The following is a 55,395-nucleotide window of genomic DNA, read 5'->3' on the forward strand; positions in this document are numbered from 1 at the left end:
GAACCACGGCAGGACGAACAGCACCAATGCCAGGCCGATCAGTGCCGGCAGGCGCTGTTGCTGCGACAGCAGCGCTTCCGTGGCCAGGGCGCTCCCCGCCAGGCCGATTGCCGCAAGGCGCCACGGGATCGCGCAGCGAAGCCGGGTCAGCGCATAGGCGGCCATGCCGCCGGCGGCGAGCGCCAGCGCCGTCGACGCGAACGCGACGACCGTGGAGTTCACGAAGCGGCCCAGGAGGTCCTGGACCGGGTCGGTCAGCACGAATGCCCACGAATCCAACGACGGACGAAAGTCGACGAAGGGCAGGTAGCGCGGCCCGGTGACAATCGCGTCGCCGTCCTTCAGCGACGTCACGGCGACCCAGTAGAGCGGAAACAGGCACACCAGCGCCCAGAAGCCGAGCACGGCATAGGTCAGCGGTCCGGGCCTGCGTCCCGGCCACGGTTGCGGCGCCGCCGGCATCCGGTTGCCGCGCCGCCTCATCGAGCCCCGACTTGCGGAATGGTCACGGCCATCGTCACCGCATCAGCAATAGGCCGGCCGGGCGTCGGCGGCAATCGATCCGGCACCCGAGGACGTCAGGGCACGCCCGGGCGCGCGCCGCCGGCGGCACGGCGCAACCGCCGAAGCCGGCGGCGCAGCGCGACGTTCCACGCCAGCAGCAGCAGGGTCAGTGCCGGCCAGATCACGCAGAACAGCCAGACATTGATCTCCTCGTAGGTGATCCCGAGCAGTCTGGCGGCTTCGACCAGCAGCGTCACGCACCAGTCGAAGATCGCGTCGATCCAGTCGATGCCGCTGCGGGCCATCGCTTTGCTCCTAAGCGCCCTCGGGGACCGACAGCATGACGCGGCATTGCGGCACGCGCGAGGCGCCGCCGACCGGCAGGCCGGCGCCTAGCCGTAGGCGCCGATCTCGATCAGGTTGCCGTCGGGGTCGTTGAAATAGACCGAGGTCATCGGCCCCAGCGCGCCGCTGCGCGCGACCGGCCCTTCGACCACCGCCACGCCCTCCGCGGCCAGCTGCGCCTCGACCCGCGCCAACGGCCAGTCGGTCACCAGGCACAGATCGCCGGAGCCGATGCAGGCATGGTTGCGGGTCTCCATGCCAAGTGTCTGCAGGTTGATCTTCTGCTGCCCGAAGCGCAGCGCCCGGCGGCCGTCGGCGCCGAAGGTCACCGGTTCCAGGCCCAGCACGCGGGCATAGAAGGCGCAGGCGGCCTCGATGTCGCGCACGGTCAGCACGATGTGGTCGATGCGGGCGATCACGGGTCCTCCATCAGGTGCAGGGCGGCGGACAGCGCCGGGGCCGCCGAGCGATAGCGTACTTCGTGCAGCGCCGCGGCCGACGGCGACGGCGCGAACACGTCGACCGCAAGCCGCGCCTCCGGCGGCGCGCTCACCGGCCCCAGCGCCCGCATCGCCAGCCGGGCGGCGCCCAGCGCAACCAGCTCGGGCTCCCGCACGCGGCGGACCGTGCGGCCGAGGGCGGCGGCACGCATGCCGGCGAGCGGGTCCGGACGGACCCAGCCGCCGGTGGCGTAGAGCGGGCCGTCGGCCAGTCCCATGCGGGCCATATCCGCCAGCACCAGGCGGACGGCATAGGCCGCCGCTTCCAGCGTACGCCAGATCGCCTGAGGCCGGTCGCCGGATGGCCGTGCGATCGGGCCGGCCAGCGGCAGCGCGTCGGCGAGGGACTCGGCCGGGCCGGCGAAGGCATCCACCGGCGGCGGGACGGCCAGCGCCGCGCGCACGGCGGCCGGGTCGAAACCGGCCAGCAGCTGCGCGAAGGGCAGCACGTAGAGGCAGGCCTCGGCGGCATCGCCGTCGATCGGCGCCGACCGCACGATCGGCGGCCGGTGAGCCAGCGGCCGGTCGCTCTCGCCATAGAGCAGTTCGGCGGTGCCGACGGAATCGGCGATCGCGGCAGATGCCAGCGCCCGGATCAGCGACGCCGCCAGCGGGTGGTCGTGGCCGCCCGCGACCAGCAACGCGTCGGGGCGCAGCGCGCCGGCGCCGACCAGCGGACAGTCCGGCCGCACCGGTCCGACCGCCGCACCGGCGCGCAGCACCGGCGGCAGCCGGGGCGCTCTGGCCGCCGCCAGCAGCGCCGGCACCCAGGCCTGCCGGGCAAGATCGAAGCAGGCGGTGCGCGCCGCCAGCGAGCCGGCCATGAACGGCCGCCCGCTCCAGCGCACCAGCGGAAAGTCGGTCAGCGCGATCCACGTCGCTTCGCGCGGCAGCGCGTCCGGGCGATGGCGGGCGAGCCACAACCACTTCGCCGCCGTGCGGGTCGGCTCGAAGCCGATGCCGGTCGCGGCGTCGGCATTCGGAAAGGCCGCCGCCAGTTCCTCCGCCTCCGCCGCCGCGCGCAGGTCGAACCAGGGCACGGCGTGGCCCAGCGGGCGCAAGCCGGCATCGACCGCCACCCCGTCCTCGCCGATCCCGCCGGTGGCAAGCGCGGCAATCGGCGCCGCCGCGCCGCTGCGTCGCCACGCCGCCAGCACCATCCGCTCCAGCGTATCGACCAGCGCCGCGGCATCGGTCTCGACCGCGCCGTCGACCGCGATGCGCGGCGTCGCGGCCGTCTCCAGCGCCGCCACCCGCCCGTCGGCGGAAACCAGCGCCACCTTCAGGTTGCTGGAGCCGATGTCGATGCCGCAGGCGAGCGGAGCCAAGCCCGCTACCAGATCGGCCGGTGGCGCTCGCGGGTGGCGCGGGCCAGCGCGGCGAGCACGCGCAGGGCCTCGTCCGGAGGACGCTGCCAGACCTTGCGGCCGACGACCAGGCCCTGTGCGCCGGCGGCGATGGCGTCCTCCGCGTCCTTGACGGTGGAATCGGCATCGCCGGCCAGCGCGCCGCCGGCGATCACGATGGGGATGCCCAGCTCCTCGACCAGCGCGCGGGTGCCGTCCGCGCCGGGGAAGGTGATCTTGATGATGTCGGCGCCGAGGTCATAGGCGATGCGCGCCACCTCCAGCTCCGCCGCCAGCACCGCCGGCGTGCGCGGCGCGGCCAGCAGCACCGGCTCGACCATGGTCGGCATCTCCCATTTCGCCGCCTCGCCGATCACGGCGGCGATGCGCGCGCAATATCGCACCTTCTCGGCGTCGCCGACGTTCCACGGCAGCAGCATCTTAACGCAGTCGACGCCCAGGCGGACCGCGTCCTCGACCCGGGCGATCAGGATGCCGGTGCCGGTCTCCGGCGCGCCGGTCGGCCAGAACGCGTCGATCGCCAGCACGCGGGCCAGCGCCGGATGGCGCGCCAGCGCCGCCTCGGTCGAGCGCACCAGGCCGGTGGTCATCATGAAGCCGGAGATGTCCGCGTCCATGAACCGGTTCATCACCGCCACCGGGTTCTCCAGCCCGGGCACCCGCCCCCAGACCACGCCGTGGTCGACCGGCAGGATCAGGGCCGCCCGGTCGGGGCGGATCAGGCGGTTCATGCGATAGCTGTTCTGCAGGCGATGGGCCATTGCGGACGTGTCTCCTCCTTGCACGCGGGTAGCGGCGATGGATCGCAGGGTCGCCGGCCGGATGCAAGGACAACGGCCCGCGAGCCGGGCAGATGCGGTTGCGCCATGTCCGAGGCGCGGCTTCGCCGTTGCGCCATGCGAAAATAGTGGTGGCACATGGCCTACCCGCCAGCCACCGCGACGACCGCAGCCGCGACGATGACGGCGACGGTCGGATAGAAGGTCAGCGCGAAGCCGAAGGCGCGGGCCGGCGCGCCGCGGGCATAGCCGAGCCAGAACAGCACCCGGCCCGCAACGAACAGGATCGCGGCCGCCGGCACCACGGCCATCCAGGCCACCGGCGCGACGACCGCCCAGGCGAGGTGGGCAAGGACGGCGAGCACCAGCTGCTCCAGCGTGTTCTGCAGGATCGCCTGCAGCACATGGGCCCGCTGCGAACCGGCGCCGAGCCCGCTGCCGTCGATGTCGGCCGGGGTGAAGAAGCGGTGCCGGGCGAGCGCGCCGATCGCGGCCATCAGGGTGATCAGCGGCGCGATGTCCCATCTCAATGCAAAGGCGATGCGGGCGCCGGGCGTGTCGTCAGCGACCAGACCCGTCGCCTGCCACAGGGCGAGGCCGGCAACCACCAGGGCCGTGACCGCGGCGGCGGCGGCCATGCCGCGGGCGACGCCGCGTTGCTTGTCGGAAAGCGCCATGGCCCTGCTCCAGCAATCGCAATCCTGCGAAGTGTGCCAGCAGCGTCGCGCGCTGCCTACTCCGCCGCCTGCCCGGCCTGGGCCAGCCGCAGGAACGACGCCATGATCTGGTAGCACATGGTGATCGACTGGTCGGCGGGGTCGTACCAGGCATTCTCCTCGTCGCATTCGGCGAAGCGGACCACCAGGTCCTGCGGCAGGGCGAAGACGTCGTTTAGGTCGGCCACCGTCTGCTCCAGCTCCGCCGAACCCTGGGCCAGATCGGCCAGCGCGGCGTTTTCCGGCGCCGGCTCGTCGAATACCAGTTGCACGCTGCCCGCCGCCTCTTCGTTGCCCTGCAGGTGCGGCTCCAGCAGCTGCCACCAGCTATCGTAGGCCTGCGTGTAGTCGAAGGAGCACGACTCCTGCCGTTCGGGCTCGAGCTCGGCATAGTCGGCCAGCTCCTGGAACCGCTCCGGATCGCTGCCGTAGACGACGCAGACCATGGCGTAGTAGCGCTGCAGGTCGAGGCCGTGGACGTCCGAATAGTCCGGCAGATAGCCGCCCTGTTGCGACTCCGCGTCGCTGAGCCAGTAGACATCGGAGGCGTCGAGCATCATCTGGTCCAGCACCTCGTCGGGCTGTTCCTCCAGCATCAGCAGGGTCGACAGGCTGTCGGCGGCGTCCTCCTCGCGGCCGAGCACCGGCAGCCGGTAGAGGTCGACGAACGCATGGCCGATCTCGTGATAGAGCGTGCCGATCGTGTTGTTGACGACGAACGCGGCGACCGCCGGGTCGTCGAGCACGGCTTCGTCCTGCGCCAGCACGGCATGGGTCGGCAGCGCCAGCGCCGCGACCCACAGAAACGGACCGAGGCGGCCCATCGTCGGAACTCCCGATGTGCGCGGCCCGGCCCGCTGGCGGCGTTGAGGCGCACGCGACGCGAACGGCCGGCCACGGGTTGCAGAGGCAGGGACTGGCCGCGCCCCAACTCGGGCGCAACGTCGGCATGGATAGCGCGCTGCGGCGTGCCATGTCCATCTGCGTCGCAGGCACATGCCCGGCGGTCGGCAAAGCGGCGGCAGCGACGCGTACGATGCACCGACGGCCCCCTTGCCACCCGCTTCACAGCCCCTCATATACCCGGCGAAACCCTGTTCACGCGCCCAGAAGACCAAGAGGAGCCGACCCCCATGGCGGAAACCCACGCATTCCAGGCCGAGGTCTCGCGGCTGCTGGAGATCGTCGCCCACTCGCTCTACTCCGACAAGCGCATCTTCCTGCGCGAGCTGATCGCCAACGCGTCGGACGCCTGCGACAAGCTTCGGTTCGAGGCGCTGACACGGCCGGAGCTGGCGGCCGACGGCGACTACAGGGTCGAGGTCGCGGTCGACAGCAAGGCGCGCACGGTGACGGTGGCCGACAACGGCATCGGCATGGACCATGGCGACCTGGTCGCCAACCTGGGCACCATCGCGCGGTCGGGCACGGCCGAGTTCCTGGCCGGGCTCGGCTCCGACAAGGCCAAGGAATCCGCGCTGATCGGCCAGTTCGGCGTCGGCTTCTATTCGGCGTTCATGGTCGCCGACCGGGTCGACGTGGTCAGCCGCCGCGCCGGCGAGGCGCAGGCCTGGCACTGGTCATCGGACGGCAAGGGCGACTTCTCGGTCGAGCCGGCGGTGGAATCGCCGCTGCTGCCGGTGCCGGCGCGCGGCACCCGGGTGATCGTCCACCTGAAGGCGGGCGAGGACGAGTTCCTCGACCAGTACAAGGTGACCGAGACGGTGCGCCAATATGGCGACCATATCGCCATCCCGGTCACGGTCAGCGTCGACGGCGGCGAGCCGACCAGCGTCAACCGGGCGTCGGCGCTGTGGACCCGACCGAAGGCCGAGATCACCGAGGAGCAGTATACCGAGTTCTACCGCCATGTCGGCCAGCAGTTCGACGAGCCGTGGCTGACCCTGCACACCAAGGCCGAGGGCGTGATCGAATGGACCGCGCTGGCCTTCATCCCCGCCAACCGGCCGTTCGACCTGTTCCGGCCCGAGCGCAAGCATCACCTGAAGCTCTACGTCAAGCGCGTGTTCATCACCGACGACTGCGAGGGCCTGGCGCCGGCGTGGCTGCGCTTCCTGCGCGGCGTGGTCGACAGCCCGGACGTGCCGCTGAACGTGTCGCGCGAGATGCTGCAGCACAATCCGGTGCTGGCGAAGATCCGCTCCGGCCTGGTCAAGCGGGTGCTGGCCGAGCTGACCAGGAAGGCGGAGGCCGACCCCGCCGCCTATCGCCGCTTCTGGGAGAATTTCGGCCCGGTGCTGAAGGAGGGCATCTACGAGGACGCCGGCCAGCGCGACGAGATCCTGAAGCTCACCCGCTTCGCCACGACCCGGACCGAGGCCGACAAGGCAGGGCCGGTCTCGCTGGACGAGTATGTCGCGCGGATGGTGCCGGAGCAGAAGGCGATCTATTACGCCACCGGCGAGAGCGCGGAGGCGCTGGCGCGCAGCCCTTCGCTGGAGGGATTCCGCGCCCGCGGCATCGAGGTGCTGCTGCTGACCGACCCGGTCGACGAGTTCTGGACCCAGTCGGTCGACAAGTACGGCGACAAGCCGCTGGCCGCCGCCGCCCGCTCCGGCGCCGACCTCGACGCGATCGCGCCGACCGCGCAAAAGGAGAAGAAGGCGGAGACGGACCGGCCGGCGGAAATCGACCGGCTGATCGCCGCATTCAAGGCCGCGCTCGGCGACGCGGTCGCCGACGTGCGCCGGTCGAACCGGTTGACCGACAGCCCGGTCTGCCTGGTGCCGGACGAGAACGCGATGAACATGCACCTGGAGCGGCTGCTGAAGCAGCACGGCCAGCTCGATTCCCTGTCGAAGCGCGTGCTGGAGCTGAACCCGGACCACGCCATCGTCGGCCGGCTCAATGCGATGGCGTCGGACGATACGAAGGCGCAGGACGTCGCCCAGGCGGCGCACCTGCTGCTCGACCAGGCCCGCATCCTAGAGGGCGAGACCGTGCCCGACCCGGTCGCGTTCGCCGAGCGGCTCAACCGCTTCGTGACGCGTGGCCTCGGGGCATAGGCCCCCTTCCCCGACGCCGGCCTAGCGGCTGGCGGACACGATCGTCGCGGTATCGAAGAACTCGCTGACCGCGACGGCCTTGCCGTCCTTCATCCGCCAGACATCGCATTTGCGCGTTTCGGAGACCTTGCCGGTCTTGCGCGAGCGGAAGGCGCAGTGGCCCAGAGCCACGACCCGGTCGCCCTGGGCAATGAATTCGTCGACGGTGAAATGCATCATTTCCCAGTCGGTGAACAGCCGCTGGAAATAGGCTCGGACCTGGTCCTTGCTGTGGCACTCGGCCGCGAAGGGAATGTCCGGGTTGGCGTCGCCGAGCGAACACCAGTGGATGTCGTCGGCCAGGATCGACAGCGCATCCTCCATGCTGCCGCCCTTGGTGCCGCCCCACAGGTCGTACTGCTCCTTGACGATGGCGACGTTGCGCTGCTCCTCGGTCATGACGCTCCCCTCCACACGGTGCCGCGCGACGATAGCACCGGTTGCATCGCTCTGCGCAATGGCGATCGGGGATTGCGGTGCCGTTGCTAGATCGGCCGCCGGCCGTGGCGGTACTTGATCCAGCCGAGCATCTCGCGGAACCGGGGGTCGTCGGCATCGGCCAGCCATTCGGTCGCCAGCATCTCCACCGTCACCGGCGTCACGCCGGCGGCCTGCATGCGCGCGAGCGCTACCGCCCTGTCCTCGGGATGGCGGGCACCGATCGCATCGACCGCGACCGCGACCCGGTGACCGGCGGCACGCAGCGCCAGCGCGGTCTGGCCGACGCAGACATGCGCCTCAGCCCCCGCGACGACGGTGGTCCGCTGCGCCCAGGCCTGCATCACCGCCGCAAAGCCGGGCGCGCGGGTGGCGGCGAAGTGGTGCTTGTCCACGAATACGGCGTGGCCGAGCTCCGCCAGCAGCGTGTCGGCCGTGCGGCCGATGCGATCGGCACAATGCTCGGTCACCGCGGTCGGCACGCCGACCAGGCGGGCGACGCGGACCAGCAGCCCGACCGAATCCAGCAGCGCTGCCGCGTCGGGCAGCGCCGGCAGCAGGCGCGCCTGCATGTCGATGACGAGAAGCCCGCTGGTTTCCGGCGTCAGCAAGGTGGCGGCGTCGCTCATGCCGGCGGAGGTAAGCCATCGGCGGCCGCCGCGCAACCGCGTCCTTGCCGGTGCGCGCCGACCGTGGACATTATGCCCGATCCGGCCACCCTGCGGAGCCAAGATGCCGCCCGCCTTCCTGTCCGAACGCCCGATCTTCGTCGTCGCCGCATGGCTGGTGGTGATCGCGCTGGTGGTGGCGCTGCTGGTGATCGGGCGTGCGCTGCTGATCCCGCTCGCGGTGGCGCTGATCGTCTGGTACCTGATCAACGGCGTCGCCCGCACCGTCGCCAAGATCAGCATCGGCCGGTTCCGGCCGCCGTTCCCGCTGTGCATCGCGATCACGGTCGCGATCATCATCGCGTTCTTCGTGCTGATCGGCGACCTGGTCAGCAACAACGTCGCGCTGGTCTCCGAATCGGCGCCGACCTACGAGCAGAACATCCAGCGGCTGCTGACCGGCTTTGCCGGCTGGTTCGGCATGGAGCGGGTGCCGACCATCGATTCCCTGGTCACGCGCATGAACCTGGGCGAGTTCATCCCGGCGCTGGCCGGCTCGGTCAGCGGCTTCGTCGCCGATGCCGGACTGGTGCTGGCCTATGTGCTGTTCCTGCTGTTCGAGCAGACCGTGTTCGACGCCAAGCTGCGCCGCTTCATCCGCAACCCGGACCGCGAGCAGAGCGTGCGGGCGGTGCTGGCGCGGATTTCGAAGGAGATCGAGACCTACATCTGGATCAAGACCGTGACCAGCGCCCTGACCGGCGTGATCAGCTATGCGGTGCTGATCCTGGTCGGTGTCGACTATGCCGCCTTCTGGGGCTTCCTGATCTTCCTGCTGGCCTATATCCCGACCATCGGCTCGCTGCTCGGCATCATGTTCCCGGCGGTCCTGACCCTGCTGCAGTTCGGCGACTGGGAACCCTTCCTGCTGACCCTGATCCCGCTGGCGTTCACCCAGATCGTCATCGGCAACGTGGTCGAGCCGCGGATGATGGGCCGCTCGCTGAACCTCAGCCCGATGGTCGTGATGGTCTCGCTGATTCTGTGGAGCTCGCTGTGGGGCGTGCCGGGCGCCTTCCTGTGCGTGCCGATCACGGTGATCTTCCTGATCATCTGCACCTATGTGCCCAGCATGCGCGGCGTCGCGGTGCTGCTGTCCACCGACGGCAGCGTGGAGAACGTGCCCAAGCCGGCGAACAGCCGCCGCCGCGCCCGCCCGCGCACCGGACCCGGCGCCCGCCCGGCGACGCCGCCGCCGCCGACCGACTGAGCGGTCCCGCAAACCAGACCGACGGCGCCAGGCGCCGAAGCACACTATTCACAATGTTGTTTGTTTTTTAATGATCGGCCGCGCACATTGGCGACAATGACAGGCGGGCGAAGACAAAATCCGGACGACCCGAAGACCGGAGCGGCGCCCGAGCCGGACTAGACAAGGACTCCCACCGCTTGGCCGCACGCATACCATTGCATTCAACGGCCGAATCCGTCGCCGCCACTGACGAATTCATGACCGCACCGGGGAACCCGGCGCGGCAGCGGGATGTTTCCCAATGCCGGCGTGCTCCCATGCTTGCGGCCTGCGAGCCGGCGGGCGACTGACGCCTGCACTGCCTCGGCCGGCGCACCTGCCTCTAGCACCTTGGCCGGCGCCGGCCGTGCCCCGCCCGGCCGCCAGGCACACGGCCGGGCGGGGCACAACGGGGCCTCGTCACGGGTTTGGCGTCAGCGCGCCAGATTGTCGAGTTCGTGCAGGATGGTGTCGCCCATCACCTTGGTCGACACCCGTGCCTTGCCGGGCTGCATGATGTCGGCGGTGCGCACGCCGGTGTCGAGCACGTTGCGGATCGCCTGCTCCAGGATGCCGGCGTCCTCGTCCATGTCGAAGCTGTAGCGCAGCGCCATCGCATAGCTCAGCAACATCGCGATCGGGTTGGCGGCGCCCTGCCCGGCGATGTCCGGCGCGGAGCCGTGCACGGGCTCGTACAGGGCCCGCCGGCGCCCGCTTTCGTCCGGCGCGCCGAGCGAGGCCGACGGCAGCATGCCCAGCGAGCCGGTCAGCATCGCCGCGCAGTCCGACAGGATGTCGCCGAACAGGTTGTCGGTCACGATGACGTCGAACTGCTTGGGCTGGCGCACCAGCTGCATCGCGCAGTTGTCGGCATACATGTGGCTCAGGGCCACGTCCGGATATTCGGCGTCGTGCAGGGCCTGCACCGTCTGCCGCCACAGCAGCCCGCTCTCCATCACATTGGCCTTCTCGACCGAGGTGACGCGGTTGTCGCGCTTGCGGGCCAGCTCGAACCCGACCCGGGCGATGCGCTCGATCTCCGGCGTCGTGTAGACCTGGGTGTTGATGCCGCGCTTGGTGCCGTCGGGCAGTTCCTCGATGCCGCGCGGCTCGCCGAAATAGACGCCGCCGGTCAGCTCGCGCAGGATCAGGATGTCCAGCCCGCGAACCAGTTCCGGCTTCAGGCTCGATGCTTCGGCCAGCGCATCGAAGACCAGCGCCGGGCGAAGGTTGGCGAACAGCCCCATTTCCTTGCGCAGGCGCAGCAGGCCGCGCTCCGGCTGGATCTCGAACGGGATCTTTTCCCACTTCGGGCCGCCGACCGCGCCGAACAGCACGGCATCGACACCCATGGCGTCGGCCATGGTTTCGTCGGTCAGCGGGGTGCCGTGCGCATCGATCGAGGCACCGCCGACCAGGCCGGTCTGGAGATCGAACGAGACCGAGCGGTTCTTCGCCATCCAGTCGATCACCCGGGTGGTCTCGCGCACGATCTCCGGGCCGATCCCGTCGCCGGGCAGGACCAGCAGCTTCTTGTTTGCGGTCATCTTGTCTTCCGAATTGGGTCGTGGAACGGCGGGACGGCCGGGGAGCGGAGGTCGGTCAGGATGCGGCCGCGTGCAGCCACGGGTGCTGGCCGCGGTCGCGGGATTCGAACGCCGCGATCGCCGCGCCCTTCTCCAGCGTCAGGCCGATGTCGTCCAGGCCTTCGAGCAGGCAGCGCTTGCGGAACGGGTCCATCTCGAACGGAATCAGCGGGCCGTTCGGACGCCGGATGGTCTGGGCGACCAGGTCGACGGTCAGCTCCGGGTTGCCGGTATCGCGCGCGTCTTCCATCAGCAGGGCGACCTGATCGGCCGGCAGCTTGATCGGCAGGACCCCGTTCTTGAAGCAGTTGTTGTAGAAGATGTCGGCGAAACTCGGCGCGATCACGCAGCGGATGCCGAAGTCGAGCAGTGCCCAAGGCGCATGCTCGCGCGAGGAGCCGCAGCCGAAATTCTCGCCGGCAACCAGGATCTGCGCCTTGTCGTAGGGCGGCTTGTCGAGCACGAAACGGCCGGTCGGTTTGCCGTCGGCGTCCGTGCGCAGCTCGTAGAACAGCCCCTTGCCCAGGCCGGTGCGCTGGATCGTGGTCAGGAACTGCTTGGGGATGATCATGTCGGTGTCGACATTGGCCATCGCCAGGGGCGCAGCGACCCCGGTCAGCCTGGTGAAAGGTTGCATCGGCGGCCTTCCGTTCAGCGTTTCTTGCGGGCAGCGATCAACCGGGCGAGCTCGCGGATGACGTCGTCGTCGCCCAGCCGGTCCAGGTGCAGCGGCTTCGCGGCCGGGTCTATGCGGCGCAGGCGGCCGGTGCCGTCGCGCAAGGCGAGGAGGCGCCCTGCGGCATCGGCCGGACCGGGCCGGCGGAGCGGCATCGGCTGGACCATCCGCACCGGCATTGCCGGGCTCAGCCGTCGGCCAGGCGCTTGACCAGCGCGCGCACCAGCAGGTTGTCGCCCATCGGCCCCCAGTCGCCGTCGCAGTCGAGCGGTCCGTCGGAGGGCGCCACCAGCCGCAGGCAGCCGCGCGCATCGCGCACCGCCCAGGGCCGTGCGCCCAAGTCGTCCGCCGGCTCCTCGATCGCCAGCCGGGTCGCGGTCATCTTGCTCATCGCTTCCCCCCACCTACTGCGCGAAGGCGCGCACGTCGGCCAGCCGGCCGGCAATCGCCGCCGCGGCCGCCATCGCCGGACTGACCAGGTGCGTGCGCCCGCCCCGGCCCTGCCGGCCCTCGAAGTTGCGGTTCGACGTCGAGGCGCAACGCTCGCCCGGCGCCAGCCGGTCGGCATTCATCGCCAGACACATCGAGCATCCCGGCTCGCGCCAGTCGAAGCCGGCCGCGCGCAGCACGACATCGAGACCCTCGGCCTCCGCCTGCTCCTTGACCAGGCCGGAACCGGGCACCACCATCGCCTGCACGCCGTCGGCGACCTTGCGCCCCTTGGCCACCTGCGCCACCGCGCGGATGTCCTCGATCCGGCCGTTGGTGCAGGATCCGATGAACACCCGGTCGATGGCGATGTCCGCGATGCGCATGCCGGGGGTCAGCGCCATGTAGTCGAGCGCACGCTGCATCGCCTCGGCGCGGGCCTCGTCGGCGGCCGCTGCCGGGTCCGGTACCACGCCGTCGATCGGCGCCACGTCCTGCGGGCTGGTGCCCCAGGTGACCTGCGGCGCGATGTCGGAAACGTCGATGCGGACCTCGGTGTCGTAGGCGGCACCCGGGTCGGACGGGAGCGTCTTCCAATAGGCGACCGCCTGCTCCCACTGGCCCGTCTTCGGCGCCATCGGCCGGCCCTTCAGATAGTCGAAGGTGGTCTCGTCGGGCGCGATCAGGCCGGCGCGCGCGCCGCCTTCGATCGACATGTTGCAGACCGTCATCCGGCCTTCCATCGAAAGGTCGCGGATCGCCTGGCCGGCATACTCGATCACATGGCCGGTGCCGCCTGCGGTGCCGATCTTGGCGATGATGGCGAGGATCAGGTCCTTCGCCGTGCAGCCCAGCGGCAAGGCGCCGTCGACCGTGATGCGCATGGTCTTTGCCGGCTGCTGGATCAGGGTCTGGGTGGCCAGCACGTGCTCGACCTCGGAGGTGCCGATGCCGAACGCCAGCGCGCCGAACGCGCCATGGGTTGCGGTATGGCTGTCGCCGCAGACGATGGTCATGCCGGGCTGGGTGAAGCCCTGCTCCGGCCCGATGATGTGGACGATGCCCTGGCGTACGTCGTCCATACCGAAATACGGCACGCCGAACTCGGCGCAGTTCCGGGTCAGCGTCTCGACCTGGATCCGGCTCGATTCCTCCCGGATGCCGCTGGCGCGGTCGGCGGTCGGCACGTTGTGGTCGGCGACCGCCAGCGTGGCGTCGGGGCGGCGCACCGGGCGGCCGTTCTGGCGCAGACCCTCGAACGCCTGCGGGCTGGTCACCTCATGGACCAGATGGCGGTCGATGTAGATCAGGCAGGTGCCTTCGGCATTGCGGTCGATCAGGTGGCCGTCCCAGATCTTCTCGAACAGCGTGCGTGGCTTGGTCATCGGTCCTTCGCGGTCACCCTGTAGCGGCCGGCGGACGCGCCTCCGGCCTTTCCCCGGTGCCGGCGCCGTGCGGCGCCGTCGTCCTCAGTCGCTGTTGTTGCCGCGGCCGGTGGTGCGCTCGCTGATGCGGGCGGCCTTGCCGGTGCGGCCGCGCAGGTAATACAGCTTCGCCCGGCGCACCTTGCCCTTGCGGATCAACTCAATCGAATCGAGCCGCGGGCTGTACAGCGGGAACACGCGCTCCACGCCCTCGCCGTAGCTGATCTTGCGCACGGTGAACGACGAAGAGATCCCGGCGTTGCGGCGCGCGATACACACGCCCTCGAACGCCTGCACACGCTCGCGCGTGCCCTCGATCACCTTCACGTTGACCCGCAGCGTATCGCCGGGGCTGAACTCGGGGATGGTCTTGCCCGCGGTCAGCGAGGCGATCTCTTCCTGCTCGATCTGATCGATCATGTTCATGGCACCACTCCTTCACGTCTGGCGCGTCTCGCCGGACGCGTGCTTGCATCGTCTCGTTTCCCACAGGTCGGGCCTGCGGGCCTGGGTTACGCGCTCGGCCTGCTCGCGCCGCCACGCCGCGATGTTGGCGTGGTGGCCGCTCAGCAGCACCTCCGGCACCGCCCGCCCCCGCCACACCGCCGGCCGGGTGTAGTGCGGGTATTCGAGCAGGCCGTCGCGAAAGCTCTCCTCCTCGTGCGACGCATCCGCCCCCATCACGCCCGGCAGCAGGCGGACGCAGGCATCCAGCATCGCGAGCGCCGCCGGCTCGCCGCCGGACAGCACGAAATCGCCGAGGCTGACTTCCTCCAGCGCGCGCGCCTCGATCACGCGCTGGTCCAGGCCTTCGTACCGGCCGCACAGCATCACCACGCCGGGTGCGGCGGCCAGTCGGTCGGCCATCGCCTGGTCGAAGGTGCGCCCGCGCGGCGACAGGTACAGCGCCGGGCAGCCCGCCGGCATGCGCGCCAGCGCCGCATCCAGCGCCGCATCGGCCACGTCGGGCCGCAACACCATGCCCGCACCGCCGCCGAACGGCACATCGTCGACCGAGCGGTGCTTATCGCCCGCAAAGCCGCGAATGTCCATGGTTTCCAAGGACCAGCGCCCCGCCGCCAGCGCCTTGCCGGCCAGCGAAAGACCCAGCGGACCCGGGAACATGCCCGGGAACAGCGTCAACACCAGCGCCGTCCACGGCGCGGGCGCCATGCCCGCCCGCTCAGCCATGCGCCCGACCCCGCGCCGCGGCGTCGACCGGCGCGTCGTCCAGGCCGGCCGGCGGGGCGATCACAACGCGGCCGCCGGCGACATCGACGAGCGGGAAACAGGCCCGCGTGAACGGCAGCGTCACCGACGGCATGCCGGGCCGCGCGATCTCCACCACGTCGCCCGCACCGTGGTCCTCGACCCCGACGATGGTGCCGAAGGCCGTGCCGTCGGCGCTGGCGACCGCCAGCCCGACCAGGTCGACCAGATAGAACTCGTCCTCTTCCTCGGGTTCCGGCAGCCGCGAACGCGGCACGCACAGCCGGCGGCCGCGCAACGCCAGCGCGCCGTCGCGGTCGGCCACGCCGTCGACGGCGGCGAGAAAGTGGTCGTTGGCCCGGCCGACCAGCCTGAGCGCGAGCGGCCGTTGGCCGGCCTCGTCGCAGAACGGGCCGTAGTCCGCGATCGCCGCCGGATCGGCCGTGAACGAGCGCAGCTTGACCAGCCCGCGCACGCCGTGGGCTGTCGCGATCTGGCCGACGCAGACATAGGCCTGCGCGGCGTCGCGGACGCTTCGGCTGTCGGTGTCGGCCATCGGCGCGGCTCCGGTCGCGGCTGTGCGCGGCAGCGGCCGGTCAGGCCTCGGCCGCGGGCTCCTCGGCCGGCGTAGCGGCGGACTCGGCCGCGGCCTTTGCCGCCTCGGCCGCCATCTTCATGCGCTCCTGCGCCTTCGCCTTCGGCTGGCCCTGCTTGGTCTGGCTGGGAATGGCGTACTTCGGCGCCAGCCCAGCGTCGCCGAGGAACCGCGCGACCCGGTCGGTCGGCAGTGCGCCGTTGCCCAGCCAGTGCTTGATGCGGTCGTGGTCGAGGCGAAGGCGGTTCTCATCGTCCCGCTCCAGCATCGGGTTGTAGGTCCCGACCTTCTCGATGAACTTGCCGTCGCGCGGGCTGCGGCTGTCGGCCACCACGATACGGTAGTAGGGGCGCTTCTTGGCGCCGCCGCGGGCCAGTCTGATCTTCAGTGCCATGTTCGTTCGCTTCCCTTCCGAATGTCGCGAGTTGTCGTCTGTCTGTGCAATTTCATCAGCGTCGCGGCAGGCCGCCGGGACCGAAGCCGGGGGGCAGGCCGCCGCCCGGCCCGCCGAGCCCGCCCGGACCGCCGGGCCCGCCCATGCCGCCGAGCATGTTGCCGAGGCCGCCGCGCATCAGGCCCTTCATGCCGAGCTTGCCGACCCGTTTCATCACCTTGGCCATCTCGTCATGCTGCTTCAGCAGCTTGTTGACGTCCTGCACGGTGGTGCCGGAGCCGGCGGCGATGCGCCGCTTGCGCGAAGCGTGGATCACCTTCGGCTTGGTCCGCTCCTCGACCGTCATCGACAGGATGATCGCCTCCTGCTTGGCCAGCGCCCGCTCGTCGACATTGGCGCCGGCCATCTGCTTCTTGATCTTGGCGACACCCGGCAGCAGGCCCATCAGGCCGCCGATGCCGCCCATCTTCTTCAGCTGGCGCAACTGGTTGAGCAGGTCGTTGAGGTCGAACTGGCCCTTCTGGATCTTGGCCGCCATCTTCTCGGCCTCGGCCTCGTCGATGACCTCCTTCGCCTTCTCGACCAGGCTGACCACGTCGCCCATGCCGAGGATGCGGCCGGCGATCCGCTCCGGGTGGAACGGCTCCAGCGCGTCGATCTTCTCGCCGACGCCAATCAGCTTGATCGGACAGCCGGTGACCGCGCGCATCGACAGCGCCGCGCCGCCGCGGGCGTCGCCGTCGACACGGGTCAGCACGATGCCGGTCAGCCCGATGCGGCTCTTGAAGTTGGTCGCGGTCGCCACCGCGTCCTGGCCGGTCATCGCGTCGGCGACCAGCAGGGTCTCCACCGGCTGCACCGCGTCGCGCACCGCAGCCACCTCGGCCATCAGCGCCTCGTCGATCGACAGCCGGCCGGCGGTGTCCAGCAGCACCACGTCATAGCCGTTGAGCCGGCCTGCGGTCATCGCGCGCCGCGCGATGTCGACCGGCATCTGGCCCGGCACGATCGGCAGGGTCGCCACCTCGGCTTGCTCGCCCAGCACGCGCAGCTGCTCCTGCGCCGCCGGCCGCTGCACGTCCAGCGAGGCCATCAGGACCTTCTTCTTCTGGTCCTTCTGCAGCATGCGGCCGATCTTGGCGGTGCTGGTGGTCTTGCCGGAGCCCTGCAGGCCGACGATCAGCACCGGCACCGGCGGCACCGCCATCAGGTTGAGGCCCGACGCCTCCGACCCCAGCATCTCGATCAGGTTGTCGTGGACGATCTTGATGACCTGCTGGCCCGGGGTGACCGACTTGATCACCTCCTGGCCGACCGCGCGTTCGCGCACCTTGTCGATGAACTGCTTGACGACCGGCAGCGCGACATCGGCCTCGAGCAGGGCGATGCGCACCTCGCGCATGGCGAGGCCGACGTCGGACTCCGACAGCGCGCCGCGCTTGCGCAGCTTGTCGAAGATGTCGCCGAGCTTGCCGCCGAGGCTTTCGAACATGCGTCGTCCCGTCGCTCGGGCCGGACAGCGCCGGCCGGTTCCGTCACAATACCGCGCGGCCAGGGCCGCGCACCGCTCCAAACGCAAACGCGCCGGTGCGCGAAACTCGCGGACCGACGGAGCCCCTCGGGGCCGGATGTCGCACGCCTGTGCGGGTGACGGGGTATAGGCACGCGCAGGCGGTTTGTCAACGAATCGCCCGCTACAGCGCGCCGGAGCGGGCGGCCGCCCTATTCGTCGTCGCGCAGCGCCGCCAGCCCGATGCCGGTCGCCTCGAAGCCGCCGTCGACCGCCAGCGTCTGGCCGGTGATGTAGCTGGCGCGCTCGCTGCACAGAAACAGCACCGCCTCGGCGATCTCGTCCTCCAAACCGTACCGGTTGAGCGGGATCGCGTCGTGATAGGCGGCACGGATGTCCGCCGTGTGGACCTGGCGGGCCATGGCGGTGTCGACAGGGCCGGGCGCGACCAGGTTGACGCGGATGCCGTGGGCGGACAGTTCCACCGCCTGCTGGCGTGTCAGGTGGGCCAGCGCGGCCTTGGACGTGCCGTAGGCCACGCGCAGCGTGCTGGCGCGCAGGCCGGAGACCGAGCCGATGTTGACGACGGCGCCGCCGCCGTTCCGCCGCATCAGCGGTATTGCCGCCTGCACGCACAGGAACGGGCCGGTCAGGTTGACCGCCAGCACCCGCTGCCATTCCGTCGGCGTGGTCTGCAGCATCGGCTTGAACACCGCCACGCCGGCATTGTTGACCACCGCGTCGAGCCGGCCCCAGCGTTCCCCGATCGCGCCGACGGCCGCCTGCACCTGCATGTCCTCGGCCACGTCGGCGATCAGCGCCAGGGTGTCGTCGTGCGGCAGCCGGGCGGCGGTGGCGCCCAGCGCGTCGGCGTCGATGTCCAGCAGGGCGACCCGCCAGCCCTCGGCCAGGAAGGCCTGGGCGGTAGCCAGGCCGATGCCGCGCGCCGAACCGGTCACCAGCGCCACGTTGCGTGCCGCGTCCGCCATCCCCGATCAGCGCCCCCCTGCCGTTCGAGCCCAGCCGTAAGGCCGCCTGCCCGTGCGCGCGGATAACACACAATCGCGTGTGGATCGCCGGGCGTCAACACGCTTGGCGCTTGAGAATGGCATGAACGACAATCGTTTGTCGTGCATTGGGCGGCAACAGCCCGGATCCGGCGGCGCTTGCGCTGGGCCGCAGCCTCGCGCTACTTTGCGCCGCAAAGCAATCAGCAGACCAGCGAACCGGATACGCCATGCGCGACCTGGACCAGGCCCTCACCGACATCGCCGCGATGCGGCGCCAGATGGCGCGCGGAACCGAGTTCCGCGGCTATGGCCCGGTGGCCTTCGGCGTCACCGGCCTGCTCGCGGTGGCGACCGCGCTGGTGCAGGCGTTCTGGCTTTCCGACCCGCTGCCGGACGCGGCAGCCGCAGGCGGCTATGGCCGCGCCGCGGTCCGCGGCGCCGTCGGCTTCGTCGTGCTGTGGGGCGCCGCCGGGCTGATCGCGGTCGCGGTCATGGGCTACGAGGTGGTCAGCCGCGCGCGCCGCGTCCATGTCGGACTGGCCGACGCGATGATCCGCGAGGCGGCGGCACAGATGGTACCGGCTCTGGTCGCCGGCGCCGCGGTGACGCTGGTGCTGCTGCGCGCCGCACCGGGCGCGCTGTGGCTGCTGCCCGGGCTGTGGCAGCTGCTGCTCAGCCTCGGCGTGTTCGCCTCGCGCCGGTCGCTGCCGCGGCCGTTCCTGTGGGTCGGCGTGTGGTACATGGCCTGCGGCCTGGCCTGCCTGGCGCTGGCCCAGGGCGCGCACGCATTCTCGCCCTGGGCGATGGCGGTGCCGTTCGGGGTCGGCCAGTTCATGGCGGCCGCCCTGATTCACCGTTCCGAGCCGCGACACGGCGACGGGCGGCGGCCGTGACCGCCGGGCCGACCGGGCGGTTCGCCTATGAGGGGCTGGACCGGGTGATCCACGAGAAGGCGCGTCTCGGCGTGCTGACCTCGCTGGTCGGCCAGCCGGACGGCCTGCTGTTCGGCGACCTGAAGCGGCTGTGCGACCTGACCGACGGCAATCTCAGCCGCCACCTTGCGGTGCTGGAGGAGGCCGGCCTGGTGGCGATCGAGAAGAGCTTTGCTGCCAAGCGGCCGCAGACCCGCATCCGGGTGACGGAGACCGGACGGGTGCGCTATCTCGACTATCTCGCGGTGCTGGAGCAGGTGGTGCGCGATGCTGCCGCAGCGGCACGGCACGGCGAGGCCGGCGCGGACAAGCCGGCCCGCCCCCGTGGCGCCGGCGGCCTGGCCCCGGCATGAGCGGCCACCACCGGCGCGCCCGCCGCCGATGACGATCCGACCAGGGACGACCCGATCAGAGTCGAACACGGCGGTTGCAATCCGCACCGCGAGGCCGGACGACGCCGATGCCGTGCGGGCGGTGCTGGAGGCCTCCTATCCGGCACTGATGGCCGGCGCCTATCCGCCCGCCGTGCTGGCCGCGCTGCTGCCGCGGATGGTCGACGCGAACCCGCGCCTGCTTGGCTCGGGACGCTACTATCTAGCCGAGGTCGCCGGTGCGGTCGCCGGGTGCGGCGGCTGGAGCCGGGAACGGCCGGGCGGCGGTGCGGCCGAGCCGGGGCTCGGTCACATCCGGCACTTCGCGGTGCGGGCCGACAGGGCCGGCCGCGGCATCGGCCGCGCCCTGATGCAGCGCTGCCTTGCCGAAGCCCGCGCCGACGGCGTCGTCCTGCTCGAATGCTACGCCAGTCTGAATGCCGAAGGCTTCTATCGGGCGATGGGCTTCCGGACCGTCGGTCCCCTCGACGTGCGAATGGGACCGGGCCCGGCGCTGCCCAGCATGCTGATGCGACGGCCGGTCGGCGCATAGCCGCCGATCGGCCAAGAAATATGGAAAAAATGGCCTGCAGGGGTTGTAATCCCGGCATCGTTCTGCGAGGACTGCTCGCACGTGCCAGCGAATCCTGCGAGCGATTTCGCTGTGTGCCGAACCTCTTCCGCGAACCGATTGGGAGCTGATGCGATGAAATTGTCTTCGCAGCAGGTCGTTTCTGTCAAAACGGCACTTGGAGCGGACCCGCTGGAGGATCACAATCCTGCAATGGATTCTCTGGTGAAGGCCTTTGGCGAACACACATTCTATGTGTTTACAGACGGATTGTTCGTGCTGGAGCCGGTGAACGACGCCGCGATGGCTGGCGATCCGGCGCGTCTGGTGCTGGTGGCCGCCTGGACCGACGAGAAGCGCAACGCGCTGCAGAAGGTGCAGCCGCAGGCGACCGACGCCATCGTCGATCTGAGCGCGGGCCCGGCCACACCCGACACCTGACCGCGGCGGCCGGCCAGCGCCTCAGTCGATGAAGCGGTGGCGCTGGTCGGGCGCCGGCACCAGGCAGCGCGCGCGCCGGCCGAACAGCCGATAGCGGTTGCGGGCGACGCGGTCGTAGAGCCAGTCGCCCGCCGGCCGCGGGATCCTGCCGGCGACGGCGAACAGGCGCCAGGGCCAGGGCAGGCGCCGCATGACCCCGACGAAGGCGGCCATCCGCACATGGGCGCGGCCGTCGACCACCAGCAGGTTGGTCTCGAAGTCGACCGCGTCATAGCCGTAGTGGCGGAACAGCGCTGCACCCAGCGGTGACTGGCCGGCGCAGAATCGGAAGCGTGCATCCCGGTCGCGGGCCAGCACGAAGCGCACGAAGCCGGAGCACAGCACGCAGTCGCCGTCGTAGACGAACACCGGGCCGCCGTCGTCGAAGCGCGGCACGGCCGGGTCGTCGCGGTAGCTGTAGGGCCGGTGCGACACGACCGGCAGTCTCGCCCGGGCGGCGCCGGGCGGGCGCTCAGTCGCCGTCGGGCGTCTTTCCGCCGGTTGCGTTCTGGACATAGTTCTGGATGCCCATGGCGCCGATCAGCGCAAGCTGGGTCTCGAGGAAGTCGACATGCTCCTCCTCGTTGTCGAGGATGTCGGCCAGGATCTCGCGGCTGACGAAATCGCGCACCGTCTCGCAATGGGCGATCGCTTCGCGCAGCAGTGGAATCGCCTCGTGCTCCAGTGCCAGGTCGCACTCGAGCACTTCCTTCACGTCCTCGCCGATGCGCAGCTTGTTCAGCGCCTGCAGGTTCGGCAGCCCCTCGAGAAACAGGACGCGCTCGATCAGCTTGTCGGCGTGCTCCATCTCCTCGATGGATTCCTTGTACTCGTATGCGCCAAGTTGGGTCATGCCCCAGTTCTTCAGCATGCGGGCGTGCAGGAAATACTGGTTGATTGCGGTCAGCTCGTTCTTGAGCACCTTGTTCAGGAACTCGATGACCTTCTTGTCGCCCTTCATGTCCGGCCCCGCCTCGCTGTTGGTCGCTGCCTGCCGCCACTCCTAGCGGCTGGCTGCCGGGGTGGCAATACCGGCGGGCGCTATTCCGCGGCGAGCGGCGGCACGGATTCGCCCGTGTCGCGGCGGGTTGCGATCATCTGCCGGATGCTGGGTCCGCAGGTGCCGCACTGCGGCTGGCAGCCGAGACCGCGGAATACCGCCGGCACCGAGCGGGCGCCGCCGTCGATCTGCGCGTTGACGGCGCGGCAGTTCACTCCGTTGCACAGGCAGACGATCATGGTCGACCCTGACAGTGACACTCATTCGCACAGAAATAATTGCTGCGCATCGCGGCCGACGGCAAGCCCGCAATTGTCGCAGCCGGATAACCCGCCGCGAACCGTGGCCGACAGGACACCGGCGGCGTCGGCGCACGCCGCACGGCCGCCTGGCGGCAGGCGCCGGATTTTCGTTTCCGAAAAATTGCGAACAGGAAATTGCGCACTTGCGAAACCCGGCGGGGCTGATACGATCCGCTGCGGCGTCGCGAGATGCCCAGATACGCCCCGTGTCCGACAAAAAAGTAACGTGGGAGGAACATTTGAAAACGAAACTGCTCGCTACCGCAGCCGCGGTCGCGATGGTCTCTTTCGCCCAGACCGGCCGCGCCGACATGGCGGCGGCCGAGCGCTGGGTCGACCAGGAGTTCCAGCCATCGACGCTGAGCCGCGAGGAGCAGCTGGCGGAGATGCAGTGGTTCATCGATGCCGCCGCACCCTATGCCGGCATGGAAATCAACGTGCTGTCGGAGACGATCCCGACGCATACCTATGAATCCGAGGTGCTGACGCAGGCCTTCTTCGAGATCACCGGCATCCGGGTGAACCACCAGCTGCTCGGCGAGGGCGAGGTGGTGCAGGCCGTGCAGACCCAGATGCAGACCGGCCGCAACCTCTATGACGCCTACGTCAACGATTCCGACCTGATCGGCACCCATTCGCGCCTGCAGCTCGCCACCAACCTGTCCGACTGGATGGCCGGCGAAGGCGCGGCGGTGACCAACCCGAACCTCGACATCGCCGATTTCATGGGGATCTCGTTCACCACCGGTCCCGACGGCAAGGTCTACCAGCTGCCCGACCAGCAGTTCGCCAACCTGTACTGGTTCCGCAAGGACTGGTTCGACCGCGAGGACCTGCAGGCCCAGTTCAAGGAAATCTACGGTTACGACCTCGGCGTGCCGGTGAACTGGTCGGCCTATGAGGACATCGCCGACTTCTTCACCAACCACGTGCAGGAGATCGACGGCGTCCGCGTCTACGGCCACATGGACTACGGCAAGCGCGCGCCCGACCTGGGCTGGCGCATGACCGACGCCTGGCTGTCGATGGCCGGCATGTCCGACCACGGCCTGCCCAACGGCCGCCCGGTCGACGAATGGGGCATCCGCATGGAGGAAGGCTCCTGCAACCCCGTCGGCGCCTCGATCACCCGCGGTGGCGGCACCAACAGCGCGCCGGCGGTCTATGCCATCGCCAAGTGGGACGAGTGGCTGCGCAACTACGCGCCTCCGGGGGCGGCGAGCTACGACTTCTACCAGTCGCTGCCGGCGCTGGCCCAGGGCAACGTCGCCCAGCAGATCTTCTGGTACACGGCGTTCACCGCCAACATGGTCGCCAGCCAGGAAGAGGGCAACAACACGGTCGACGCCGACGGCATGCCGCTGTGGCGGATGGCGCCGTCGCCGCACGGCGCCTATTGGGAAGAGGGCATGAAGCTCGGCTATCAGGACGCCGGCTCGTGGACCCTTTTCAACTCGACCCCGGTCGACCGCCGCCAGGCGGCCTGGCTCTATGCCCAGTTCGTGGTGTCGAAGACCGTCGACGTGCGCAAGAGCCATGTCGGCCTGACCTTCGTCCGCGACAGCACCGTTCGGCACGAGAGCTTCTCCGAGCGCGCCCCGCGGCTGGGCGGCCTGGTCGAGTTCTACCGCTCGCCCGACCGGGTGAACTGGACGCCGACCGGCATCAACGTGCCCGACTATCCGAAGCTGGCGCAGCTGTGGTGGCAGCAGATCGGTGACGTCAACTCCGGCGCGTTCACGCCGCAGGAGGCGATGGACCGCCTTGCCGCCGAGATGGACCAGGTGATGGCCGGCATGCAGGCGGCCGACGAGCAGGCCAACCTCTACGGCGGCTGCGGCCCGCGCCTCAACGAGGAGCAGGACGCCCAGGTCTGGCTCGACGCGCCAGGCGCGCCGGTGGCGGCCCTGGCAAACGAGAAGCCGCAGGGCGAGACCGTCAACTACGACGAGCTGGTCGCCCGCTGGCAGCAATAGCGGCGCAAAGCCGCTCCGACGGCTCCTCCCCGCCCGTCGGCCCAACGCACCTGCCTGGCAGGTACCGCGGGCCGGCGGGCTCCCCTTCTGCCCGCCGCACCGGCCACGGCCGGACAGGCCCGCGATCGATCATGACAACACCCTCGCACAAGACGCATGCTGTCCGCCGTTCGGACCGGTGCACGAACGGAACCGCGACATGACCTTGGAGCTGCGGGGGGTCGAGAAACGCGTCGGCGCGGAGACCCACATCCATCCGACGTCGGTCAAGCTCGCCGGCGGCGAGTTCAACATCCTGCTCGGCACCACGCTCAGCGGCAAGACCACGCTGATGCAGCTGATGGCCGGGCTGGAGCGGCCGACCGCGGGCGAGATCTGGCTCGACGGCCGCAACGTCACCACGGTCTCGGCGCCGAAGCGCAACGTGTCGATGGTGCACCAGCAGTTCATCAACTACCCGAACATGACGGTGTTCGAGAACATCGCCTCGCCGCTGCGCGTCGCCCGCATGGACCAGGCCAGGATGCGCGAACGGGTACACCGCACAGCGGAGCTGTTGCGGCTGACCCCGATGCTGGACCGCAAGCCGGCCAACCTGTCCGGCGGCCAGCAGCAGCGCACCGCACTGGCACGCGCGCTGGTCAAGGATGCCAGCCTGGTGCTGCTGGACGAACCGCTGGCCAACCTCGATTTCAAGCTGCGCGAGGAGCTGCGCGACGAGCTGCCCAAGCTGTTCGAGGACCGCGGCTGCACCGTCGTCTATGCCACCACCGAACCGACCGAGGCGCTGCTGCTGGGCGGCCACACCGCGACCCTGCACGAGGGCCGGGTGACCCAGTTCGGCGTCACCGGCACGATCTATCGCCGGCCGCAGGACCTGCTGACCGCGCAGGTGTTCTCCGATCCGCCGATCAACGTCGCGCCGGTGACCAAGCGCGGCGACGCGGTCGCCCTCGGCGACGGCGTGCAGTGGGCCGCGACCGACGCCTTGCGCGGCCAGCCCGACGGCCCCTACACGGTCGGCATCCGCCCGCATCACGTCACGCCGGCGGCGCGCGCGGCCGAGGCGGTCCGCATCCAGGGCGAGGTCATGGTGGCGGAACTGAGCGGTTCGGAGAGCATCGTGCATTTCCGGCTGCAGTCCCATCCCTGGGTGTCGCAGTCGCACGGCATCCACCCGTTCAGCGTCGGCGAACAGGCAACGCTGTATCTCGACCCCCGCCAGTGCCTGTATTTCGACCAGGCCGGCCGGCTGGTCGCGGGCTGAGCGGAGGGCGGGCGATGGCCAGGATCACCCTCGACAACCTGAGGCACAGCTACGTGCCGGCGCCGGCGGCCGAAGCCGACTGGGCGCTGAAGCGGATGAGCGTGGAATGGGACGACGGCGGCGCCTATGCGCTGCTCGGCCCGTCCGGCTGCGGCAAGACCACGCTGCTCAACATCATCTCCGGCCTGATCAGCCCGACCGAAGGCCGCGTGCTGTTCGGCGAGCGCGACGTGACCCATGTGCCGCCGGATGCGCGCAACATCGCCCAGGTGTTCCAGTTCCCGGTCGTCTACGACACGATGACCGTCTACGACAACCTGGCCTTCCCGCTGCGCAACCGCGGCATGCGCGGGCGCGACGTCGATGCCCGGGTGCGCGAGATCGCGGCGATGGTCGAGCTCGATGCCATGCTGAAGCGCCGGGCCCAGGGCCTGACCGCCGACGGCAAGCAGAAGATCTCGCTCGGCCGCGGGCTGGTGCGGCCGGACGTCAACGTGATCATGTTCGACGAGCCGCTGACGGTGATCGACCCGCACCTGAAGTGGAAGCTGCGCTCGCAGCTGAAGGCGCTGCACCAGCAGATCGGCGTCACGATGATCTATGTCACCCACGACCAGACCGAGGCGCTGACCTTCGCCGACAAGGTGGTGGTGATGCACGACGGCACCGTGGTGCAGATCGGGACGCCGGTCGACCTGTTCGAGAAACCGCAGCACACCTTCGTCGGCCATTTCATCGGTTCGCCGGGCATGAACCTGCTGCCCTGCACGGTCGAGAACGGCAGCGCCCGTTTCGCCGGCCGGGCGGTCGCCACCGCCGCGCCGGTGACGCAGCCCGCCGCCGGCGCCGCGGTTGAACTGGGCGTGCGGCCGGAGTTCGTCAGCTTCGCCGACGACGGGGTGCCGGTGCAGGTGGTCGGGGTCAGCGACGCCGGACGGTTCCGCATCGTCGACGCCCGCGCCGACGGCCACCGGATCAAGCTGCTGGTGCAGGAAGACGCCCCGATCCCGTCGGAGACCGCGCATGTGCGCTTCGACCCGGCCCACACCCAGGTCTATGCCGACGGCTGGATCGTGAACTAGGACCGACCCATGGCGCGCAAGCTCGAAAACCAGAAGGCGTGGTTCTTCGTCATCCCGGTGGTGGCGCTGGTCGCCTTCAACGCCGTCATCCCGCTGATGACCGTGGTCAACTATTCGGTGCAGGAGACTTACGGCAACAACATCTTCCTGTGGTCGGGGCTGAAGTGGTTCGAGGAGCTGCTCGCGTCGGAGCGGTTCCAGGAGGCGCTGTGGCGCCAGGCGCTGTTCACCGCCATCATCCTGGCGATCGAGGTGCCGCTCGGCGTGGCCATCGCGCTGACCATGCCGCGCAAGGGCCCCTGGGTCTCCGTCTGCCTGGTACTGATGGCGCTGCCGCTGCTGATTCCGTGGAACGTGGTCGGCGCGATGTGGACCTTCTTCGCGCTGCCCGACATCGGGCTGTTCGGCGTGGCGATGAACGGTCTCGGCTTCGACTACAACTTCACCCAGCAACCGTTCGACGCCTGGCTGACCACCGTGCTGATGGACGTCTGGCACTGGACCTCGCTGGTGGTGCTGCTGGCCTATGCCGGCCTGGTCTCGATCCCGGACGCCTACTATCAGGCGGCGCGGATCGACGGCGCCAGGCGCTGGGCGGTATTCCGCTACATTCAGCTGCCGAAGATGAAGCGCGTGCTGACCATCGCCGTGCTGCTGCGGTTCATGGACAGCTTCATGATCTACACCGAGCCGTTCGTGCTGACCGGCGGCGGTCCCGGCAACTCGACCACCTTCCTGTCGATCGACCTGAACAAGATCGCGCTGGGCGAGTTCGCGCTGGGCAAGGCGGGCGCGATGTCGCTGGTCTACTTCCTGATCATCCTGCTGGCGAGCTGGGTGTTCTACGCGGTGATGACCCGCAACGAGAACCAGCAATGAGCGCCGCAACGTCCAGATCGGGTTTCGCGTCCGGGCGCTGGATCGCCCCCGGGCTGTACATCCTGTTCCTGATGCTGCCGATCTACTGGCTGCTGAACATGTCGTTCCAGACCACCAACGAGATCCTCGGCGGGTTCTCGCCCTGGCCGGCGCAGTTCACGCTGGAGAACTACGAGACGATCTTCACCGACCCGACCTGGTACAACGGCTATATCAACTCGCTGAAATACGTGCTGCTCAACACCGTGATCTCGGTGACCGTGGCGCTGCCGGCGGCCTATGCCTTCTCGCGCTACCGCTTTCTCGGCGACAAGCACCTTTTCTTCTGGCTGCTGACCAACCGGATGGCGCCGGCGGCCGTGTTCGCGCTGCCGTTCCTGCAGCTCTACGACGCGGTCGGCCTGTTCGACACGCCGTTCGCCGTCGCGCTGGCCCACTGCCTGTTCAACATCCCGCTGGCGGTGTGGATCCTGGAAGGCTTCATGTCGGGCGTGCCGCGCGAGCTGGACGAGACCGCCTATGTCGACGGCTATTCGTTCCCGCGGTTCTTCGTGAAGATCTTCATGCCGACCATCGCGTCGGGCATCGGCGTCGCCGCCTTCTTCTGCTTCATGTTTTCGTGGGTCGAGCTGCTGCTGGCCAAGACGCTGACCCAGGTCGACGCCAAGCCGATCGCCGCCACCATGACCCGCACGGCCAGCACCGCCGGTTACGAACTGGGCCTGCTGGCCGCGGCCGGGGCGCTGACCATCATCCCCGGCGCGGTGGTAATCTGGTTCGTGCGCAATTACATCGCCAAGGGCTTTGCCCTGGGCCGGGTGTGAGGGAGGCCGGCGATGGACCTGCTGAGCTGGATGGCCTGGACGCCGGAGACGGCGGCGTTCTTCGGTGTGATCGCGGCCCTGCTGATCGGCATGACGGTGTGGGAGCTGGTGCGCCCGGGCGGCGCGCCGCGGCACGGCATCCTCGGCCTGGACACCACCCGCGGCGACCGCCTGTTCATCTCGCTGCTGGGCGCCGCCTTCATCCACCTGGCCTGGCTGGCGCTGTTCGGCACCCCGTTGTGGGGGGCCAATGCGATCGCGCTGGCCTATGCGGTGGCGGTGTTCGTCTGGGTTTGAATATCTATCGCCGCCGCCCGATGACGACGAGGTAGTCGCGACGGATGTGCAAGCCGGTCGGCCCGGCATATTTGCCGTGATAGGCATCGATGTCAGCCTTCAGCGCAGCCCGGCCGTCGGCGTCGAGCCCGTCGACCAGTGTCCGCACCGGGCCGAAACCGCGCACGAACCAGTCGTAGATGTCGTCGACATCGTCGAAATAGGCATTGTTGACCCCGGGCTCGAAGGCGAGCTCGAAGTCGATTCCGAGCAGGCTGCGGACGTGGTCGGGATCACCCCAGTCGAGCGGTCGGCGAGCCCATTTGAGGAACCGTCCATGGCCGCGCCTGGCGCTGCTTGCCCTGCGAGCACCGCACCGAGTTCGGGCGACGGTCCGCCCGGCACCCAGCCCGCCAGTCCACCGCGCCGCTCGGCGCGGGCATGCCCGCGCCAGGCTCGGCGAGCGGCGCTGCGCGGGTCGACGGCGAACAGGCCGACGCGGTGGAGTGCCGGTCGGCGGCGCGTCCGCGAATGGCGGGCTCGGCATCGACCTGGCGAAAGGCGATCGGCGGTCGCCATGGGCGGACAGTGCGCAGGCAGCGTCGACCAGGCCGGCGAGTGTCGATGTACCTCGGTGACATGCTGAGCCACGTACGCGGCCGCATTGCGCGCGGGTCCAGCTCGCTCCCGGCGGCGGAACACCTGATCGCCAGCGCTTGGCGTCGCGGCAGGGCCGAGTGCGTCGCCGGATGGATCCGTAGCTGATCCCGTTGTCGGCTTCTCGGCCCGGTCTTTCCGATGCTGCCGCGCATCGCCGCCGCCGGCTGGTGATCGCCTGTTCGCGCACCATCGTCTCGTCCTGCTGGCGGCTGTGCTCCGTCTCGCAGTTGAACCCTTGGTCCTGACAGCAACCGATCGCTGCCGGTCCGCGATACTGCGCTTCGTGCCTATCGTGGTGCGCAGATTCGAGAGCTCCTTCTTTTGACGCCGCAGCACGGAGGTGCCGCGATGAAGAGCTCGGTCAATTCTGCCCGCTGCGTGCGGCAGCTGTTCTGCGACTCGTCTTAATTGGACGTTCCGTTGATTCCTGCGCTACCTGTACGGCCTGCGCCCTGGCGGCGCAGCCACGCCTGCAGCGCGGCATCCGGTTGACGCATCGCCGGACTGTGGATCTCACGCCGCCGCCTGTTCGATGTCGACGACTTGTTGCTGAAGAACAACCGGCGCGCTGCTCGGCGGCGCCGTGGCGTGCTGCGCTTCCTGCCCGATGTGCGCACCTGACGCGTCCCCGGCTCCGGTGCGGAGTTCGTCGCCTTCGCGATCGACCTCGGCGCTCGGCTGCTGTGGGGCCAGCGCTGGACCGCCGCGACGCTCGCCGCGCACGAACGCCTCGGGCTGTTCGTCTGGGCGATGGAAAGCGTCGTGTTGCAGCCGGACGCTTTCGGTGCGGGCGCACGGTGGTGCGATGACGCTGACCGACCAGCCGGACGGTACGCCACCAAGCGGGTCACTGGTGGTTCGTCAGCGTGCTGATGGCGTGCTGCCCGAGCTCTGCTCGCACGACCCCCGGCCACGACGGTCGATCTCTATCTCACCGCCAACCTGCGCGACGATGATCTACATGGCGCTGTGGCTCGACCATGGTGTTCTCGCGATGGGCTAGCGACCGCGATCGCGGACGAGAACTCGACGTCCACGGCAGCCGCGGCGAGCCGTCGGGCCTTTGTCGCGTTCGGTGCTTCCGCGCGCTGGCCGAAGTCCGGTCCCAGCGTCCCCTGAGCTACGGCCCTCGGCGTCGGCACGTAGTCCTGCGGTCGTCAATGGTGGTGCCGGTGCCGCGGCCCAGATAGGTCTCGTCCAGCGCCGCCCTGGTCTTCGGCATCGACGTGCAAGCCCAGCTTCGAGCGGCGCCACAGGATGTCGTCGGCCGTCTGCGCCCATTCCTGCTCGACCAGGTGGCGCACCTCGACTTCGTAGAGCCCGCCGCCGAAGTCACGCCCCAAATCGCGCAGCGAGGTCTTGCCGACTAGCAGCAAGTTCAGCCGCGTGCCGTAGGCGCGGAACAGCCGCCGCGCCAGCGCCTTCGGCAGCCACGGGTAGTCGCCGCAGATCAGGGCGAGGTGCGCCTCGAACTCGGTTGCCGCGAAGTCGCCGCCCGGCAGCGGCGCGTTCGCCGTCCAGGGCTGTGCGGTGCGCCCCATCGCCGGCAGACTTCTGCAGCGCATGCTCGGCCAGCCGCCGGTAGGTCGTGATCTTGCCGCCGAACACCGAAAGCAGCGGTGCGCGATCGTCGCCGCCGTCGAGCTCGAGCACATAGTCGCGGGTGACTGCCGACGGGTTGTCGGCGCCGTCGTCGTAGAGCGGGCGCACGCCCGAATAGGTCCAGACCACGTCGTCGGGCCGGATCTGCCGCTGGAAGTGATGGTTCACCACGGCGCACAGATAGTCGACTTCCGCCGGGTCGATGGCCACGTTCGCCGGATCGCCCTCATAGGCCACATCGGTGGTGCCGATCAGCGAGAAATCGTCCTCATAGGGAATCGCGAACACGATGCGCCGGTCGGCATTCTGCAGGATATAGGCGTGCGACCCCTGAGGCGGGGCACGACGATGTGGCTGCCCTTATCAGGCGCACGCTGGAGCGGGTGTTCAGGCCGGCGCGCTGATTCGCACCGGCGACCCACGGGCCGGCGGCATTCACCAGCGCGCGCATACCGCAACGGGGCCACCGCCGGCCGGTGGAGGCGACAGAGCCAGACGCCATCGTCGCGGCGGGCGGATTCCAGCGTGGTGCGCGTCCTGATCGTCGCGCCGCGGTTGGCCGCGTCGCGCGCGTTGAGGGCGACCAGCCGCGAATCCTGCACCCAGCAGTCCGAATATTCGAATGCGCGCCGGAACGAAGACTTCAACGCATGGCCGGCGGGGTGACGGCGCAGGTCCAGGCTTCGAACCGGGCAACAGCTTGCGCCCGCCCAGGTGGCTGACAGGAACAGGCCGATCCGCACCAGCCACGCCGGCCGCATCGACCGGTCGTGCGGCAAGACGAAACGCATCGGCCAGATGATGTGCGGCGCGGCACGCAGCAGCACTTCGCGCTCGATCAGCGCCTCGCGCACCAGCCGGAACTCGTAATATTCGAGATAGCGCAGGCCGCCGTGGATCAGCTTGGTGCTGGCCGACGACGTGGCCCCCGCCAGGTCCCCCTTTTCGACCAGCAGCACGCTGAGGCCCTGGCCGGCGGCATCCCGCGCGATGCCGACCCCGTTGATGCCGCCGCCGACGACGAGCAGGTCGACCGTCTCCGCGCCGGCACCCGCCGCCACTTCTGCCTGGTCAGCTTCCGACACCCGGTTCCGCCATGGTTTTCGTTTTGGCGCGATCTGGCGCGCCCGCTTTCGAAAACGAAGATACGCCCGGCGGCGAAGCCACCGCAAGCCCGATGGGTCGGTTTGTCCCGGATTTCGGGCGGCTCAGCGCCGCTCGGCGCGTGCGAGCCCGCGCTCGGCCGCGCGGTCCGCCACGGGCGCGACGTGAATCAGCCGGCCGGCCGCGGCCATCAGCGCGGCGAGATTGTCCGGCGGCTTGCGGTCGGTGACCAGCGCATGGATGTCGGCCAGCGAACAAAGCCGCACGGTCGCGTTGCGGCCGAATTTGGTGTGGTCGGCGACCAGCCAGGTCTGACGGGCGCTGGCCATGATCTGGCGCGAGACCTGAACCTCGCGGAAGTCGTAGTCGAGCAGCGCGCCATCGTCCGCGTCGATGCCGCTGATGCCGATGATCGCGATGTCGACCTTGAACTGGCGCATGAACTCGAGCGCGCTTTCGCCGACGATGCCGCCGTCGCGGTGCCGGACCAGGCCGCCGGCGGCATAGACCTCGAAATCGCGCTTGCCCTGAAGGATCGCAGCCACGTTCAGGTTGTTGGTGATGATGCGCAGGCCGGCCCGCGATGCGACCAGCGCGCGCGCCACCTCCTCGGTGGTGGTGCCGATGTTCAGGATCAGCGAGGCGCTGTCCGGCACCAGGCTCGCCACGTGGCGGGCGATGGCGCGCTTTTCGTCCTGGCACAGCACCTGACGGGTGGTGTAGGCCATGTTCTCCACGGTCGAGACCGTGGCTGCCCCACCGTGGTAGCGCCGCAGCCTGCCTTCGTCCTGCAGAATGCCGATGTCGCGGCGGATGGTCTGCGGCGTGACCCCGAAGACCGACGCCAAGTCCTCGACCGACGTATAGCCTTCCTGATGCACCCGCTCGACGATCCGGTCCTGCCGCTGCATGCGATCCACGTCACTCGTCCTTCGTTCACGGCCGCGGCCACTGCGGCGCGATTCGGCTGTTCTTAGCAGCATTGCATGGCGATTCGAAAATCGCCTAGATGGCCCTTGGCTATGCGCGTGTTCGAGTCGCCCCCCGCTTGCGCGCGCCAGGCGTGTCGACCCGTGGTGGACTTGTACGCCCCAGCCGATGCGCCGCATCGCGCGGCAGACGCAGCCGAATCGGGTCCGCTTTCGGCGCACTATCGCATTGACCGGTGGACAGCCGAAGGCTGGTCGATGCTCGCCGTCTTTGCCGGCCGGCAGGAGGCGGAGGCGGCGCTGCGTGCGCTGCGCCACGACATCCCCGACCAGCTTGTGCGCCTGACCCACAGGACCGGACCGGCCGCGCCTTGGCGTGCCGACCGGCGGCCATCGGACGGCCCGGACGGCCATCGGCCGACCTCCAGCACCGCTCGCAGCCTCTGCCGGCTGGTCGGCGCGCTCGGCATGGTCGCGCTGGTGGCCCTGGCCAGCGCCGCGCACTGGGTCGGCACGACCCTGCCGGCCGGCACGACACGCAGCGCGATCGCCGCAGATGCAGTCGACGCCGAACCGGAGCCGGCAGAACCGGCGCCGGCGAATGCGGCTGACGCCCTGCTCGGCGCATGGGCAACGGCGGAAGCGGGCTGCGACCGGCCGGCGTTGTCGTTCCTCGCCGACCGTGAGATCCGCAGCGCCGCCGACGGATCGGCGCAGAGCCGCGCGGTCACCGGCTACAGCGCGCTGCCGCAAGGCCTGATCGGCGTGAACTACGGCGACGGCGACGAGGTCGTCTATGCGGTCGACGCCGCAGGCGCGGCGCTCGTTTCGGCGCGGCTCGGCGACATCGCTATCGCGCCGCAGCGACCGCTTTCGCTGCAGCGCTGCGGCCAGGCCGTCGCCCTGGCTCGCAGCGCTGCGGCCGCGCCGTCCGCCGTTCCCGTCGCCGAGGCGTTCCGGCTTGCCATCCAGGCCGGCGACGACCTGGCCGCCGCCTTGACCATTGCCCACGGCCTGTCGGTGTCGTCGCCGCTGGCCCCTGGCGACCCGCCGCCGCTGCTGTGGGCGGTGGCGCACGAACGCCCCGTGCTGATCGGCAAGCTGGTGGCGGCCGGCGCCGACCCCGACCTGCGCGACGGCAGCGGCAGAACCGGCCTTGCGATTGCCGTCGAGCGCGGCAATGCCGATCTGGCCGAGGCGCTGCTGGCCGCCGGTGCCGACCCGCGCATCGCCGACCCCGACGGCAACCGGCCGCTCGACATCGCGGCGGCGAAGCGCGACGAGCTGATGATCGACATCCTGCTGTCCTATCGCCCCTGACCTGCGCGGGCCGCCCGGACGGCCACGGCCGAGTTAGGCCGTTGTTTACCGCTATCCCCCACTCTCGCTTCATTCAACGCGAGAGGCGTGTCATTTCCGTGCCAAACCGGATTCGATTCACCACGCTAGTCTACGGCATCTTCGTCGGCGCCATCGCGGTCCTGGCAGTGGTCGGCTACCTGCTCCTCGAAGCGACGGCCGACAAGGTGGTCACCGGCCAGGCCGAACGCACTTCCCAGGCCTGGGCACAGAGCATCGCCCACGAACTGCCGCGGATCGAAGAGATCGCCGGCGGGGCGATGCCGACGGCGGAGGAACGCGACTATCTCGACCGCCTGCGCCGGCTCGGCAACGTGTTCCGGTTCAAGCTGTTCGACACCGCCGGACGGCTGCGGCTGTCGTCGGACGACCTCGGCACCCGCGTCGATATCCGTCCCGCCGAGAACGGCTACACCGATCAGGCGCTGCAGGTGGCACGCGATGGCATGGCGGTCACCGCCCTGAAGGACGGTGCGGACACGCCGGGCAGGCCGCAGGTGTTTGCCGAGACCTATGTGCCCGTGGTGCGCCAGGGTCGCATCGTCGCCGTGGTCGAGGTTTATGTCGATCTCGCGGAAGAAGCCGCCGCGTTCCGGCAGGAGTTCGCCACCTTCGCCTTCCGCGTGACCGGCCTGACCGCGCTCGCCATCTGCGTCCCCGGCGTGCTGCTGATCCTGATGACGCGGCGCCTCGGCCGGCAGAACCGGGTGCTGGAAGTCGAGCGGCGGCGCGCCTTGACCGCGGAGAAGGCCAAGTCCGAGTTCCTGGCGAATATGAGCCACGAGATCCGCACGCCGATGAACGGCGTGATCGGCATGGCCGAGCTGTTGAGCCGGACGCAGCTCGACAAGAAGCAGGAGATGTATACCTCGGTGATCATCAAGTCCGGCCAGGCGCTGGTCAACGTGATTAACGACATCCTCGATTTCTCCAAGATCGATTCCGGCCAGCTCGAGCTCGACCCCGCGCCGTTCAAGCCGACCGAGGCGGTCGGCGACGTGGTCACGCTGCTGTCCGGCAGTGCCCAGGACAAGCGGCTGGAGATGATCATCCGGGTGCAGCCCGACCTGCCGGAAACGGTGGTGGGCGACGCCGGCCGCGTGCGCCAGATCCTGACCAACCTGATCGGCAACGCGATCAAGTTCACCGACCGCGGCCATGTGCTGGTCGACGTCGGCGGCAAGGTGCGGCAGGACGGCAGCGACCCGGTGGTCGACCTGACCTTCCGCATCACCGACACCGGCATCGGCATCCCGGCCGACAAGATCGACTACGTCTTCGAAAAGTTCAGCCAGGTCGACGGCTCCACCACCCGGCGCCACGAGGGCACCGGGCTGGGCCTGTCGATCTGCAAGATGCTGGTCGAGATGATGGGCGGTCGCATCACCGCGACCTCGGCGCTGGGCGAAGGCTCCACCTTCGCCTTCACGCTGCCGCTGCGGGTCGAAGGCGCGGTCGAGCGCCAGCAGCACGTGCCCGTCGACCTGACCGGCAAACGCATCCTGGTTATCGACGACAACGCCGTGAACCGCGCGATCCTTCAGGAACAGCTGAGCAGCTGGCATTTCGACGAGCAGAGCGCGGCCACCGGCATGGAGGGCATCGCGCGGTTGACCCAGGCGGCGGTCGGCAACCGGCCGTTCGACCTGATCATCCTCGACTACCACATGCCGGGCATGGACGGCGCGGCGGTGGCCGGCACCATCCGGCGGACGCCGTCGCTGGCCGACCTGCCAATCATCATGCTGACCTCGGTCGACCAGCCCACGGACGGCGGGTTCTTCCGCGAGCTCGGCATCCAGGGCCACCTGGTCAAGCCGGCGACATCCTCGCGCCTGCTGGACATGGTGACGTCGGTGCTGCATGCCGCCGCCGGCGCGAAGCCGGAGGCGCAGCCGGCCGCCGACGCGGCCGGGACACCGGCAGAGCCGGAGCCCGCCGTCGCAATGCCGGCGGTCGACGCCGTCGTTCCGGACAAAGCGGTCCCGGCCGGCATCGACGTGCTGATCGCCGAGGACAACGAGATCAACCGCATCGTCGTCGAGCAGATCCTCTCGGGCCTGAAGCTCGTCATGGCCAAGGCCGTCAACGGACGCGAAGCGGTGGACTTCTTCAAGGAGTACCGCCCGCGCCTGGTGCTGATGGACGTTTCGATGCCGGAGATGAACGGCCTGGAGGCGACGCGCGCGATCCGCAGCTTCGAGACCGAGAACGGCCTGCCGCGCACGATGATCGTGGGCTTGACCGCGCACGCGCTGAAGGGCGACCGCGACATGTGCATCGATGCGGGCATGGACGACTACATGCCGAAGCCGATCTCGCCGGTCGGCCTGATCGAGGGCGTCAAGAGCTGGCTTGCGCGCGAGGCCGGCGCCACCCCGGAACCGGCGCCGCGCCTGCGCGCCTCGGCCTGAGCCTTCGCGCAAGGCGCAGTCGCGCGCTTCCCCCGCCAATCCCCTATCGTCGGGTCGGCCGTAAGCTCGCGCCGGCAACGGCCGGCGACGCGGCGAGGCCGGCCGGCGTGCGACATCGTTGCAAATGCCTCGCAACGCCATTGCAATCCATTCGCATTCTCATTAATGCCATGATCGATGGCCGGCGGCTGGCGCCGGTCCGCAGCCATCGACCGGCACGGGGGATTATGGTCATGACGAGGACGACGGGCCGAAGCGCAACGGCCATCCTGCTGGCGTGCATGAGTGCGGCGCCCGCAGCCGCGGCAAGCAACGAGACGGCCGTACTGTCCGGCTATGCCGACATCGCGCATGCGACCTACGAGGACTCGCTGGTCCGCGCACGCGCGCTCGACGCCGCGATCGACGTGCTGATCGCCACGCCGAGCGAAGCCACGCTGGCGGCGGCCCGCGAAGCCTGGCGCGCGGCACGGGTGCCCTACCAGCAGTCGGAGGCCTTCCGGTTCGGCAACCCCCTGGTCGACGACTGGGAAGGCCGGGTCAACGCCTGGCCGCTGGACGAGGGCGTGATCGACTATGTCGACCCCGACAGCTACGGGGCGGAGTCCGACGCCAACGACTTCTACACCGCCGACGTGATCGCCAATCCCACCCTGACCATCGCCGGCCGCGAGATCGACGCGACGGTGATCGATGCCGCCCTGATCCAGAGCCTGCACGAGGTGGACGAGGTCGAGGCCAACGTGACCATCGGCTATCACGCCATCGAGTTCCTGCTGTGGGGCCAGGACCTGAACGGCACAGGGCCCGGTGCCGGCAACCGCCCGGCGAGCGATTTCGACACCGCGAATTGCACCCACGGCAACTGCGACCGGCGCATCCAGTATCTGACCACGGCGACCGACCTGCTGGTCGGCGAACTGGAGGCGATGACGGCGCTGTGGGATGCCGGCGGCGCGGCGCGGAGCGCGATTGTCGACGCCGCGCCAGAGCGCGGCCTCGCCGCCATGCTGACCGGGCTCGGCAGCCTGTCCTATGGCGAGCTGGCCGGCGAACGCATCCAGCTCGGCCTGATGCTGCACGACCCGGAGGAGGAGCACGACTGCTTCTCCGACAACACCCACTTCTCGCACTACTATGACCAGGTCGGGATGATGAACGTCTATCTCGGCCGCTATCAACGGATCGACGGCAGCATGGTCGAGAGGCCGAGCCTGGCCGAACTGGTGGCCGCTGTCGCGCCGGAGGCAGACGCGCGGGTGCGTGCGGCGATGGATGCGACATTGTCCGCCATGGACGCGATGGTGGCGAGCGCGGAGAGTGGCAAGGCCTATGACCAACTGCTGGCTGCGGGCGATGCCGAAGGCAATGCGATCGTTCAGGCCGTGGTCGACGCGTTGAAGGCGCAGACCGTGGCGATCGAGGGCGCCGTCGGCGCCCTCGGACTCGCCGAGATCGCGTTCGAGGGCTCCGACAGCCTGGACGACCCCGAGGCTGTGTTCCAATAGGCGGCGCGGACTGGGCCGGCAGAGGCGGCGAGGGGGAGCGATGGGGCGATTCTGGCGCCTGGTGCCGGCGGCCGCGGTGTGCGCTCTGTTCGTAGCGCCCACCGTCGCCGGCGTCTACGACCATATCACGGCGCCCACCGGCGACTTCAGCCGCCCCGAAGCCTATGAGCGCAATCCCGGCGGCGCCACCACCTCACACCGGGTCGACAGCCGCAGCGCTTTCCTGCAGCCGGCGGAAAACCTGGCCGCCGAGGACAGGCTGGACTTCAGCCTGGGCAATGCCGTGTTCCGGCGGCTATGGGTGGCGGCGCCGGCCTCGACCCGGGCGACCGACGGCCTCGGCCCGCTGTACAATGCGCGCGCCTGCGACCGCTGCCATATCCGCAACGGGCGCGGCCATACGCCCGATCCGGCGATGCCGGAAGACAGCGCGATCTCGATCCTGATGCGGCTCAGCGTTCCGCCGTCCTCGCCGCAGGACGAGGCGCTGCTCGCCTCCGGCCACGCCGCGGTGATCCCCGATCCGATCTATGGCGGCCAGTTGCAGGACGTGGCCGTTGCCGGCCATCCCGCCGAGGGTCAGATCGCAATCGCATACGAGGAACGGTCTTTCGCGTTCCCCGACGGCGAGACGGTCAGTCTGCGCGCGCCGACCTATGCCATCGCCGGCCCCGCCTATGGCGACCCCGACCCCGGGCTGATGCTGTCGGTGCGGATCGCGCCGCAGATGATCGGGTTGGGCCTGCTGGAGGCGATCCCGGACGCCGACATCCTGGCCCATGCCGACCCCGACGACGGCGACGGCGACGGCATTTCGGGCCGCCCCAACTACGGCTGGGATTCGCGGCTGGGCACCCTGGCGCTGGGCCGCTTCGGCTGGAAGGCCGGACAACCCAGCCTGGCGCAGCAGAATGCGGCCGCGCTGTCGGGCGACATGGGCCTGTCGTCGCCCGCCTACCCCGCCGGCGCCGGCGACTGCACTGTGGCGCAGGCCTCGTGCGTCGACGCGCCCGACGGCAACTCGCCGGAGTTCGAGGGCCTGGAAGTGCCGTCGTCGTTGACGGGACCGCTGGAGCTTTACACGCGCCACCTCGCGGTGCCGGCGCGGCGCGACATCGACGACCCGACCGTGCTGCACGGCAAGGCGATGTTCTACGGCGCGGGCTGCGCCGCCTGCCACGTGCCGAAATTCATCACCGCGACCGACGCGGCGCGCCCGGCCCTGTCGCACCAGCTGATCTGGCCCTATTCCGACCTGCTGCTGCACGACATGGGCGACGGCCTGGCCGACAACCGGCCGGAGGGCCAGGCCGACGGGCGCGAATGGCGCACGCCGCCGCTGTGGGGCATCGGCCTGATCGACCTGGTCAACGGCGACCGCTTCCTGCTGCATGACGGACGCGCCCGCACGCTGACCGAGGCCATCCTGTGGCATGGCGGCGAGGCGGAGGCGGCCCGCGCCGGCTTCGTCGCCATGTCGCCCGCCGACCGCGCCGCCCTGCTGGCGTTTCTGGAGAGCCTGTGATGCGCATGTGCCTCTGGCTGGCCGCCATGATTGCGGCAGCTTCCGCCCTGCCGGCCCGGGGCGACGACGGCGCGGTCGACTTCGCCGCCCTGAACCGTGCGCTGGTCGAGAGCCAGGCGATCCCGCGCTATGCCGCCTTCGCGGAGTCCGCGGCGGCGCTCGCCGCGGCCGTGCCGACCGCGTGCCCCGGCGACGTCGATGCCCTGCATGCAGCCTTCGACACGGCGCTGGACGACTGGATGCTGACCCAGCCCATCGGTCTTGGACCGGTGCAGTTCCAGATGCGCGGTCCGCGCGTCGACTATTGGCCGGACCGCCGCAACACCGGCGCACGCCAGCTGGACGACATGCTGCGCAACCGCCCGCCGGTCCCCGGTCCGGCCGAACTCGCCGCCGGCAGTGTGGCGCTGCAGGGCTTTCCGGCGCTGGAACGGCTGCTGTACGCGGAGCAGGCGGACGGGCTGGACGACTATGAATGCGCGCTCGCCGCGGCGATCGCCGGCAACATCGCGGCCATCGGCGCGGAGATGGCGGGCGAATGGACCGCGCCGGGCGGCGAGGCCGAGCAGATCTTCGGCGCCGGCACCGAGGCTTCCTACTACGCGGACCACGCCGACGCGACCACCGCGCTGTTCAAGGGCCTGTACCAGATGCTGGAAGTTGTGCTGGACCAGAAGATCGAGGCGCCGCTCGGCGACGCGATCGACGCGGCCAAGCCCAGGCTGGCGGAGAACTGGCGCAGCGGCCGCAGCCTGCGCAACGTCGTGCTGAACCTGCAGGCCGCACAGGCGCTGTTCGACGGCAGCGCCGGCGACGGTTTCGACGACGCGCTGGCCGCAGCGGGTGCCGGTGCGCTGGCCGCCGAGATCGACGCCGGCCTGGCCGACGCGCTGCGGATTAGCGCAGCACTGACCGCCGACCTGCCCGAGGCGGTCGCGGACCCGGCGCTGCGGCCGCAGGTTGAGGCGTTGCGCGACGCGGTCGACCGGACGCGCGACCTTGTCGGTGCCGAGATGGGAGGGGCCCTTGGCCTGCAGCGGGGATTCAACAGCCTGGACGGCGATTAGCCGTCGCGCCGCGCTGGGCGTTGCTGCCGCTGCGGCCGTAGTGGCCGCAGCGGGCCGGTCGCGCGTACAGGCCGCCGGACCGCTGCTGCTCAGCGGCGTCGACGATGCGCAGGGCAACCACTTCGCCGCCGGCTTCGGCCTCGACGGCACGCTGGTGTTCCGCCAGCCGCTGCCCGACCGCGCGCACGAGGTGCTGCAGGGCGGGCCGCGTCGACACATCGTCGCCTGCGCGCGCCGGCCCGGAACCTTCCTGGTGGCGGTCGATCCCGACAGCTTCGAGACGGTGCACCGCATCGACAGCCCGGACGGACGGCATTTCCAGGGCCATGCCGTGTTTTCCGCCGACGGCAGCGTCCTCTTCGCCACCGAAAACGCCTATGACGCCGGCACCGGCGCGCTCGGCCTCTACGACCCGGCCGACGGCTACCGCCGCGTCGGCGAATGGCCGTCCCACGGCATCGACCCGCACGAGCTGGCGCTCATGCCCGACGGCCGCACGCTGGCGGTCACCATCGGCGGAATCCTCACCCACCCGGACTATGGCCGGACCAAGCTGAACATCCCGACGATGGCGCCGTCGCTGGTGTTCATGGACGCGGCGGACGGCGCACTGCTGGGCCGGGCGGCGCTGGCATCGGACCGGCACCAGATGAGCATCCGCCACATGGACGTGGCCGGCGACGGCCGCATCGCGCTGGCCTTCCAGTATGAAGGGCCGGAGCGCGACATCGTGCCGGTCGGCGGCCTGGTCGGCGACGACGGCGATATCCGCTTGCTCGACCTGCCGGCGCCCTATGCCCGCCGGTCGCAGAACTACGGTGGCAGCGTGCGCTTCGACCGTGCCGGGCGCTATCTCGGCGTCAGCTGCCCGCGCGGCGGCTTCACCGGCTGGTGGGACACCGAGGACGGTGCGTTCGTCGCCGCGGTCGAGATGGCCGACGGCTGCGGGCTCGCCGCGCTCGCCGCCGACGGCGCCTTCGCGCTGTCCAGCGGCCTTGGCGCCGGCGCCTTCGCACGCCTGCCCGACGCCACGGTCACCGGCGCGCTGGCCGGCGACGCGGCCGGCTATGCCTGGGACAACCACCTCGCCCTCGCCGGCTGACGCTGCGACCAATTCGGCCTGGGCGGCACATCGGCGACGACCTATATTGCCGGCATGCATACTGCGATCACCATCGCCTTCATCATCTCGCTGCTGGTCACCGTCGGCATCCTGTTCACCGGCATCTTCGTGATGACCCGAGGCGGCGAGCAGAATCGCCAGCTGTCCAACAAGCTGATGCGCATGCGCGTGGTGAGCCAGCTGGTCGCCATCGGCCTGTTCGCGCTGATGCTGCTCAGCGGCAGCGGCCACTGACCGGCGCGCCGCACCGGCCCTGCCGCACCCGCGTTGCTGCACTGCAACAGGAATGATTGACTCGGCCTGAGCCGCTGCCTACGGTGCCTGTCCCTGCGCCCGCGCGCAGGCCAGCGACGGAACAAGAGCATCAGCAGCCGAGCATGAAGATCCTGGTCCCGGTCAAGCGGGTCGTCGACTACAACGTCAAGATTCGCGTCAGGACCGACCAAAGCGGCGTCGAGACGACCAACGTCAAGATGTCGATGAACCCGTTCGACGAAATCGCCGTCGAGGAAGCGGTCCGCATCAAGGAAGCCGGCGGCTGCGACGAGATCGTCGCGATCTCGATCGGGCCGACCCAGGCGCAGGAGACCATCCGCACCGCGCTGGCCATGGGCGCCGACCGCGGCCTCCTGGTCGAGGCCGCGTCCGAGGTGGAGCCGCTGGCGGTGGCCAAGCTGCTGCAGGCCATCGTCGGGCGCGAGCAGCCCGGCCTGGTCATCCTCGGCAAGCAGGCGATCGACGACGACAGCAACCAGACCGGCCAGATGCTGGCGGCGCTGCTCGGCTGGCCGCAGGGCACCTTCGCCTCGAAGATCGTCCTGCAGGACGACGCCGTCGAGGTGACCCGCGAGGTCGACGGCGGGCTGGAGACGGTGCGGCTCGCCCGCCCGGCCATCGTCACCACCGACCTGCGCCTGAACGAGCCGCGCTACGCCTCGCTGCCGTCGATCATGAAGGCCAAGCGCAAGACCATCGACGTGCTGTCGCCGGGCGACCTCGGCGTCGACGTGACGCCGCGGCTGACCACGCTGAAGGTCGTCGAGCCGGCCAAGCGCCAGGCCGGCGTCAAGGTCGCCGACGTGGCCGAACTGGTCGCCAGGCTGCGCGACGAAGCCAAGGTGCTGTCATGAGCGCGCGGCCGGCACGGCCGGGCCGCGGGACCGCCCACCGTGCGTCCTTCGAGACGGCGTCCTGCGCACGCCTCCTCAGGATGAGGGGGCGTGAGGGGCTGGCCAGAACCGCCGGCGCCGGATGCGCCAGCCAGCGTAGCGCCTTGCGTTCGCTGCGGAGTCACGTGCAACGCACCGCGATCCCTCATCCTGAGGAGCGCGCCGAAGGCGCGCGTCTCGAAGGACGCAACGCTGTCGCCGCCCGCCATGCGCGGGGACCGCGGCACATTTTGGAGGCCCGGCCATGAGCGTGCTGGTCATCGCCGAGCACGAAGCCGGCGCGCTGAAGCCGGCGACGCTGAACGCGGTCGCCGCGGGCCAGCAGCTGGGTAGCGTCGACATCCTGGTCGCCGGCGCCGGCTGCCGCGCCGTGGCCGAGGCGGCGGCAGCCATTCCCGGCGTCGGCACGGTCCACCTGGCCGATGCGGCGATCTATGCGCACCAGCTGGCCGAGCCGCTGGCGCCGCTGGTGGCGAAGCTGGCCGCCGGCTACGCCCACGTGCTGGCGCCGGCCACCACCTTCGGCAAGAACCTGCTGCCGCGCGCCGCCGCGCTGCTGGACGTGCAGCAGATTTCCGACATCGTCGCGGTGGTCGACGCGCGGATACGTTCGTCCGGCCGATCTACGCCGGCAACGCGCTGGCGACGGTGAGGTCGGCCGACGCGAAAAAGCTGATCACGGTGCGCACCACCGCCTTCGAGGCGGCGCCGGCCACCGGCGGCAGCGCCGCCATCGCCGACCCGCCGCCGGCGACGACCCGCCCTGTCGCAGTTCGTCGGCCAGGCGCTGAGCGAATCGGTGCGGCCGGAGCTGACCTCCGCCAAGATCATCGTTTCCGGCGGCCGCGGCTCGGCTCGGCCGAGAACTTCGCGCTGATCGAGGCGGTGGCCGACAGGCTGGGCGCCGCGGTCGGCGCCAGCCGCGCCGCGGTCGACGCCGGCTATGCGCCCAACGACTGGCAGGTCGGCCAGACCGGCAAGGTGGTCGCACCGCAGCTCTACATCGCCGTCGGCATTTCCGGCGCGATCCAGCACCTGGCCGGCATGAAGGACAGCAAGGTCATCGTCGCCATCAACAAGGACGAGGACGCGCCGATCTTCCAGATCGCCGACTACGGCCTGGTCGGCGACCTGTTCAAGATCCTGCCGGAGCTGAAGGCGGCATTGGACGGCTAGGAGCGCACAGCACTTGCCAACCAGTCGAGGCAATCCGGCACCCATGATCAGTCATTGCGAGGCGCGGCGCGCCGCGGCAATCCAGCGCGACGCTGAATCGCCACGCCGCCGTTCGGCGGCCCGCGATGACGCTTCGGCAAACGCGCGCGGCCGGCCCACCACATGCACGGGAACAGCACCATGATCGCAAAGCTCGCCGTCGTCGGCGCCGGCCAGATGGGCAGCGGCATCGCCCATGTCGCCGCGCAATCCGGCATCGACGTGATCCTCAACGACATCAGCCAGGAGCGGCTGGACAAAGCCTTGGCCGGCATCGGCAAGTCGATGGACCGCCAGGTCTCGCGCGGCAAGCTGACCCAGGAGGACCGCGACGCGGCCCTGGCCCGCATCGCCACCGCGCTCGACCTCGGCGCCATCGCCGGCGTCGACATGGTGATCGAGGCGGCGACCGAGAAGGAGGAACTGAAGCGGGAGATCTTCTCGCGGATCTGCAAGGCGGTCGGCCCCGACACCATCATCGCCTCCAACACCTCGTCGATCCCGATCACACGGCTGGCGGCGGCCACCGACCGGCCGGCCAAGTTCATCGGCATGCACTTCATGAACCCGGTGCCGGTGATGCAGCTGGTCGAGGTGATCCGCGGGCTGGCCACCGACCAGCCGACCTACGACACCGTCATCGCGCTGGCCCAGCGCATGGGCAAGACCGCGGCCACCGCCGAGGACTTCCCCGCCTTCATCGTCAACCGCATCCTGCTGCCGATGATCAACGAGGCGGTCTACACCCTCTACGAGGGCGTCGGCTCGGTGGAGAGCATCGACACCTGCATGCGGCTGGGCGCCAACCACCCGATGGGTCCGCTGGAGCTGGCCGACTTCATCGGTCTCGACACCTGCCTCGCCGTCATGCACGTGCTCTACGAGGGCCTGGCCGACAGCAAGTACCGCCCCTGCCCGCTGCTGGTGAAATACGTCGAGGCCGGCTGGCTCGGCCGCAAGGTCGGCCGCGGCTTCTACGACTACAGCGGCGAGAAGCCGGTGCCGACGCGGTAGGCCGGCAAGGGCAAAGCGTCCGTTCCCTTCCGGCGCGTGGCGTGGCAATGTCCGCGCCATGAAAAGATCGCAGAAACCCAACGCCGACAGCGCCCCCGCCAACACCATGTGGGGCGGGCGGTTCGCGGCGGCTCCGGACGCGCTGATGACCGCGATCAACGCGTCGATAGCCTTCGACCGGCGGCTCTACGAGCAGGACATCGCCGGGTCGCGGGCGCATGCCGCCATGCTGGCGCAGCAGGGCATCATCTCGGCCGCCGACGCCGCCGCGATCCGCGAGGGGCTGGAGACGATCCGCGCCGAGATCGAGGCCGGCGACTTCGCCTTCTCCGAGGCGCTGGAAGACATCCACATGAACGTGGAGGCGCGGCTGAAGGCGCTGGTCGGCGAGCCGGCCGGCCGCCTGCACACCGCGCGCTCGCGCAACGACCAGGTCGCCACCGACTTCCGCCTGTGGGTGCGCGACGCCATCGACGAGGCCGCAGCCGGGCTGACGGCGCTGCAGGCCGCCCTGATCGACCAGGCCGAGCGCCACGCCGCGCTGCCGATGCCGGGCTACACCCACCTGCAGACGGCGCAGCCGGTGACTTTCGGCCACCACCTGCTGGCCTATGTCGAGATGCTGGGCCGCGACCGCGGCCGCTTCGCCGACGCGCGCGCCCGCCTGAACGAATGCCCGCTGGGCGCGGCGGCGCTGGCCGGCACCGCCTTCCCGATCGACCGGGCGGCGACGGCGAAGGCGCTGGGCTTCGACCGGCCGACCGCCAACTCGCTGGACAGCGTGTCGGACCGCGACTTCGCCATGGAATATCTGGCGGCGGCCGCCATCTGCGCCGTCCACCTGTCGCGCTTCGCCGAGGAGCTGGTGATCTGGTGCTCGGCCGAGTTCGGCTTCGTCCGGCTCAGCGACGCCTGGACCACCGGCAGCTCGATCATGCCGCAGAAGCGCAACCCGGACGCGGCCGAGCTGGTCCGCGCCAAGACCGGCCGCATCGTCGGCGCGCTCAACACGCTGCTGGTGGTGATGAAGGGCCTGCCGATGGCCTATGCCAAGGACATGCAGGAGGACAAGGAGGCGGTGTTCCTGGCCGCCGACGCGCTGGCGCTGTGCCTGGCGGCGATGGCCGGCATGGCCGCCGACCTGACCCCGGACGCCGAGGCGATGCGGCGCGCGCTGACCAAGGGCTTCCCCACGGCCACCGACCTGGCCGACTGGCTGGTGCGGGCGCTGGGCATGCCGTTCCGCGACGCCCACCACGTCACCGGGCGCATCGTGGCGCTGGCCGCCGAGCGGGGCTGCGAGCTGGCCGACCTGCCGCTGGCGGCGATGCAGGCGGTGGAGCCGCGCATCACCGATGCCGTATATCCTTTCCTCAGCGTCGACAGCGCGATCGAAAGCCGGGCCAGCCTGGGCGGCACGGCGCCGATAGCGTGCGCGCGGCGGTGAAGCAGGCGCGCAAGAGGTTTCTGTCATGAATGCGGTTACCCTTCCTCACACGCGCCCGTTGGCGACCGTTCGCATTTTCGCCCTATTGTTGCTGGTGACTGCCGCGCTGGCGGCCTGCGGCAAGAAGGGCGACCCGATCCCACCGGAAGGCGAGAACGTGACCTACGACCGGCAATATCCGACCAGCGAATGACCGAGGCCCCGTTCAGCTATCGCGACGGCCAGCTGCATGCCGAGCATGTGCCGCTGGCGCGCATCGCCGCCGCGGTCGGCACGCCGGTCTATGTCTATTGCGCCAACGCCATCGTCGCGCGCTATCGCCGGCTGACCGCCGCCTTCGGCGACACCCCGGTCGCGATCTACTATGCGGTCAAGGCCAATTCCAACCAGGCGGTGATCGCCACCCTGGCGGCCGCGGGCGCCGGCGCCGACGTGGTTTCCGCCGGCGAGATCGCGCGCGCCCGCGCCGCGGCGTCGCGCCGCAGCGCATCGTGTTCGCCGGCGTCGGCAAGACCGGCGACGAGATCGCCTATGGCCTGGATGCCGGCATCCGCCAGTTCAACGTCGAGAGCCTGCCCGAGCTGGCGCTGGTCGACCAGGTGGCGCGCGACAAGGGCGCGGTCGCCGAGGTGGCGCTGCGCATCAATCCCAATGTCGACGCGCGCACCCACGCCAAGATCACCACCGGCAAGTCCGAGAACAAGTTCGGCATCGATCTGGGCCACGTCGCCGACGCCTTTGCCGCGGCGGGCGCGATGCCGGGGTGCGGCTGCGTGGTCTCGCCACCCACATCGGCTCGCAGCTGACCAGCCTCGATCCCTATGCCGCGGCCTTCGCCACCCTGGCCCGGCTGACGCGAGAGCTGCGTGCCGGCGACTTTGCCATCGACCATCTCGACCTCGGCGGCGGACTCGGCGTCGACTATCGCCACACGCCCGATTCCGCGGTGCCGACGCCGGAGGACTATGCCGCCGTCGCCCTGCGCGAGACCCGCGACCTGGGCTGCGCGCTCGCCGTCGAGCCCGGCCGCTGGCTGGTGGCGGCGGCCGGCGTGCTGATGGCCGGCGTCGTCCATGTCAAGGAAGGGGTCACCCGCCGCTTCCTCATCGTCGACGCGGCAATGAACGACCTGATCCGGCCGACCCTCTACGAGGCCCATCACGAGATCCTGCCGGTGCGCAGCCCGGCCGCCAATGCCGCTGTGCTTTGTACCGACGTCGTCGGCCCGATCTGCGAAAGCGGCGACACCTTCACGCGCGATCGTGACTTGCCAGAGATGGCGGCCGGCGATCTGATGGTGTTGTGCGACGCGGGCGCCTATGGCGCGGTGATGGCGTCGACCTACAACAGCCGGCCGCTGGTGCCGGAAGTGCTGGTCAACGGCGACGATTTCGCCGTGATCCGGCCGCGCCAGACGGTGGCGGACCTGATCGGTCAGGACCGGTTGCCGCCGTGGCTGGCGGCCGCGGACGACGCGCCCGCCGCCCGGGCCGCGACGGCGAATGGAGCAGCGCCATGACGGAGCGCACCCAAGCAAGCGAGATCGACACGTCGGGCCTGCCCGGCAGCGTCCGGCGCCGCATCGCGCTGACGCACGGGGCGCTGATCTGGGAGCGGCTGTGGCCCGCCGTGCTGCCGGCCGTGCTGGTGCTTTGCGCCTTCGTCGCGGTGGTGCTGCTCGACGTGCTGCCGGCGCTGTCCGGCGTCGCCCACATTGTGGTGCTGGCGCTGTTCGGCGTCGCCTTCCTCGGCGCCGTGGTCTGGGGCCTGGCCCGCCTGCGCTGGCCGTCGCACGCCACGGCGACCCGGCGGCTGGAGGCGAGCGGCGGCAGCCACCGGCCGCTGACCGCCTGGCTGGACCAGCCGGCCCTGAGCGGCACCGACGTCGCCAGCCGCGCCCTGTGGTCGGCCCACCGCGACCGCGCCCGCATGGCGATGGCCCGCCTGCGCGTGCCGTTGCCACGGCCGCAGATCGCGCGGCGCGACCCGTTCGCCATCCGCGCCATCGCCGTGCTCGGCCTCGTCGTCGCCTGCGTCGTCGGCCTGGGCAGCGCCGAGGATCGCGTCGCCCGCGCGCTGAACCCCAGCTTCGCACCCGAAGTCGCCGCGATGCCGGTGCGTGTCGACGTCTGGATCTCGCCGCCGGCCTATACCCGGCTGGCGCCGATCGCGCTGACCGCCGACCAGACCGAGCCGGTTTCGGTGCCGGCCGACAGCGAGGTGCTGGCCCAGGTCCACGGCGTTGCCGTGCCGCCCAGCATCGCCTTCGCCGGCACCGCGGCCGCTCCCGAGAAGATCGGCGAGCAGAGCTACAGCGCCACCTTCAGGCTGACCGAGGACGGCACCATCGCCATCGGCGACGGCGCCCAGACCCTCGCCGGCTGGGACGTCGTCGTTCTGGCCGACCGGCCGCCGGAGGCCGCCTTCGCCGAGGAGCCGAGCGAGACCGAGCGCCATGCGCTGCGGGTCGACGTGCACGCGCTGGACGACTACGGCCTGGCCGAGCTGACCCTGCAGATCGTGCTGGACGAGGCGATGTTCGACGCCGCGGCCGACCCGGAAACGCGGATGGACCTGCCGTTGCCGCTGCCGTCGCGCGCCCCGGCCGAGCTGGAGACGACCCGCTATCACGACCTGACCCCGCACATCTGGGCCGGCGTGCCGGTGCGGATGCGGCTGCGCGCGGTCGATGCCCTCGGCCAGGTCGGCTTCTCCGACGTCGTCTCGATGATCCTGCCGGAGCGCGAATTCACCCACCCGGTCGCCCGCGCCATCATCGAGCAGCGCAAGATCCTGGTGATCGCGCCGGACGAGCGCGACCTGGTGGCCGAGAACCTGGATGCGATCGCCGATCAGCCCGACGATTTCAGCAACGACCTGACCGTCTATCTGGCGCTGAAAACCGCGCGTTCGCGGCTGCGCCTGGCCGACGCCGGCGATGTCGATTCGGTGCAGCAGATCCTGTGGGACACCGCGCTCTACCTGGAGGACGGCGGCCTTGCGCTGGCCGAGCAGGAGCTGCGCCGGTTGCAGGAGGAACTGGCCGACGCGCTGCGCGACGGCGCCTCGGAGGAGGAGATCCAGCGCCTGATCGAGGAACTGCGCCAGGCGATGGAAAACTACATGCAGGAACTGGCGGAAAACATGCCGCTGATGTCGCCGGAGGACCTGAACCAGCTGCAGTTGCAGATGCCCGACGACCCGAACCAGACCATCACCAACCAGGACCTGATGGAGATGCTGGAGCAGCTGCGCGAGCTGACCGAGATGGGCGCCACCGAGGAGGCGCAGCAGTTGCTGTCCGAGTTGCAGAACATGCTGGAGAACATGCAGCCGATGCCGTTCCAGATGCAGCAGCAGCCGTCCGAGCAGATGGAGATGCTGAACAATCTGAACGACGTCGTGCGCGAACAGCGCGAGCTCCTCGACGAGACCTACCGCAATGCCCAGAACGCGCCGGGCATGACGCCGATGCCGGGCACGCCGCAGTCGGAGGACGGCACGCAGGAGCCGCGCTCCAGCGACGAGCTGGAGCAGGCCCAGCGCGACCTGCGCGGGCAGCTGGGCGAGGTGATGCGCGAGTTCGGCGACATGGTCGGCGAGATCCCGGACAATCTGGGCCTGGCCGAGCGCGAGATGCGTCGTGCCGAGCAACTGCTGGAGGGCGACATGCCCGGCGAGGCCACGGTCGCCCAGCAGCAGGCGCTGGAGCACCTGCAGGAGGGTATGAACGAAGCGGCGCAGATGATGGCGGAGATGGGCATGCTGCAGCTGGTGCCCAACGGCCAGCCCTACCGCTTCGGCCAGGGCGAGCAGCGCCCGGCGCAGCGCGACCCGCTCGGCCGCGCGGCGCCCGAGGACCGCGGCCTCGACACCGGCGACGTCGACCTGCCGACCGAGGAAGAGATGAAGAAGGCGCGCGAGATCCTGGAAGAGCTGCAGCGGCGCGCCGGCGAGGCGTTCCGCGACCGCGAGGAGCTGGACTACATCGAGCGCCTGCTGCGGCGGTTCTGATCCGCCGCCGGCCCCGGGCCGGTCAGCCCGGCACCACGCCGGTCAGGTCGGCGACCAGCCGGCGCAACTCCTCCATCGTGAACGGCTTGGCCAGCGTCGCGCGGACCAGCGCCTCGAGACCGCGGGCGCGGGCCAGTTCCTGCGGATAGCCGCTGACCAGCACCACGGCCGTGCGCGGCGATTCCTTGGCGATCTTCAGCGCCAGCGCGATACCGTCGGTCTCCGGCATGACGATGTCGGAGATGACGACGTCGAATGGCGCCTCCGCGGCCGCGATCTCTGCCAGGGCGCCGGCACCGTCCTCCGCCGCGGCCACCGTGTGCCCGTCGGCCTCCAGGGCTCGGACCATGAAGCTGCGCAGGCCGGCCTCGTCGTCGACCACCAGGACGCGGGCCGGCGCCATCGGGCCGCTCAATGCTCCGCCTGGCCGTGGTCGGAAGCCGGCTGCTGTTCGTCCGCCGCGCCATGCGCATCCGCCGGCTCGTCGTGGGTCGGTTCATCGTGGGCCGGTTCGTCGTGGGCCGGCGCCGCAGGGGCAGGCTCGTCGTGAGCGGGTTCCGCATGCGCCGGCTCCTGATGGCCGGGGTCCTCGTGGGCGGCATCGTCGTGCGTCACCGGGTCGGCCGCGCCTTCGTGGGCCACATCGCCGCCTGCCGCCACGTCGCTGCCCGCATCGGGCCGCTCAAGGTGCACCTCCCACGTCGGCTTGGCGCCGCCGGCGGGATGAGGCCACTCGGTCTCGAACGATTCCGCCTCGCCGGGCTCGAACACCGCGCGGGTCAGCGCCACCCGCCAGTCCTGCACCGGCTCGCCGCTGGTGATCGAACAGGATCACCGTCACCACCGGCGCGGGCAGCGGCTCGGTGCCGGCATTGACCAGGGTGCCGGCAATCACCAGCCGCTCGGTGTCGCCCTCCTGCGTCACGTTCTCGTGCAGGTCGACCACCTCGATTCGCGGCAGGGCGATGCCCAGCCAGTTGTAGACCCGCTCCGCCGGCGGCCACACCTCGACCAGCCAGCCGCGCGCGAACCAGCCGCCGGCAGCCAGGCCGGCCAGCAGCAGCAACAGCAGCAGCCACCAGATCCACAGCCCGCCGCCGGTGCGTTCGGCCCGTGCCGGCGCCTGCGGCCCGCCGGCCCGCGCGCGCGGCGGCGGCGGCGCGACCGGCTCGGCCGGCCGTTGGCGCGGCGGCCCTCGGCGGCGGCGCCCGTGCCGCCTTGGCACGGGGATTGGCTGCCGGTTCCGGCGATGGGCCGGTCACGCGCCAGACATGGCCGCAGCGTCCGCACTTCATGCGCCGCGGCCCGGCGGCGAGGGCCTTGTCGTCGACCGAGAAGCGGGCGGCGCAGGAGGGACAACTGACGATCATGGACGCGTCTGGTGATGGTGGGCGACTGACGAACCTATGTCGGATCGCCGCCCGATGACAAGCCGGCGCCATCGGCCCGCAGCGTGCCGACCGGCGCCGGCGGCGCGATCCTCGGCCTATCGCGCCACCGCGCCGCCGGGCACTATGGCGGCATGATTCGTTTCGAGAATGTGGGGCTGCGCTACGGCACCGGGCCGGAGGTGCTGCGCGACCTGACCTTCGCGATGGAAGCCGGCTCGTTTCACTACCTCACCGGCGTCAGCGGCGCCGGCAAGACCAGCCTGCTGCGGCTGATGCTGCTGGCGCTGCGGCCGACGCGTGGGCTGGTCCACCTGTTCGAGCAGGACGTGGCGCGGCTGCGGCGGCGCGCGCTGCCGGCGCTGCGCCGGAAGATCGGCGTGGTGTTCCAGGACTACCGCCTGCTCGATCACCTGACCGCGCTGGAGAACGTGATGCTGCCCCTAGCCGTCACCCGGCGCGTCGGCCCGTCGAGCCGCGTCCACGCCGAGGAACTGATGCGCTGGGTCGGCCTGCAGGACTACCTCCACGCCAGGCCCCCGATGCTGTCCGGCGGCCAGCAGCAGCGGCTGGCCATCGCCCGGGCGGTGATCGGCCAGCCGCAGCTGCTGCTGGCCGACGAGCCGACCGGCAATGTCGACGACGCGCTCGCCGAGCGGCTGCTTCGCCTGTTCGAGGAGCTGAACCGACACGGCACCACCATCGTTGTGGCCACCCACAATGCCCGGCTGATCGAGCAGTTCCCGCACCCGCAGCTGCGCCTCGAGGCCGGCATGATCGATCGCCAGACGCGAGGCACGGCCTAGCGATGCGGGCGACGCTGCCGCTGCTGCCGCGCCATGGGCCGGGCCGCCAGCGATTCCTGGTCTGGATCATCGGCTTCATGGCCTATATGGCTGCGCTGGCCATGGTCGGCGCCTTCATGATCGGCAACGCGATCGAGGCATGGCGCGCGACGGTCGACGACATGGTCACCGTGGTAGTACCCGCCCCGCCCACCGATGCCCGCGACCCGCAGCGGCTGATCGATTCGGTGCTCGCCGTCGCCGGCGTCGGCACCGTCCGCGCCCTGCCGGATTGGGAACTGCGCACCCTGCTCGACCCCTGGCTGCCGCAGGAGGCGCGCGACGGGCTGCCGCTGCCGCTGGTACTGGAGGTGGTGCTCGGCGACGCCTCGCTCGACGCGGTCACCGCCGCCATCCGACGCGTCGAGCCCGGCGCCGACGTCGTGGCGCACCGGCAGCCGATGGCCGACCTCGTCCGCATGGGCAGTTCGATCCAGGCGGTGGGCGCGCTGATCGTCGTGCTGGTGCTGGCCGCAGCCTGCGGTACCGTCGTGTTCACCACCCGCGCCAGCCTGGTGATCCACCACCGCATGATCGATCTGGTCCACATGATGGGTGCGACCGACCACCACCTCGCCCGCCCGTTCAGCGAGCGCGCGATGCGTCTCGGCCTGCTCGGCGGCCTGCTCGGCGTCGCCGGCGCGGTGATCACTTTGGTGCTGGTCATCGGCGTGGTAGACACCGACGTGATCGGCCTGTCGCGCGCAGCCATGACCGGCTGGCAGTGGCTGGCGGTCGGCGCCGTGCCCCTGGTGTTCGCGATGATCCCGATGCTGACCGCGCATGTGACGGTCCTGCGCACCCTGTCGAGGCTGCCTTGAGCGCCGCAGGCGCCGCGGCCTGGGTCACGCCCCTGCATCGGGCCAGGGCGGTGGCGTTCTACCTGCTCGCCGCCGTGTGGACGGTCCTGCTGGGCATCCCCTACACCGCGCTGTTCCTGTTCCCGCGACGGGTGATGCAGAACTGCGGCGCCTTCTACAGCCGCGGCCTGCTGGTGCTGCTGCGCCTGACCACCGGCATCCGGCACGAGGTGCGCGGCCTCGACCGCCTGCCCCCGCCCCCCTACATCCTGGCGGCGAAGCACCAGTCGGCCTGGGAAACGCTGGCCCTGCCGACCATCCTGCGCCGGCCGGCGATCGTGCTGAAGCGCTCGCTGTACCGGATTCCCGTGTTCGGATGGTATCTGAAGGCATCCGGGCAGATCGGCATCGACCGCAACGCCGGCGCATCGGCCTTGCGCCAGATGATCGCCGATGCGCGCCGCGCCGCCGCGGAAGGCCGGCCGATCGTGATCTTTCCGGAAGGCACGCGCACCGCGCCAGGCGAGGCGCGCGCGTTCCACGTCGGCATCTCCGCGCTCTACGACAAGCTTCGCCTGCCGGTGGTGCCGGTCGCGCTCAACTCGGGGCTGTACTGGCCGCGCGAGAGCAGCGCCAAGCACCCCGGGCGCATCGTCATCGAGTTCCTGCCGGCCCTGCCGGCGGACCTGGCGCGCAAGGCGCTGATGGTCCGTCTGCACGAAGCCATCAACGTCGCCAGCGACCGCCTGGTTGCCGAAGCGCTGGCGGCGAACCCGCAATTGGCGCCGGGCACCGCGGAAATCGACTCGGAAGATTGACGGCGCCAGCGCTCGTCCCGCCTGTGGATAACTTGGTGGAGCGTCGTCCGGGCGCGGCACCGCCCGGACGCCGAAAACTCCAGGCCGTCCGGGCTTTTCCGCGCGCCGCGGACAGACGGGCCAAAACACATCGCAACGTTGGTCTTCGAATTTTTATCGCGTTAAATCAAACTCTTATCAGCTACCTGTGAATGTGGCTCCTGCAGATGAATGGGTATGTGACTGTTCTGCGACAAACCGGTTCGGCGGCGACAGGTCCGGCCAACCGCCGCTTCGTGGACCGGTGCACAACTTCAGTCGCCGGCCGCGCCTTCGCCGCGGGCAAGCTGTGCCGCCAGCCGTCGCAATTGCCTGGATGAGAGGCCCATCTGCTCGAGGTGCTGCACCGTGTTGAGCAGATAGTCGCGGCAGCGGCCGCGCGACCCCTCGCCGCGCCGGATCAGCCGTACCAGCTCGCCGATCGGCAACCTGCCGGCATATTGCGCATGGGCGCGGTCGACCACGAAGGTCAGCGCGTCGATGCGCCGGTGCGCGCTGTCGACCAGCCTGACACCCACCTCGCGCGGGCAGTAGACCCGGGTGAACATCTCGCGCTCCCAGAGATAGGCGCGGACCGCCGCGGCATCGTCGTCCGCGACGCGATAGGCGACGCCGCAGCAGGAACCGCCCCGGTCGAGCCCGAGCACCAGGCCGGGCGCTTCCGGCGTACCGCGGTAGCGCACCGAATAAACGCAGAACGACCGGTGATAGCCGCGCAGCACGGCGCGGTGCCGCTCCGCATGCGGGAAGCCCGGATCCCACATCAGCGAGCCGTAGGCGAACAGCCAGAAGCCCGGCCGCTCGGAACCGGTGGACAGAAAGCCCGCGCTGCTATCGTTCGCCTGAGACTCCATGACCGCTGCATCGTTGCGGGCCGGCGCCGCTTGCCCGGCGCGGGTCCAGTTGCTAAGCCACTGGCGAACGGACCGCAAGGTCGCCAGCCGATCGA

General features: G+C 70.2%; 58 protein-coding genes and 3 pseudogenes (1 of these 61 running past the window's edge). 30 read left to right on the forward strand and 31 right to left on the reverse strand.

Annotated elements, in window-relative coordinates; translation table 11 throughout:
• From R3F55_20750 to R3F55_20780, 7 genes are all read right to left on the reverse strand, one after another.
• Positions 1–483, reverse strand: the start of a protein-coding gene (locus R3F55_20750) for a carbohydrate ABC transporter permease (protein MEZ5669818.1). Its footprint begins 564 nt before the window's first position; 483 of the gene's 1,047 nt are visible here — the first part of the coding sequence; it begins with the start codon at positions 481–483; the stop codon falls past the left edge of the window.
• A 95-nt stretch (positions 484–578) separates the two neighbouring features.
• Complete coding sequence (locus R3F55_20755) at positions 579–809, reverse strand: hypothetical protein (GenBank protein MEZ5669819.1); 231 nt, start codon at positions 807–809, stop codon at positions 579–581.
• An 87-nt stretch (positions 810–896) separates the two neighbouring features.
• Positions 897–1,268 carry a VOC family protein gene (locus tag R3F55_20760; protein ID MEZ5669820.1) on the reverse strand — a complete coding sequence of 124 codons (372 nt, stop codon included), beginning with the start codon at positions 1,266–1,268 and terminating at the stop codon, positions 897–899.
• Complete coding sequence (locus R3F55_20765; protein ID MEZ5669821.1) at positions 1,265–2,677, reverse strand: FGGY family carbohydrate kinase; 1,413 nt, start codon at positions 2,675–2,677, stop codon at positions 1,265–1,267. Before R3F55_20765 ends, R3F55_20760 begins: the two co-directional genes overlap by 4 nt.
• A gap of 5 nt (positions 2,678–2,682) precedes the next feature.
• The gene (locus tag R3F55_20770) at positions 2,683–3,477 is read right to left on the reverse strand and encodes a deoxyribose-phosphate aldolase (GenBank protein ID MEZ5669822.1); all 795 of its coding nucleotides are present in this window, start codon (positions 3,475–3,477) and stop codon (positions 2,683–2,685) included.
• A 161-nt stretch (positions 3,478–3,638) separates the two neighbouring features.
• On the reverse strand, positions 3,639–4,172 hold the full coding sequence (locus R3F55_20775) for an MAPEG family protein (GenBank protein ID MEZ5669823.1): 534 nt from the start codon (positions 4,170–4,172) through the stop codon (positions 3,639–3,641).
• A gap of 56 nt (positions 4,173–4,228) precedes the next feature.
• The gene (locus R3F55_20780) at positions 4,229–5,035 is read right to left on the reverse strand and encodes a DUF4344 domain-containing metallopeptidase (protein MEZ5669824.1); all 807 of its coding nucleotides are present in this window, start codon (positions 5,033–5,035) and stop codon (positions 4,229–4,231) included.
• 309 nt (positions 5,036–5,344) lie between these two features.
• Between R3F55_20780 and htpG the strand changes: the two genes are divergently transcribed.
• Entirely contained in the window at positions 5,345–7,237 is a 1,893-nt protein-coding gene (gene htpG / locus R3F55_20785) for a molecular chaperone HtpG (GenBank protein MEZ5669825.1), read from the forward strand.
• 21 nt (positions 7,238–7,258) lie between these two features.
• Here the strand turns inward: htpG and R3F55_20790 are convergent, their stop codons facing one another.
• The gene (locus R3F55_20790; GenBank protein ID MEZ5669826.1) at positions 7,259–7,675 is read right to left on the reverse strand and encodes a nuclear transport factor 2 family protein; all 417 of its coding nucleotides are present in this window, start codon (positions 7,673–7,675) and stop codon (positions 7,259–7,261) included.
• 86 nt (positions 7,676–7,761) lie between these two features.
• Positions 7,762–8,343 carry an isochorismatase family protein gene (locus R3F55_20795; GenBank protein MEZ5669827.1) on the reverse strand — a complete coding sequence of 194 codons (582 nt, stop codon included), beginning with the start codon at positions 8,341–8,343 and terminating at the stop codon, positions 7,762–7,764.
• A 103-nt stretch (positions 8,344–8,446) separates the two neighbouring features.
• Between R3F55_20795 and R3F55_20800 the strand changes: the two genes are divergently transcribed.
• Positions 8,447–9,592, forward strand: a complete 1,146-nt coding sequence (locus tag R3F55_20800; GenBank protein ID MEZ5669828.1) for an AI-2E family transporter — start codon at positions 8,447–8,449, stop codon at positions 9,590–9,592.
• A 455-nt stretch (positions 9,593–10,047) separates the two neighbouring features.
• On the opposite strand, the gene leuB is transcribed toward R3F55_20800, so the two are convergent.
• The 11 genes from leuB to R3F55_20855 all read right to left on the reverse strand — a co-directional run bounded on the left by leuB (position 10,048) and on the right by R3F55_20855 (position 18,425).
• The gene (gene leuB, locus R3F55_20805; GenBank protein MEZ5669829.1) at positions 10,048–11,160 is read right to left on the reverse strand and encodes a 3-isopropylmalate dehydrogenase; all 1,113 of its coding nucleotides are present in this window, start codon (positions 11,158–11,160) and stop codon (positions 10,048–10,050) included.
• Between the two features lie 55 nt (positions 11,161–11,215).
• Complete coding sequence (gene leuD / locus R3F55_20810; GenBank protein ID MEZ5669830.1) at positions 11,216–11,836, reverse strand: 3-isopropylmalate dehydratase small subunit; 621 nt, start codon at positions 11,834–11,836, stop codon at positions 11,216–11,218.
• Positions 11,837–11,850: 14 nt separating this feature from the next.
• Positions 11,851–12,054 (reverse strand): hypothetical protein, encoded by a 204-nt coding sequence (locus R3F55_20815; GenBank protein MEZ5669831.1) that lies wholly within the window; start codon positions 12,052–12,054, stop codon positions 11,851–11,853.
• 8 nt (positions 12,055–12,062) lie between these two features.
• Positions 12,063–12,266, reverse strand: a complete 204-nt coding sequence (locus R3F55_20820) for a hypothetical protein (GenBank protein ID MEZ5669832.1) — start codon at positions 12,264–12,266, stop codon at positions 12,063–12,065.
• 13 nt (positions 12,267–12,279) lie between these two features.
• Positions 12,280–13,689: a 3-isopropylmalate dehydratase large subunit gene (leuC, locus tag R3F55_20825; GenBank protein ID MEZ5669833.1), complete on the reverse strand. Its 1,410-nt coding sequence runs from the start codon at positions 13,687–13,689 to the stop codon at positions 12,280–12,282.
• Between the two features lie 84 nt (positions 13,690–13,773).
• Positions 13,774–14,154 carry a 50S ribosomal protein L19 gene (gene rplS / locus R3F55_20830; protein ID MEZ5669834.1) on the reverse strand — a complete coding sequence of 127 codons (381 nt, stop codon included), beginning with the start codon at positions 14,152–14,154 and terminating at the stop codon, positions 13,774–13,776.
• Between the two features lie 12 nt (positions 14,155–14,166).
• Positions 14,167–14,919, reverse strand: a complete 753-nt coding sequence (gene trmD / locus R3F55_20835; protein ID MEZ5669835.1) for a tRNA (guanosine(37)-N1)-methyltransferase TrmD — start codon at positions 14,917–14,919, stop codon at positions 14,167–14,169.
• Positions 14,912–15,493, reverse strand: a complete 582-nt coding sequence (gene rimM / locus R3F55_20840) for a ribosome maturation factor RimM (protein MEZ5669836.1) — start codon at positions 15,491–15,493, stop codon at positions 14,912–14,914. The genes trmD and rimM overlap by 8 nt, the downstream gene beginning before the upstream one ends.
• Before the next feature lie 40 nt (positions 15,494–15,533).
• Positions 15,534–15,926 (reverse strand): 30S ribosomal protein S16, encoded by a 393-nt coding sequence (gene rpsP, locus R3F55_20845; protein MEZ5669837.1) that lies wholly within the window; start codon positions 15,924–15,926, stop codon positions 15,534–15,536.
• 55 nt (positions 15,927–15,981) lie between these two features.
• A complete protein-coding gene (gene ffh, locus R3F55_20850) occupies positions 15,982–17,418 on the reverse strand; it encodes a signal recognition particle protein (protein MEZ5669838.1) in 1,437 nt (478 codons plus the stop codon).
• 230 nt (positions 17,419–17,648) lie between these two features.
• Positions 17,649–18,425 (reverse strand): SDR family oxidoreductase, encoded by a 777-nt coding sequence (locus tag R3F55_20855; GenBank protein MEZ5669839.1) that lies wholly within the window; start codon positions 18,423–18,425, stop codon positions 17,649–17,651.
• 248 nt (positions 18,426–18,673) lie between these two features.
• Here R3F55_20855 and R3F55_20860 point away from each other — a divergent pair, with 248 nt between their 5' ends.
• The 4 genes from R3F55_20860 to R3F55_20875 all read left to right on the forward strand — a co-directional run bounded on the left by R3F55_20860 (position 18,674) and on the right by R3F55_20875 (position 20,761).
• Entirely contained in the window at positions 18,674–19,339 is a 666-nt protein-coding gene (locus R3F55_20860; GenBank protein ID MEZ5669840.1) for a hypothetical protein, read from the forward strand.
• Positions 19,336–19,731, forward strand: a complete 396-nt coding sequence (locus R3F55_20865; GenBank protein MEZ5669841.1) for a transcriptional regulator — start codon at positions 19,336–19,338, stop codon at positions 19,729–19,731. Before R3F55_20860 ends, R3F55_20865 begins: the two co-directional genes overlap by 4 nt.
• A gap of 28 nt (positions 19,732–19,759) precedes the next feature.
• On the forward strand, positions 19,760–20,302 hold the full coding sequence (locus R3F55_20870) for a GNAT family N-acetyltransferase (protein ID MEZ5669842.1): 543 nt from the start codon (positions 19,760–19,762) through the stop codon (positions 20,300–20,302).
• A 153-nt stretch (positions 20,303–20,455) separates the two neighbouring features.
• The gene (locus R3F55_20875) at positions 20,456–20,761 is read left to right on the forward strand and encodes a hypothetical protein (protein MEZ5669843.1); all 306 of its coding nucleotides are present in this window, start codon (positions 20,456–20,458) and stop codon (positions 20,759–20,761) included.
• A gap of 21 nt (positions 20,762–20,782) precedes the next feature.
• Here the strand turns inward: R3F55_20875 and R3F55_20880 are convergent, their stop codons facing one another.
• From R3F55_20880 to R3F55_20890, 3 genes are all read right to left on the reverse strand, one after another.
• Positions 20,783–21,235, reverse strand: coding sequence for a DCC1-like thiol-disulfide oxidoreductase family protein (locus R3F55_20880; protein MEZ5669844.1), 453 nt, complete (start codon positions 21,233–21,235; stop codon positions 20,783–20,785).
• 37 nt (positions 21,236–21,272) lie between these two features.
• Positions 21,273–21,761, reverse strand: a complete 489-nt coding sequence (bfr, locus tag R3F55_20885; protein MEZ5669845.1) for a bacterioferritin — start codon at positions 21,759–21,761, stop codon at positions 21,273–21,275.
• An 80-nt stretch (positions 21,762–21,841) separates the two neighbouring features.
• The gene (locus R3F55_20890; GenBank protein ID MEZ5669846.1) at positions 21,842–22,039 is read right to left on the reverse strand and encodes a (2Fe-2S)-binding protein; all 198 of its coding nucleotides are present in this window, start codon (positions 22,037–22,039) and stop codon (positions 21,842–21,844) included.
• Between the two features lie 302 nt (positions 22,040–22,341).
• On the opposite strand from R3F55_20890, the gene R3F55_20895 reads away from it, so the two are divergent.
• The 6 genes from R3F55_20895 (at position 22,342) to R3F55_20920 (ending at position 28,427) form a co-directional block, all read left to right on the forward strand.
• Complete coding sequence (locus R3F55_20895) at positions 22,342–24,078, forward strand: ABC transporter substrate-binding protein (GenBank protein ID MEZ5669847.1); 1,737 nt, start codon at positions 22,342–22,344, stop codon at positions 24,076–24,078.
• Positions 24,079–24,277: 199 nt separating this feature from the next.
• Complete coding sequence (locus R3F55_20900; GenBank protein ID MEZ5669848.1) at positions 24,278–25,345, forward strand: ABC transporter ATP-binding protein; 1,068 nt, start codon at positions 24,278–24,280, stop codon at positions 25,343–25,345.
• Positions 25,346–25,359: 14 nt separating this feature from the next.
• A complete protein-coding gene (locus R3F55_20905) occupies positions 25,360–26,427 on the forward strand; it encodes an ABC transporter ATP-binding protein (GenBank protein MEZ5669849.1) in 1,068 nt (355 codons plus the stop codon).
• A 9-nt stretch (positions 26,428–26,436) separates the two neighbouring features.
• Positions 26,437–27,306: a sugar ABC transporter permease gene (locus R3F55_20910; protein ID MEZ5669850.1), complete on the forward strand. Its 870-nt coding sequence runs from the start codon at positions 26,437–26,439 to the stop codon at positions 27,304–27,306.
• Positions 27,303–28,130 carry a carbohydrate ABC transporter permease gene (locus tag R3F55_20915; protein ID MEZ5669851.1) on the forward strand — a complete coding sequence of 276 codons (828 nt, stop codon included), beginning with the start codon at positions 27,303–27,305 and terminating at the stop codon, positions 28,128–28,130. Before R3F55_20910 ends, R3F55_20915 begins: the two co-directional genes overlap by 4 nt.
• A gap of 12 nt (positions 28,131–28,142) precedes the next feature.
• Positions 28,143–28,427, forward strand: a complete 285-nt coding sequence (locus R3F55_20920; protein MEZ5669852.1) for a DUF2160 domain-containing protein — start codon at positions 28,143–28,145, stop codon at positions 28,425–28,427.
• Positions 28,428–28,431: 4 nt separating this feature from the next.
• Here R3F55_20920 and R3F55_20925 read toward each other — a convergent pair whose 3' ends face one another.
• Together R3F55_20925 and R3F55_20930 are read right to left on the reverse strand one after the other, a co-directional pair.
• Positions 28,432–29,256, reverse strand: coding sequence for a hypothetical protein (locus tag R3F55_20925; GenBank protein MEZ5669853.1), 825 nt, complete (start codon positions 29,254–29,256; stop codon positions 28,432–28,434).
• A 323-nt stretch (positions 29,257–29,579) separates the two neighbouring features.
• Positions 29,580–29,789, reverse strand: a complete 210-nt coding sequence (locus R3F55_20930; protein ID MEZ5669854.1) for a hypothetical protein — start codon at positions 29,787–29,789, stop codon at positions 29,580–29,582.
• 82 nt (positions 29,790–29,871) lie between these two features.
• Between R3F55_20930 and R3F55_20935 the strand changes: the two genes are divergently transcribed.
• Entirely contained in the window at positions 29,872–30,069 is a 198-nt protein-coding gene (locus tag R3F55_20935) for a hypothetical protein (protein MEZ5669855.1), read from the forward strand.
• Positions 30,070–30,223: 154 nt separating this feature from the next.
• On the opposite strand, the pseudogene glpD reads toward R3F55_20935, so the two are convergent.
• Both glpD and R3F55_20945 read right to left on the reverse strand, forming a co-directional pair.
• Positions 30,224–31,729: pseudogene (gene glpD / locus R3F55_20940) on the reverse strand (glycerol-3-phosphate dehydrogenase).
• Positions 31,730–31,876: 147 nt separating this feature from the next.
• Positions 31,877–32,683, reverse strand: a complete 807-nt coding sequence (locus R3F55_20945) for a DeoR/GlpR family DNA-binding transcription regulator (protein MEZ5669856.1) — start codon at positions 32,681–32,683, stop codon at positions 31,877–31,879.
• Positions 32,684–32,959: 276 nt separating this feature from the next.
• On the opposite strand from R3F55_20945, the gene R3F55_20950 reads away from it, so the two are divergent.
• The 14 genes and pseudogenes from R3F55_20950 to R3F55_21015 all read left to right on the forward strand — a co-directional run bounded on the left by R3F55_20950 (position 32,960) and on the right by R3F55_21015 (position 50,556).
• Positions 32,960–34,021, forward strand: coding sequence for an ankyrin repeat domain-containing protein (locus R3F55_20950; GenBank protein MEZ5669857.1), 1,062 nt, complete (start codon positions 32,960–32,962; stop codon positions 34,019–34,021).
• Positions 34,022–34,119: 98 nt separating this feature from the next.
• Positions 34,120–36,474, forward strand: coding sequence for a response regulator (locus R3F55_20955; GenBank protein MEZ5669858.1), 2,355 nt, complete (start codon positions 34,120–34,122; stop codon positions 36,472–36,474).
• Between the two features lie 233 nt (positions 36,475–36,707).
• Complete coding sequence (locus R3F55_20960) at positions 36,708–37,982, forward strand: imelysin family protein (protein ID MEZ5669859.1); 1,275 nt, start codon at positions 36,708–36,710, stop codon at positions 37,980–37,982.
• Between the two features lie 40 nt (positions 37,983–38,022).
• Complete coding sequence (locus tag R3F55_20965; GenBank protein ID MEZ5669860.1) at positions 38,023–39,507, forward strand: di-heme oxidoredictase family protein; 1,485 nt, start codon at positions 38,023–38,025, stop codon at positions 39,505–39,507.
• Positions 39,507–40,574 carry an imelysin family protein gene (locus tag R3F55_20970; protein MEZ5669861.1) on the forward strand — a complete coding sequence of 356 codons (1,068 nt, stop codon included), beginning with the start codon at positions 39,507–39,509 and terminating at the stop codon, positions 40,572–40,574. The genes R3F55_20965 and R3F55_20970 overlap by 1 nt, the downstream gene beginning before the upstream one ends.
• 40 nt (positions 40,575–40,614) lie before the next feature.
• Positions 40,615–41,676: a DUF1513 domain-containing protein gene (locus R3F55_20975; GenBank protein ID MEZ5669862.1), complete on the forward strand. Its 1,062-nt coding sequence runs from the start codon at positions 40,615–40,617 to the stop codon at positions 41,674–41,676.
• A gap of 54 nt (positions 41,677–41,730) precedes the next feature.
• Entirely contained in the window at positions 41,731–41,931 is a 201-nt protein-coding gene (locus tag R3F55_20980) for a twin transmembrane helix small protein (protein ID MEZ5669863.1), read from the forward strand.
• A 143-nt stretch (positions 41,932–42,074) separates the two neighbouring features.
• On the forward strand, positions 42,075–42,827 hold the full coding sequence (locus R3F55_20985; GenBank protein ID MEZ5669864.1) for an electron transfer flavoprotein subunit beta/FixA family protein: 753 nt from the start codon (positions 42,075–42,077) through the stop codon (positions 42,825–42,827).
• 283 nt (positions 42,828–43,110) lie between these two features.
• Positions 43,111–44,042 (forward strand): annotated as a pseudogene (locus R3F55_20990) (FAD-binding protein).
• A 180-nt stretch (positions 44,043–44,222) separates the two neighbouring features.
• Positions 44,223–45,095 (forward strand): 3-hydroxybutyryl-CoA dehydrogenase, encoded by an 873-nt coding sequence (locus R3F55_20995; protein ID MEZ5669865.1) that lies wholly within the window; start codon positions 44,223–44,225, stop codon positions 45,093–45,095.
• A gap of 58 nt (positions 45,096–45,153) precedes the next feature.
• Positions 45,154–46,542, forward strand: coding sequence for an argininosuccinate lyase (gene argH / locus R3F55_21000; GenBank protein ID MEZ5669866.1), 1,389 nt, complete (start codon positions 45,154–45,156; stop codon positions 46,540–46,542).
• Positions 46,543–46,567: 25 nt separating this feature from the next.
• On the forward strand, positions 46,568–46,735 hold the full coding sequence (locus tag R3F55_21005; protein MEZ5669867.1) for a lipoprotein: 168 nt from the start codon (positions 46,568–46,570) through the stop codon (positions 46,733–46,735).
• Positions 46,732–48,061 (forward strand): annotated as a pseudogene (lysA, locus tag R3F55_21010) (diaminopimelate decarboxylase). The gene R3F55_21005 and the pseudogene lysA overlap by 4 nt, the downstream one beginning before the upstream one ends.
• The gene (locus R3F55_21015; protein ID MEZ5669868.1) at positions 48,058–50,556 is read left to right on the forward strand and encodes a TIGR02302 family protein; all 2,499 of its coding nucleotides are present in this window, start codon (positions 48,058–48,060) and stop codon (positions 50,554–50,556) included. Before lysA ends, R3F55_21015 begins: the two are co-directional and overlap by 4 nt.
• A 22-nt stretch (positions 50,557–50,578) precedes the next feature.
• Here the strand turns inward: R3F55_21015 and R3F55_21020 are convergent, their stop codons facing one another.
• Genes R3F55_21020 through R3F55_21030 form a run of 3 tightly spaced genes read right to left on the reverse strand, consistent with a single transcriptional unit; the run spans position 50,579 to position 51,781 of the window.
• Complete coding sequence (locus tag R3F55_21020; protein ID MEZ5669869.1) at positions 50,579–50,959, reverse strand: response regulator; 381 nt, start codon at positions 50,957–50,959, stop codon at positions 50,579–50,581.
• Between the two features lie 8 nt (positions 50,960–50,967).
• Positions 50,968–51,249, reverse strand: a complete 282-nt coding sequence (locus tag R3F55_21025; protein MEZ5669870.1) for a hypothetical protein — start codon at positions 51,247–51,249, stop codon at positions 50,968–50,970.
• Positions 51,239–51,781 carry a DUF3426 domain-containing protein gene (locus R3F55_21030; protein MEZ5669871.1) on the reverse strand — a complete coding sequence of 181 codons (543 nt, stop codon included), beginning with the start codon at positions 51,779–51,781 and terminating at the stop codon, positions 51,239–51,241. The genes R3F55_21025 and R3F55_21030 overlap by 11 nt, the downstream gene beginning before the upstream one ends.
• Positions 51,782–52,078: 297 nt before the next feature.
• Between R3F55_21030 and ftsE the strand changes: the two genes are divergently transcribed.
• Genes ftsE through R3F55_21045 form a run of 3 tightly spaced genes read left to right on the forward strand, consistent with a single transcriptional unit; the run spans position 52,079 to position 54,407 of the window.
• On the forward strand, positions 52,079–52,750 hold the full coding sequence (ftsE, locus tag R3F55_21035; protein MEZ5669872.1) for a cell division ATP-binding protein FtsE: 672 nt from the start codon (positions 52,079–52,081) through the stop codon (positions 52,748–52,750).
• A gap of 2 nt (positions 52,751–52,752) precedes the next feature.
• Positions 52,753–53,610: a hypothetical protein gene (locus R3F55_21040; GenBank protein ID MEZ5669873.1), complete on the forward strand. Its 858-nt coding sequence runs from the start codon at positions 52,753–52,755 to the stop codon at positions 53,608–53,610.
• Positions 53,607–54,407 (forward strand): lysophospholipid acyltransferase family protein, encoded by an 801-nt coding sequence (locus R3F55_21045; GenBank protein ID MEZ5669874.1) that lies wholly within the window; start codon positions 53,607–53,609, stop codon positions 54,405–54,407. The genes R3F55_21040 and R3F55_21045 overlap by 4 nt, the downstream gene beginning before the upstream one ends.
• A 293-nt stretch (positions 54,408–54,700) precedes the next feature.
• Here R3F55_21045 and R3F55_21050 read toward each other — a convergent pair whose 3' ends face one another.
• Entirely contained in the window at positions 54,701–55,300 is a 600-nt protein-coding gene (locus tag R3F55_21050) for a gamma-glutamylcyclotransferase (GenBank protein MEZ5669875.1), read from the reverse strand.
• Positions 55,301–55,395 lie beyond the last annotated feature (95 nt).

The organism is Alphaproteobacteria bacterium, assembly GCA_041396705.1.
Classification (GTDB): Bacteria; Pseudomonadota; Alphaproteobacteria; order CALKHQ01; family CALKHQ01; genus CALKHQ01.

Excerpts from the sequence above, each read along its gene's own strand:
- R3F55_20755 (MEZ5669819.1), bottom strand. The coding sequence starts at position 809 with ATGGCCCGCAGCGGCATCGACTGGATCGACGCGATCTTCGACTGGTGC.
- R3F55_20770 (MEZ5669822.1), bottom strand. The coding sequence starts at position 3,477 with ATGGCCCATCGCCTGCAGAACAGCTATCGCATGAACCGCCTGATCCGC.
- R3F55_20775 (MEZ5669823.1), bottom strand. The coding sequence starts at position 4,172 with ATGGCGCTTTCCGACAAGCAACGCGGCGTCGCCCGCGGCATGGCCGCC.
- R3F55_20780 (MEZ5669824.1), bottom strand. The coding sequence starts at position 5,035 with ATGGGCCGCCTCGGTCCGTTTCTGTGGGTCGCGGCGCTGGCGCTGCCG.
- htpG (MEZ5669825.1), top strand. The coding sequence starts at position 5,345 with ATGGCGGAAACCCACGCATTCCAGGCCGAGGTCTCGCGGCTGCTGGAG.
- R3F55_20790 (MEZ5669826.1), bottom strand. The coding sequence starts at position 7,675 with ATGACCGAGGAGCAGCGCAACGTCGCCATCGTCAAGGAGCAGTACGAC.
- R3F55_20795 (MEZ5669827.1), bottom strand. The coding sequence starts at position 8,343 with ATGAGCGACGCCGCCACCTTGCTGACGCCGGAAACCAGCGGGCTTCTC.
- R3F55_20800 (MEZ5669828.1), top strand. The coding sequence starts at position 8,447 with ATGCCGCCCGCCTTCCTGTCCGAACGCCCGATCTTCGTCGTCGCCGCA.
- leuB (MEZ5669829.1), bottom strand. The coding sequence starts at position 11,160 with ATGACCGCAAACAAGAAGCTGCTGGTCCTGCCCGGCGACGGGATCGGC.
- leuD (MEZ5669830.1), bottom strand. The coding sequence starts at position 11,836 with ATGCAACCTTTCACCAGGCTGACCGGGGTCGCTGCGCCCCTGGCGATG.
- R3F55_20815 (MEZ5669831.1), bottom strand. The coding sequence starts at position 12,054 with ATGCCGGTGCGGATGGTCCAGCCGATGCCGCTCCGCCGGCCCGGTCCG.
- R3F55_20820 (MEZ5669832.1), bottom strand. The coding sequence starts at position 12,266 with ATGAGCAAGATGACCGCGACCCGGCTGGCGATCGAGGAGCCGGCGGAC.
- leuC (MEZ5669833.1), bottom strand. The coding sequence starts at position 13,689 with ATGACCAAGCCACGCACGCTGTTCGAGAAGATCTGGGACGGCCACCTG.
- rplS (MEZ5669834.1), bottom strand. The coding sequence starts at position 14,154 with ATGAACATGATCGATCAGATCGAGCAGGAAGAGATCGCCTCGCTGACC.
- trmD (MEZ5669835.1), bottom strand. The coding sequence starts at position 14,919 with ATGGCTGAGCGGGCGGGCATGGCGCCCGCGCCGTGGACGGCGCTGGTG.
- rimM (MEZ5669836.1), bottom strand. The coding sequence starts at position 15,493 with ATGGCCGACACCGACAGCCGAAGCGTCCGCGACGCCGCGCAGGCCTAT.
- rpsP (MEZ5669837.1), bottom strand. The coding sequence starts at position 15,926 with ATGGCACTGAAGATCAGACTGGCCCGCGGCGGCGCCAAGAAGCGCCCC.
- ffh (MEZ5669838.1), bottom strand. The coding sequence starts at position 17,418 with ATGTTCGAAAGCCTCGGCGGCAAGCTCGGCGACATCTTCGACAAGCTG.
- R3F55_20855 (MEZ5669839.1), bottom strand. The coding sequence starts at position 18,425 with ATGGCGGACGCGGCACGCAACGTGGCGCTGGTGACCGGTTCGGCGCGC.
- R3F55_20860 (MEZ5669840.1), top strand. The coding sequence starts at position 18,674 with ATGCGCGACCTGGACCAGGCCCTCACCGACATCGCCGCGATGCGGCGC.
- R3F55_20870 (MEZ5669842.1), top strand. The coding sequence starts at position 19,760 with ATGACGATCCGACCAGGGACGACCCGATCAGAGTCGAACACGGCGGTT.
- R3F55_20875 (MEZ5669843.1), top strand. The coding sequence starts at position 20,456 with ATGAAATTGTCTTCGCAGCAGGTCGTTTCTGTCAAAACGGCACTTGGA.
- bfr (MEZ5669845.1), bottom strand. The coding sequence starts at position 21,761 with ATGAAGGGCGACAAGAAGGTCATCGAGTTCCTGAACAAGGTGCTCAAG.
- R3F55_20890 (MEZ5669846.1), bottom strand. The coding sequence starts at position 22,039 with ATGATCGTCTGCCTGTGCAACGGAGTGAACTGCCGCGCCGTCAACGCG.
- R3F55_20900 (MEZ5669848.1), top strand. The coding sequence starts at position 24,278 with ATGACCTTGGAGCTGCGGGGGGTCGAGAAACGCGTCGGCGCGGAGACC.
- R3F55_20905 (MEZ5669849.1), top strand. The coding sequence starts at position 25,360 with ATGGCCAGGATCACCCTCGACAACCTGAGGCACAGCTACGTGCCGGCG.
- R3F55_20910 (MEZ5669850.1), top strand. The coding sequence starts at position 26,437 with ATGGCGCGCAAGCTCGAAAACCAGAAGGCGTGGTTCTTCGTCATCCCG.
- R3F55_20915 (MEZ5669851.1), top strand. The coding sequence starts at position 27,303 with ATGAGCGCCGCAACGTCCAGATCGGGTTTCGCGTCCGGGCGCTGGATC.
- R3F55_20920 (MEZ5669852.1), top strand. The coding sequence starts at position 28,143 with ATGGACCTGCTGAGCTGGATGGCCTGGACGCCGGAGACGGCGGCGTTC.
- R3F55_20925 (MEZ5669853.1), bottom strand. The coding sequence starts at position 29,256 with ATGGTGCGCGAACAGGCGATCACCAGCCGGCGGCGGCGATGCGCGGCA.
- R3F55_20935 (MEZ5669855.1), top strand. The coding sequence starts at position 29,872 with ATGACGCTGACCGACCAGCCGGACGGTACGCCACCAAGCGGGTCACTG.
- R3F55_20945 (MEZ5669856.1), bottom strand. The coding sequence starts at position 32,683 with ATGCAGCGGCAGGACCGGATCGTCGAGCGGGTGCATCAGGAAGGCTAT.
- R3F55_20950 (MEZ5669857.1), top strand. The coding sequence starts at position 32,960 with ATGCTCGCCGTCTTTGCCGGCCGGCAGGAGGCGGAGGCGGCGCTGCGT.
- R3F55_20960 (MEZ5669859.1), top strand. The coding sequence starts at position 36,708 with ATGACGAGGACGACGGGCCGAAGCGCAACGGCCATCCTGCTGGCGTGC.
- R3F55_20965 (MEZ5669860.1), top strand. The coding sequence starts at position 38,023 with ATGGGGCGATTCTGGCGCCTGGTGCCGGCGGCCGCGGTGTGCGCTCTG.
- R3F55_20970 (MEZ5669861.1), top strand. The coding sequence starts at position 39,507 with ATGCGCATGTGCCTCTGGCTGGCCGCCATGATTGCGGCAGCTTCCGCC.
- R3F55_20980 (MEZ5669863.1), top strand. The coding sequence starts at position 41,731 with ATGCATACTGCGATCACCATCGCCTTCATCATCTCGCTGCTGGTCACC.
- R3F55_20985 (MEZ5669864.1), top strand. The coding sequence starts at position 42,075 with ATGAAGATCCTGGTCCCGGTCAAGCGGGTCGTCGACTACAACGTCAAG.
- R3F55_20995 (MEZ5669865.1), top strand. The coding sequence starts at position 44,223 with ATGATCGCAAAGCTCGCCGTCGTCGGCGCCGGCCAGATGGGCAGCGGC.
- argH (MEZ5669866.1), top strand. The coding sequence starts at position 45,154 with ATGAAAAGATCGCAGAAACCCAACGCCGACAGCGCCCCCGCCAACACC.
- R3F55_21005 (MEZ5669867.1), top strand. The coding sequence starts at position 46,568 with ATGAATGCGGTTACCCTTCCTCACACGCGCCCGTTGGCGACCGTTCGC.
- R3F55_21015 (MEZ5669868.1), top strand. The coding sequence starts at position 48,058 with ATGACGGAGCGCACCCAAGCAAGCGAGATCGACACGTCGGGCCTGCCC.
- R3F55_21020 (MEZ5669869.1), bottom strand. The coding sequence starts at position 50,959 with ATGGCGCCGGCCCGCGTCCTGGTGGTCGACGACGAGGCCGGCCTGCGC.
- ftsE (MEZ5669872.1), top strand. The coding sequence starts at position 52,079 with ATGATTCGTTTCGAGAATGTGGGGCTGCGCTACGGCACCGGGCCGGAG.
- R3F55_21040 (MEZ5669873.1), top strand. The coding sequence starts at position 52,753 with ATGCGGGCGACGCTGCCGCTGCTGCCGCGCCATGGGCCGGGCCGCCAG.
- R3F55_21050 (MEZ5669875.1), bottom strand. The coding sequence starts at position 55,300 with ATGGAGTCTCAGGCGAACGATAGCAGCGCGGGCTTTCTGTCCACCGGT.